This is a genomic window from Polaromonas sp. P1_H6 (assembly GCF_056405195.1).
Genome location: NZ_JBFUCN010000017.1, coordinates 1 through 56,628, shown reverse-complemented (window position 1 = coordinate 56,628; position 56,628 = coordinate 1). Strand labels below are relative to the sequence as shown.

At 64.1% G+C, this 56,628-nt stretch carries 52 protein-coding genes (1 of these 52 only partly in view); 34 read left to right on the top strand and 18 right to left on the bottom strand.

Annotated elements, in window-relative coordinates; translation table 11 throughout:
• A protein-coding gene (gene metE / locus AC1D1F_RS16215) for a 5-methyltetrahydropteroyltriglutamate--homocysteine S-methyltransferase (protein WP_477696473.1) crosses the window boundary here: on the bottom strand, positions 1–2,088 show its 5' portion. 264 nt of this gene lie to the left of the window's left edge; only the first 2,088 of its 2,352 coding nucleotides appear in the window; it begins with the start codon at positions 2,086–2,088; its stop codon lies off the left edge, out of view.
• Between the two features lie 121 nt (positions 2,089–2,209).
• Between metE and AC1D1F_RS16210 the strand changes: the two genes are divergently transcribed.
• Positions 2,210–3,133, top strand: a complete 924-nt coding sequence (locus AC1D1F_RS16210; RefSeq protein ID WP_477696472.1) for a LysR family transcriptional regulator — start codon at positions 2,210–2,212, stop codon at positions 3,131–3,133.
• A 15-nt stretch (positions 3,134–3,148) separates the two neighbouring features.
• Here AC1D1F_RS16210 and AC1D1F_RS16205 read toward each other — a convergent pair whose 3' ends face one another.
• Positions 3,149–4,003: a SirB1 family protein gene (locus AC1D1F_RS16205; RefSeq protein WP_477696471.1), complete on the bottom strand. Its 855-nt coding sequence runs from the start codon at positions 4,001–4,003 to the stop codon at positions 3,149–3,151.
• A gap of 76 nt (positions 4,004–4,079) precedes the next feature.
• Positions 4,080–5,639: a murein biosynthesis integral membrane protein MurJ gene (murJ, locus tag AC1D1F_RS16200; protein ID WP_477678731.1), complete on the bottom strand. Its 1,560-nt coding sequence runs from the start codon at positions 5,637–5,639 to the stop codon at positions 4,080–4,082.
• A 223-nt stretch (positions 5,640–5,862) separates the two neighbouring features.
• Here murJ and rpsT point away from each other — a divergent pair, with 223 nt between their 5' ends.
• Complete coding sequence (gene rpsT, locus AC1D1F_RS16195; protein WP_007864125.1) at positions 5,863–6,174, top strand: 30S ribosomal protein S20; 312 nt, start codon at positions 5,863–5,865, stop codon at positions 6,172–6,174.
• A gap of 201 nt (positions 6,175–6,375) precedes the next feature.
• On the top strand, positions 6,376–7,353 hold the full coding sequence (locus AC1D1F_RS16190; RefSeq protein WP_477696470.1) for a hypothetical protein: 978 nt from the start codon (positions 6,376–6,378) through the stop codon (positions 7,351–7,353).
• A 21-nt stretch (positions 7,354–7,374) separates the two neighbouring features.
• Here the strand turns inward: AC1D1F_RS16190 and AC1D1F_RS16185 are convergent, their stop codons facing one another.
• Positions 7,375–7,692, bottom strand: coding sequence for a DUF3579 domain-containing protein (locus tag AC1D1F_RS16185; protein ID WP_477655167.1), 318 nt, complete (start codon positions 7,690–7,692; stop codon positions 7,375–7,377).
• A gap of 283 nt (positions 7,693–7,975) precedes the next feature.
• Here AC1D1F_RS16185 and AC1D1F_RS16180 point away from each other — a divergent pair, with 283 nt between their 5' ends.
• Entirely contained in the window at positions 7,976–9,193 is a 1,218-nt protein-coding gene (locus AC1D1F_RS16180; protein WP_477683112.1) for an acetylornithine/succinylornithine family transaminase, read from the top strand.
• Entirely contained in the window at positions 9,190–10,134 is a 945-nt protein-coding gene (argF, locus tag AC1D1F_RS16175) for an ornithine carbamoyltransferase (RefSeq protein WP_477675613.1), read from the top strand. The genes AC1D1F_RS16180 and argF overlap by 4 nt, the downstream gene beginning before the upstream one ends.
• A gap of 45 nt (positions 10,135–10,179) precedes the next feature.
• On the opposite strand, the gene AC1D1F_RS16170 is transcribed toward argF, so the two are convergent.
• Positions 10,180–10,944: an SDR family oxidoreductase gene (locus AC1D1F_RS16170; protein ID WP_477675612.1), complete on the bottom strand. Its 765-nt coding sequence runs from the start codon at positions 10,942–10,944 to the stop codon at positions 10,180–10,182.
• Positions 10,945–11,169: 225 nt separating this feature from the next.
• Here AC1D1F_RS16170 and kynB point away from each other — a divergent pair, with 225 nt between their 5' ends.
• From kynB to AC1D1F_RS16150, 4 genes are all read left to right on the top strand, one after another.
• Positions 11,170–11,829 (top strand): arylformamidase, encoded by a 660-nt coding sequence (gene kynB, locus AC1D1F_RS16165; RefSeq protein ID WP_477675611.1) that lies wholly within the window; start codon positions 11,170–11,172, stop codon positions 11,827–11,829.
• A 10-nt stretch (positions 11,830–11,839) separates the two neighbouring features.
• The gene (gene kynU, locus AC1D1F_RS16160) at positions 11,840–13,120 is read left to right on the top strand and encodes a kynureninase (protein WP_477675610.1); all 1,281 of its coding nucleotides are present in this window, start codon (positions 11,840–11,842) and stop codon (positions 13,118–13,120) included.
• Complete coding sequence (gene kynA, locus AC1D1F_RS16155) at positions 13,120–13,980, top strand: tryptophan 2,3-dioxygenase (RefSeq protein WP_477675609.1); 861 nt, start codon at positions 13,120–13,122, stop codon at positions 13,978–13,980. The genes kynU and kynA overlap by 1 nt, the downstream gene beginning before the upstream one ends.
• A gap of 217 nt (positions 13,981–14,197) precedes the next feature.
• Positions 14,198–15,280 (top strand): hypothetical protein, encoded by a 1,083-nt coding sequence (locus AC1D1F_RS16150; RefSeq protein ID WP_477696469.1) that lies wholly within the window; start codon positions 14,198–14,200, stop codon positions 15,278–15,280.
• Positions 15,281–15,366: 86 nt separating this feature from the next.
• Here AC1D1F_RS16150 and AC1D1F_RS16145 read toward each other — a convergent pair whose 3' ends face one another.
• The 3 genes from AC1D1F_RS16145 to AC1D1F_RS16135 form a co-directional block, all read right to left on the bottom strand.
• Positions 15,367–16,557, bottom strand: coding sequence for an FAD-dependent monooxygenase (locus tag AC1D1F_RS16145; RefSeq protein WP_477675606.1), 1,191 nt, complete (start codon positions 16,555–16,557; stop codon positions 15,367–15,369).
• The gene (locus tag AC1D1F_RS16140; protein ID WP_477675605.1) at positions 16,557–19,445 is read right to left on the bottom strand and encodes an aconitate hydratase; all 2,889 of its coding nucleotides are present in this window, start codon (positions 19,443–19,445) and stop codon (positions 16,557–16,559) included. Before AC1D1F_RS16140 ends, AC1D1F_RS16145 begins: the two co-directional genes overlap by 1 nt.
• A 129-nt stretch (positions 19,446–19,574) precedes the next feature.
• Positions 19,575–19,988, bottom strand: coding sequence for a hypothetical protein (locus AC1D1F_RS16135; protein WP_477675604.1), 414 nt, complete (start codon positions 19,986–19,988; stop codon positions 19,575–19,577).
• Positions 19,989–20,145: 157 nt separating this feature from the next.
• Here AC1D1F_RS16135 and AC1D1F_RS16130 point away from each other — a divergent pair, with 157 nt between their 5' ends.
• Positions 20,146–20,982, top strand: a complete 837-nt coding sequence (locus AC1D1F_RS16130) for a helix-turn-helix domain-containing protein (protein WP_477675603.1) — start codon at positions 20,146–20,148, stop codon at positions 20,980–20,982.
• A 13-nt stretch (positions 20,983–20,995) separates the two neighbouring features.
• Here AC1D1F_RS16130 and AC1D1F_RS16125 read toward each other — a convergent pair whose 3' ends face one another.
• From AC1D1F_RS16125 to AC1D1F_RS16110, 4 genes are all read right to left on the bottom strand, one after another.
• The gene (locus AC1D1F_RS16125) at positions 20,996–21,358 is read right to left on the bottom strand and encodes a DUF1428 domain-containing protein (RefSeq protein ID WP_477675602.1); all 363 of its coding nucleotides are present in this window, start codon (positions 21,356–21,358) and stop codon (positions 20,996–20,998) included.
• A gap of 155 nt (positions 21,359–21,513) precedes the next feature.
• Entirely contained in the window at positions 21,514–22,614 is a 1,101-nt protein-coding gene (locus tag AC1D1F_RS16120; RefSeq protein WP_477675601.1) for an ABC transporter ATP-binding protein, read from the bottom strand.
• A gap of 4 nt (positions 22,615–22,618) precedes the next feature.
• Positions 22,619–24,208: an ABC transporter permease gene (locus AC1D1F_RS16115; protein ID WP_477675600.1), complete on the bottom strand. Its 1,590-nt coding sequence runs from the start codon at positions 24,206–24,208 to the stop codon at positions 22,619–22,621.
• Positions 24,209–24,241: 33 nt separating this feature from the next.
• Positions 24,242–25,267: an iron ABC transporter substrate-binding protein gene (locus AC1D1F_RS16110; RefSeq protein WP_477675599.1), complete on the bottom strand. Its 1,026-nt coding sequence runs from the start codon at positions 25,265–25,267 to the stop codon at positions 24,242–24,244.
• Between the two features lie 327 nt (positions 25,268–25,594).
• Here AC1D1F_RS16110 and AC1D1F_RS16105 point away from each other — a divergent pair, with 327 nt between their 5' ends.
• Together AC1D1F_RS16105 and AC1D1F_RS16100 are read left to right on the top strand one after the other, a co-directional pair.
• Positions 25,595–26,098 carry a pyridoxamine 5'-phosphate oxidase family protein gene (locus tag AC1D1F_RS16105; RefSeq protein WP_477696468.1) on the top strand — a complete coding sequence of 168 codons (504 nt, stop codon included), beginning with the start codon at positions 25,595–25,597 and terminating at the stop codon, positions 26,096–26,098.
• A 16-nt stretch (positions 26,099–26,114) separates the two neighbouring features.
• Positions 26,115–26,489, top strand: a complete 375-nt coding sequence (locus AC1D1F_RS16100; RefSeq protein WP_477675597.1) for a hypothetical protein — start codon at positions 26,115–26,117, stop codon at positions 26,487–26,489.
• A 39-nt stretch (positions 26,490–26,528) separates the two neighbouring features.
• Here AC1D1F_RS16100 and AC1D1F_RS16095 read toward each other — a convergent pair whose 3' ends face one another.
• From AC1D1F_RS16095 to AC1D1F_RS16070, 6 genes are all read right to left on the bottom strand, one after another.
• Complete coding sequence (locus AC1D1F_RS16095) at positions 26,529–27,020, bottom strand: BON domain-containing protein (protein WP_477675596.1); 492 nt, start codon at positions 27,018–27,020, stop codon at positions 26,529–26,531.
• A 55-nt stretch (positions 27,021–27,075) separates the two neighbouring features.
• Positions 27,076–29,691, bottom strand: a complete 2,616-nt coding sequence (locus AC1D1F_RS16090) for a bifunctional aconitate hydratase 2/2-methylisocitrate dehydratase (protein WP_477675595.1) — start codon at positions 29,689–29,691, stop codon at positions 27,076–27,078.
• A 65-nt stretch (positions 29,692–29,756) separates the two neighbouring features.
• Entirely contained in the window at positions 29,757–30,383 is a 627-nt protein-coding gene (locus AC1D1F_RS16085; protein ID WP_477655148.1) for a hypothetical protein, read from the bottom strand.
• A gap of 38 nt (positions 30,384–30,421) precedes the next feature.
• Positions 30,422–31,423 (bottom strand): HpcH/HpaI aldolase/citrate lyase family protein, encoded by a 1,002-nt coding sequence (locus AC1D1F_RS16080; protein ID WP_477675594.1) that lies wholly within the window; start codon positions 31,421–31,423, stop codon positions 30,422–30,424.
• Positions 31,420–32,205: a trans-aconitate 2-methyltransferase gene (tam, locus tag AC1D1F_RS16075; protein ID WP_477675593.1), complete on the bottom strand. Its 786-nt coding sequence runs from the start codon at positions 32,203–32,205 to the stop codon at positions 31,420–31,422. The genes AC1D1F_RS16080 and tam overlap by 4 nt, the downstream gene beginning before the upstream one ends.
• A gap of 207 nt (positions 32,206–32,412) precedes the next feature.
• Complete coding sequence (locus tag AC1D1F_RS16070) at positions 32,413–33,399, bottom strand: malate dehydrogenase (protein WP_477655145.1); 987 nt, start codon at positions 33,397–33,399, stop codon at positions 32,413–32,415.
• 325 nt (positions 33,400–33,724) lie between these two features.
• Between AC1D1F_RS16070 and AC1D1F_RS16065 the strand changes: the two genes are divergently transcribed.
• From AC1D1F_RS16065 to AC1D1F_RS15960, 22 genes are all read left to right on the top strand, one after another.
• Positions 33,725–34,522: a GntR family transcriptional regulator gene (locus tag AC1D1F_RS16065; protein WP_477655144.1), complete on the top strand. Its 798-nt coding sequence runs from the start codon at positions 33,725–33,727 to the stop codon at positions 34,520–34,522.
• A 121-nt stretch (positions 34,523–34,643) separates the two neighbouring features.
• Complete coding sequence (sdhC, locus tag AC1D1F_RS16060) at positions 34,644–35,090, top strand: succinate dehydrogenase, cytochrome b556 subunit (protein WP_477655143.1); 447 nt, start codon at positions 34,644–34,646, stop codon at positions 35,088–35,090.
• A gap of 18 nt (positions 35,091–35,108) precedes the next feature.
• Positions 35,109–35,474: a succinate dehydrogenase, hydrophobic membrane anchor protein gene (sdhD, locus tag AC1D1F_RS16055; RefSeq protein WP_436153630.1), complete on the top strand. Its 366-nt coding sequence runs from the start codon at positions 35,109–35,111 to the stop codon at positions 35,472–35,474.
• A gap of 53 nt (positions 35,475–35,527) precedes the next feature.
• Positions 35,528–37,321 carry a succinate dehydrogenase flavoprotein subunit gene (gene sdhA / locus AC1D1F_RS16050; RefSeq protein ID WP_477675592.1) on the top strand — a complete coding sequence of 598 codons (1,794 nt, stop codon included), beginning with the start codon at positions 35,528–35,530 and terminating at the stop codon, positions 37,319–37,321.
• A 52-nt stretch (positions 37,322–37,373) separates the two neighbouring features.
• A complete protein-coding gene (locus AC1D1F_RS16045; RefSeq protein WP_436153628.1) occupies positions 37,374–38,078 on the top strand; it encodes a succinate dehydrogenase iron-sulfur subunit in 705 nt (234 codons plus the stop codon).
• A gap of 19 nt (positions 38,079–38,097) precedes the next feature.
• Entirely contained in the window at positions 38,098–38,406 is a 309-nt protein-coding gene (locus AC1D1F_RS16040; protein WP_436153627.1) for an FAD assembly factor SdhE, read from the top strand.
• Positions 38,407–38,455: 49 nt separating this feature from the next.
• Positions 38,456–39,766 carry a citrate synthase gene (gltA, locus tag AC1D1F_RS16035; RefSeq protein ID WP_477678390.1) on the top strand — a complete coding sequence of 437 codons (1,311 nt, stop codon included), beginning with the start codon at positions 38,456–38,458 and terminating at the stop codon, positions 39,764–39,766.
• 185 nt (positions 39,767–39,951) lie between these two features.
• Positions 39,952–40,926, top strand: a complete 975-nt coding sequence (locus tag AC1D1F_RS16030; protein ID WP_477678391.1) for a LysR family transcriptional regulator — start codon at positions 39,952–39,954, stop codon at positions 40,924–40,926.
• Positions 40,927–40,969: 43 nt separating this feature from the next.
• Positions 40,970–42,391 carry a 3-isopropylmalate dehydratase large subunit gene (gene leuC, locus AC1D1F_RS16025; RefSeq protein ID WP_477678392.1) on the top strand — a complete coding sequence of 474 codons (1,422 nt, stop codon included), beginning with the start codon at positions 40,970–40,972 and terminating at the stop codon, positions 42,389–42,391.
• 24 nt (positions 42,392–42,415) lie between these two features.
• Positions 42,416–42,553: an entericidin A/B family lipoprotein gene (locus tag AC1D1F_RS16020; RefSeq protein ID WP_477678393.1), complete on the top strand. Its 138-nt coding sequence runs from the start codon at positions 42,416–42,418 to the stop codon at positions 42,551–42,553.
• Positions 42,554–43,204 (top strand): 3-isopropylmalate dehydratase small subunit, encoded by a 651-nt coding sequence (gene leuD, locus AC1D1F_RS16015; protein ID WP_477678394.1) that lies wholly within the window; start codon positions 42,554–42,556, stop codon positions 43,202–43,204. It begins immediately after the preceding gene.
• Positions 43,205–43,273: 69 nt separating this feature from the next.
• Positions 43,274–44,344 (top strand): 3-isopropylmalate dehydrogenase, encoded by a 1,071-nt coding sequence (gene leuB, locus AC1D1F_RS16010; protein ID WP_477678395.1) that lies wholly within the window; start codon positions 43,274–43,276, stop codon positions 44,342–44,344.
• 276 nt (positions 44,345–44,620) lie between these two features.
• Positions 44,621–45,760, top strand: a complete 1,140-nt coding sequence (asd, locus tag AC1D1F_RS16005) for an aspartate-semialdehyde dehydrogenase (RefSeq protein WP_477677849.1) — start codon at positions 44,621–44,623, stop codon at positions 45,758–45,760.
• Between the two features lie 253 nt (positions 45,761–46,013).
• Positions 46,014–48,728, top strand: coding sequence for a FimV/HubP family polar landmark protein (locus AC1D1F_RS16000; RefSeq protein ID WP_477677850.1), 2,715 nt, complete (start codon positions 46,014–46,016; stop codon positions 48,726–48,728).
• A gap of 39 nt (positions 48,729–48,767) precedes the next feature.
• Positions 48,768–49,562: a tRNA pseudouridine(38-40) synthase TruA gene (gene truA / locus AC1D1F_RS15995; protein WP_477696467.1), complete on the top strand. Its 795-nt coding sequence runs from the start codon at positions 48,768–48,770 to the stop codon at positions 49,560–49,562.
• A complete protein-coding gene (locus AC1D1F_RS15990) occupies positions 49,559–50,290 on the top strand; it encodes a phosphoribosylanthranilate isomerase (RefSeq protein ID WP_477677851.1) in 732 nt (243 codons plus the stop codon). The genes truA and AC1D1F_RS15990 overlap by 4 nt, the downstream gene beginning before the upstream one ends.
• Positions 50,268–51,569, top strand: coding sequence for a tryptophan synthase subunit beta (gene trpB, locus AC1D1F_RS15985; RefSeq protein WP_477655131.1), 1,302 nt, complete (start codon positions 50,268–50,270; stop codon positions 51,567–51,569). The genes AC1D1F_RS15990 and trpB overlap by 23 nt, the downstream gene beginning before the upstream one ends.
• Positions 51,566–52,384, top strand: a complete 819-nt coding sequence (trpA, locus tag AC1D1F_RS15980) for a tryptophan synthase subunit alpha (protein ID WP_477696466.1) — start codon at positions 51,566–51,568, stop codon at positions 52,382–52,384. The genes trpB and trpA overlap by 4 nt, the downstream gene beginning before the upstream one ends.
• A gap of 108 nt (positions 52,385–52,492) precedes the next feature.
• Positions 52,493–53,365 carry an acetyl-CoA carboxylase, carboxyltransferase subunit beta gene (gene accD / locus AC1D1F_RS15975; protein ID WP_477655129.1) on the top strand — a complete coding sequence of 291 codons (873 nt, stop codon included), beginning with the start codon at positions 52,493–52,495 and terminating at the stop codon, positions 53,363–53,365.
• A gap of 116 nt (positions 53,366–53,481) precedes the next feature.
• Positions 53,482–54,141: an LON peptidase substrate-binding domain-containing protein gene (locus AC1D1F_RS15970; RefSeq protein WP_477696465.1), complete on the top strand. Its 660-nt coding sequence runs from the start codon at positions 53,482–53,484 to the stop codon at positions 54,139–54,141.
• Between the two features lie 152 nt (positions 54,142–54,293).
• Positions 54,294–55,853 carry a lysine--tRNA ligase gene (lysS, locus tag AC1D1F_RS15965; protein WP_477678987.1) on the top strand — a complete coding sequence of 520 codons (1,560 nt, stop codon included), beginning with the start codon at positions 54,294–54,296 and terminating at the stop codon, positions 55,851–55,853.
• Positions 55,854–55,887: 34 nt separating this feature from the next.
• Positions 55,888–56,412 (top strand): YgjP-like metallopeptidase domain-containing protein, encoded by a 525-nt coding sequence (locus AC1D1F_RS15960; protein WP_477678988.1) that lies wholly within the window; start codon positions 55,888–55,890, stop codon positions 56,410–56,412.
• The last annotated feature ends 216 nt before the right edge of the window (positions 56,413–56,628 follow it).

The window sequence follows — 56,628 nt, the reverse complement described above, 5'->3', positions numbered from 1 at the left end:
GGAGCGGCTGGTTTCAATCGTGATCACGTCGGCATCCATGGCAGCGATTTCCGGCAGGATGTCGTTGAACTCCGAATAGCACATGTGGGTGTGGATCTGCGTCTCGTCGGCCACGCCGCTGGCGCTGATGCGGAAGGCGCGCGTGGCCCATTCCAGGTAAGCCTTCCAGCCGGCGCGGCGCAGCGGCAGTCCTTCGCGTATCGCCGGCTCGTCGATCTGGATGATGCCTATGCCGGCGCCCTCCAGGTCCACCACCTCATCGCGTATCGCCCAGGCGATCTGCCCGGCGGTCAGGCTGCGCGGCTGGTCGTCGCGCACAAAAGACCATTGCAGGATGGTGATGGGGCCGGTCAGCATGCCTTTCATGGGCCGTTTCGTGAGACTTTGCGCATACACCGTCCAGGCCACCGTCATGGCCGCGGGGCGCGCCACGTCGCCGTAAATCACCGGCGGCTTGACGCAGCGCGAGCCGTAGGACTGCACCCAACCGTTGGCGCTGAAGGCAAAACCGTCGAGCTGCTCGCCGAAATATTCGACCATGTCGTTGCGCTCAGCCTCGCCGTGCACCAGCACGTCCAGGCCCAGCGCTTCCTGCTTGCGCACCGCCAGCCGGATTTCAGCCTGCATTTTTTCGGCGTACTGCGATTTGCCGATCTCACCGCGCTTGAAGGCCGCGCGCGCGGCGCGTATCTCGGCGGTCTGCGGAAACGAGCCTATCGAGGTGGTCGGGAACAGCGGCAAGGCAAAGCGCGCGCGCTGCACCTGCTGGCGCCGGCTGAAAGGCGACGGCCGCTGATCAGCGCCCGCGGCGGCCTGGGCCAGCCGCGCCGCCACGGTGGCGCGGTGCACACGCGGGCTGTTGCGGCGCGCCTGGGCCGCCAGGCGGGCGGCGGCCAGTTCGGGTTCCACGGCGTTTTCGCGGCCCTCGAGCACGGCCTTCAGCATGCGCAGCTCAAACAGTTTCTCGACCGCAAAGGCCAGCCAGGACTTGAGTTCGGTGTCCAGCCTGTCCTCGGCTTCCAGGCTGTAAGGCACGTGCAGCAGCGAGCAGGATGGCGCCAGCCAGAGTTCGCCCTGGTGCTTCTCGGCCACAGGCCTCAGCCTGGCCAGGGCGGCATCGGGGTCGGTGCGCCAGATGTTGCGGCCGTCGACGATGCCGACCGACAGCACCTTGTGGCTGGGCAGCCAGTCGGCCACGCCGATGAGTTCTTCAGGCGCGCGCACCGCATCCACATGCAGGCCCGCCACCGGCAGCTGGCAGGCCATGCGCAGGTTCTCCTGCAACGGCGAAAAGTAGGTGGCCAGCAGCAGCTTGACGCCGCCGCGCGAGAGCTGCCAATAGCTGGATTCAAAAGCCTGGCTCCAGGCCACCGGCAGGTCCAGGCCCAGGATGGGTTCGTCCATCTGCACCCATTCCACGCCCTGGGCCTTGAGGCGAGCGAGGATTTTTTCGTAGACCGGCAGCAGCTTGCCCAGCAGGCTGAAGCGGTCAAAGCCCGGCGTTTTTGCCTTGCCCAGCCAGAGGAAACTCAGCGGCCCCAACAGCACGGCCTTGACGGCGTGGCCGGCCAGCCTGGCCTGCGCGACTTCATCAAACAGGCGTTCGGATGCCAGGCTGAATTCGGTGCCAGGACCAAACTCCGGCACCAGGTAGTGATAGTTGGTGTCGAACCATTTGGTCATCTCGAGGGCGAATGTTCCGCCCTCAGCCTGGTCCTTTTCTTTGCTATTGCCGCAGCCGCAGCCGCAGTCCAGCCAGTGGGTATCGCCGCCCTCGGCAATCACGCCGCGCGCCATCGCGAAGTAGCGACTAAGGGCGGGCTCCTGTCCGGTAAAACCAAAGCGCGCCGGCTCGCAGCCCAGCATCTGGATGTGGTTGGCTACGTGGTCGTAAAAAGCAAAGTCACCCACCGTCACGAAATCCAGCCCGGCTTCTTTCTGCACGGCCCAATGGCGCTCGCGCAATTCGGCGCCGGCCGCTTCCAGCGCGGCCGGGCCGATCTCGCCGCGCCAGTGTTTTTCAAGCGCGAATTTCAGTTCCCGGTGCGCGCCCATGCGCGGAAAACCCAGGGTGTGTGTATGGACCATGCCGCTTATCTCCCGATTGCAAATCAAACAAAGAACGCATGGTCGTGCAGATTCAACTATTATTCAAACGAAAGATATTGCCTTTCAACGTGAAAATAATTGATTCACCTCTAACCCAGTCATGACGCTTTCCATCCTTGAACTGCGCCACCTGCGCACCCTGACCGCCCTGCGCGACAGCGGCAGCCTGGTGCGCGCGGCGCAGCTGCTCAACCTCACGCAGTCGGCGCTGTCGCACCAGGTCAAGTTGCTGGAGGAGCGCTACGCCACGCCGCTGTTCGAGCGCAAATCCGTGCCGCCGCAGTTCAGCACCACCGGCCTGCGCTTGCTGGCGCTGGCCGATGCGGTGCTGCCGCAGGTCGAGGAAGCCGAGCGAGACGTGGCGCGCCTGGCCACCGGCCGCTCCGGCCAGTTGCGCATCGCGGTCGAGTGCCACACCTGTTTTGACTGGCTGATGCCGGCCATGGACGCCTTCCGCACGCGCTGGCCCGAGGTGGAACTCGACATCGTCTCGGGCTTTCACCCCGACCCGATCGCGCTGGTGCTGCAGGACCGCGCCGACATCGCCATCGTGTCGGAGGCTGACGCCGATGAAACGGTGGACTTCCATCCGCTGTTCCGCTTTGAAATCATGGCGCTGCTGGCCAACCACCATGCGCTGGCCGCCAAGACACACCTGACGGCCAAAGACTTCGCCGATGAAACCCTGATCACCTACCCGGTGCCCGACGAGATGCTGGACGTGGTGCGCCAGGTGCTGGAGCCGGCAGGCGTGAAGCCCGCGCGCCGCACCACCGAGTTGACAATTGCGATGCTGCAGCTGGTGGCCAGCGGCCGCGGCGTGGCCGCGCTGCCCAAGTGGGCGGTGCAGAGCTACCTGGACCGGGGTTATGTGAGCGCCAGGCCCATAGGCAAAAAGGGGCTGACCGGTCGCCTGTATGTGGCGTGTACCGAAGCCACCTCGGCTCGCCCGTGGCTGGCCGACTTTGTGGCGATCACGCGCGAGAGCTGTTTTCTCACGCTCAGTGAGATCGAGCTTCTTTGAAATGAGCCCTGAAGCTCAGTGGCGGCCCTGGCGCAGCTGGGCCAGGCGCTCGGCCATGGCGTCGATGTCGAGTGCGTCCTCGGCGTTGGCCAGGTAGGTTTCCAGGTCGGCCATCGCGCGTTCGGGCTCGCCATGGGCGGCCCAGGCCAGGCCGCGGTCGCGGTATTCCGTCCAGGCTTCGGGTTGCAGCACGATGAGGCGGTCTTGTACCGGAATCAGGCGCTGCCAGTCTTCCTGGGTCTTGTGGATTTCCTTGAGGTTGCGCAGCATGCGGCTGATGATCTCGCGCGGCGGCGCCGACTGCAGGTACAGGCCCATGGGCACCTCGAACTCGTCGCCCGGGCTGCCGCCGTGTTGCCGGAAAGGCTCGAGCCGCTCGGACAGCTCCTCGCGGCTCAGCGATTGGCCGCTGAACGGGTCTATCACCACCTGGCCCTTGGGCAGGTTGACCTTGACCATGAAGTGCCCCGGAAAGGCCACGCCGCGCGCATTGAGCCCCAGTCCCAGCGCCAGTTCCAGCCACAGCACCGCCAGCGTGATGGGGATACCGCGGCGCGTGCGCAGCACGGCGTTCAGGTAGCTGTTGTCGGGATCGTAGTAGTCGTTGACGTTGCCGCCGAAGTTCAGGTCGTGGAAAAAGAACTGGTTCAGCGCGCGCAGCCGCTGCAGCGCCGGTGCGTCGGCCGGCAGGCGGCGCTTGAGGCGGGCCAGGAGCTGGTCGACGTCGCCCAGCACCTGCTGCACGTCCAGGTCGGGATATTCGTCCTGCGCCAGGCTGATGGCGGCTTCCAGGAGGGGGAAATGCTCGTCGCTTTCCACCAGGCTGGAGAAATATTGCAATGGTGACGGTACAGCCAGATTTAATTGCATGACCCCTACTTTCTCATAATCCGGCGCAAAAAGGCATCCGGGGAAATGCCGCTCGGTACCTGGAGCGCGCCGCCCGTCAATGTCTCAGCAGCTTTGTTACCTTGAGGCCGGACAGCCACAGCGCCGCGAAATACAGCACCGCCGACGCCAGCAATACCAGCGCCAGCCAGCCGATGCGTTCCATGGAATGGCTTTTCAGGGCGACCCATCTCACCGCCCCGGCGGCCCACAACAAAAAGGCCGCCAGCAAGGCGCTGGCGCCGCCCACCTGCAGTGCAAACTTGCCCCAACCCGCCACCGGTTTGTAACTTCCGCGTTTCAAAAGCCCCAGCAAAAGCCACAAGGCGTTGACCAACGCGCCAATGGCGATCGACAGCGTCAGGGCCGCATGCTGCAGCACCGGCACCAGAAAATAATTCAGCACCTGCGTGAACACCAGCACGCAGACGGCGATACGCATCGGCGTGCGCATGTCGTGCCGGGCGTAAAAGCCCGGGGCGAGCACCTTGACGGCCACGATGCCTATGAGCCCCACGCCGTAGTTGCTCAACGCCGCCGTCGTGCGCTGCACGTCGAGGTCGCTGAACGCGCCGTAGTGGTACAGCACGGCGACCAGCGGCTGCGAGAACACCAGCAGGGCCACCGCACAGGGCACCGACAGCAGGACCACCAGGCGCAGGCCCCAGTCGAGCATGGCCGAGTAACGCTCCTCATCCTGGCTGCCGCGCGCCGCGGCCAGTTGCGGCATCAGCACAACCCCCAGGGCGACACCCAGCATGGCGGTGGGAAATTCCATGAGACGGTCGGCATAGGTGATCCAGCTCACGCTGCCGGTGGCCAGGTGCGAGGCGATCTGGGTGTTGATGAGCAACGAAATCTGCGCAACGCTCACGCCCAGCAGGGCCGGCAACATCAAGCTCAGCACCTTGCGTGTGCCCGGGTCGTTCCAGGACTGGCTTAGGGCCGCGAAGCTGGCGCCTATCCGCGGCAGCAAGCCCAAACTCCGCAGCGCGGGCAGTTGCAAGCCCAGTTGCAGCAGGCCGCCGACCATCACCCCCACGCATTGGGCGTAGATCGGCTCGATGCCATGCCTGGCAAACCAGGGAGCACCCAGGGTGATGGAGCCGATCAGCGCCACATTCAGCAATACGGGCGAGGCGGCGGGCACGGCAAACCGGCGCCAGGTGTTGAGGACACCGCCGGCCAGCGCGACCAGCGACATGAAACCGATGTAAGGGAACATCCACCGGGTCATTACCACGGCGGCGTTGTAACCCTGCGGCTTCAGGCCGCTCGCCATGGCCCACACCATCAGCGGCGCGGCCAGCACGCCGGCCACGCACAGCAGCACCAGCGTCCAGGTCAGCAAGGTCGCGACGTGGTCGATCAGCTGCTTTGCGCCTTCTTCCCCTTTTTCCGCCTTGCAGGCCGCCAGCACCGGCACAAAAGCCTGGCTGAAAGCCCCCTCGCCGAGTACCCGCCGGAACAGGTTGGGTATCCGGAAGGCGACGTTGAAGGCGTCGGTCATGGCGCTGACGCCAAACACCGAGGCCATCAGCAGGTCCCGGACAAGACCCGTGACGCGCGAAGCCAGGGTCAGCAGGGATACGGTGGAAGCAGCTTTAAAAAGTGACACCCCGGGAGTTTATAGCCCCCACGGTCGTTCACTTCGCGTAACTCCCTGCCCCCCGAGGGGGCCGCTGCGCCTGCGGCCCGGCAAAGCCGGTTCCGCGGCCCCTGCTGATGTAAGTCCTTCCTGGCTAAAACCACCATGTTGGGCCTGAGACCCGGCCGTCGTATAATCCAAGGCTTTGCTGCAACATCCACAGACTCCTCCCCAGGATTAAAGGAATTTATATATGGCTACCGCCAAACCCAAGAAAAAGAACCCGCGCCTTGCATCAGGCCGCAAACGCGTCCGCCAGGACGTCAAACTCAACGCCGCGAACACCTCGCTGCGCTCCAAATACCGCACCGCTGTGAAAAACGTCGAAAAAGCCGTTGCAGCCGGTGACAAAGACAAAGCCAAGGACCTGTTCGCCAAGGCCCAGAGCATTGTGGACACGGTTGCCGACAAAGGCATCTTCCACAAGAACAAGGCAGCGCGCGACAAGAGCCGCCTGTCCGCCAAGGTGAAAGCCCTGGCACTGGCCCCCGCAAAGGCCGCCTAAGCAATTAGGCAAATCGCCCGGTCGGCATCTTCTTCACGAAAATACCGTCCGCCGTTTTGTAGGGTGCGCTGCAGCAAAGCAAAAAAGCCGTCGAAAGACGGCTTTTTTGTTGGGCGCTTCACTTAGACTCGGGCGCAGATGGGGCGCATAGGGACAAACCGCCCTCTTCCACTGTTGTTACTCAACAAGAAAAGGCGGCTCATGCGCGCACTCGTTCTGCCGGCCCTCATCGCGGCCAGTCTGGGCACCGGCCATGCCGCCGACGACGAAATCTTCGACTTCAACGAATTGCTCAATCCCGGCACCATCAGCCAGGCGGAATGCAACGCCAAGCAGGATGCCGTCTGGGTGGAAACGCAGTGGCGTGAACAGGGTGCCGCCGAACGCACAGCCAAAGGCTGCATTCGCTACTTTCCCAGCGCCAATGCGCTCGGCGCGGAAACCGCCGTGCTCTTCATGCATGGCGACGTCCTGAGCGGCGGCATGGCGCAGGCCAGGGATGCCTATGTCAAGTCCGCAAGCCGGAGCCTGCAGATCGCGCGGTCCGAACGCTCGGCCAAAGAAATCGGCCTGCCGGTGATCCGCATAGGCCGTCCGGGCGCTTACGGCAGCACTGGCGCGAGCCATTTGCGCGAGCGCCGCATGCCGGTCGAAGCCCATCTGACAAACGCGGCGATCGACGCCATCAAGAAAAAATACGGTTATCAGCGCATCCAGCTGACAGGCCTGAGCGGCGGTGGCGGGCTGGTGGGCGCGGCACTGACGCTGGGCCGCACGGACATCGATTGCGCAGTGGTCGCCAGCGGCGCGGTGAGCATGAAGACGCGGGCCCGCCTGCTCGGCAGCAAGGAAGCCCAGCGCGGGTTGGACCAGACGGGACAGCCGCTGTCGGCGGTGTACGACCCGATAGACCACATCGGCGGCGTCAAGCCGGACGGCCGGCGCCGTGTGTTTGTATTAGGCGACCCGCAGGACTCGGCAGTGGCCTTTGAGTCACAGCAGGAGTTCCAGCAAAAGCTGATGGCGGCCGGAACGCCCGCCACCTTGCTGACCGCTCCGGCCTCCGATGCCAAGCATCACCAACTGGGGTCTGAAGCGCTGCTCGTGGCCGCCTGGTGCAAATCCGGCGTGGCGGATGCCCAGATACAGGCTTGGCTGGCCGAAGGAAAAAAGAAATAGGCCGGTGAAGCCGGCCTGCCCTCAGCGAACGGGTGGCTCGGGAATCAGGCAGGCTTCAGCCACCTGTAAATCGTTGTCTTTGGCGAAGTTGATGGCGAAATCCCAGGCCATGGGCTCGGCCTCGCGCAGTTCAGAGTTGACGACCACACATTTCACGCCGTTGATGACGGTAGGCACGCACCAGGGGGAATAGGTCAGGTGGCTGCCGGGCTGCGGGCCGCCCGGGCGGAAATGGCTCATCACGCCGCACAGCCTGTCGGCCCAGTCGCTGGGCCGGAAGGTTTTGCCGTCGCGGGTAATACCCTGGATGAAGACTTCTTTGGCGGTATTGGAGACCATCGGGTGGAGGGTTTTTTGCGCCGCCCGGCATGGGAAAAGGATGGGATTCACCCCATGCTGCAGCGCACAACAATTCTAGCTTAACTCGGACTCTTATATAAGACTTGGCAGATAAATTTTCAATGGGGACCATAGCGGGGAGGTGCCGGGCGCCGGCATCGCAGCAATGCACAAACGTCACAAAAGCCCGCAAAGTCTGCGCCTAAAATCAGCCCAGGCCCGCATCATTCGCTGCGGGCCTCGGATTTTCCGCACTGTTACAGCCTTTGTTCCGGAGTTTTCCATGACCGCAGCCCTGCCCAAGCACATCGAAGCCGCCTCTCCCCACGTGATGAACACCTACGGCCGCCTGCCCATTGCGCTGGACCACGGCCAGGGCTGCCGCGTCTGGGACGTCAACGGCAAGGCTTACCTTGACGCTCTGGGCGGCATCGCCGTCAACACCCTGGGCCACAACCACCCCAAGCTGGTGCCGGCCCTGCAGGAGCAGATCACCAAGCTCATCCACACCTCCAACTACTACCATGTGCCGCTGCAGGAAGCCCTGGCAGCCAAACTGGTGGAGCTGTCGGGCCTGGAAAACGTGTTTTTCTGCTCCACCGGCCTGGAAGCCAATGAGGCCGCGCTCAAGCTGGCGCGCAAGTTCGGCCACGACAAGGGCATTGAGCGCCCGGAAATCGTGGTCTATGAAAAAGCCTTCCACGGCCGCAGCATCGCCACGCTGAGCGCCACCGGCAACCCCAAGGTGCAGGCCGGCTTCGGCCCGCTGGTCGAGGGTTTTATCCGCGTGCCGCTGAACAACATCGACGCGCTGAAGGCCGCCACCGCCAACAACCCTAATGTCGTCGCCGTGTTCTTTGAGGCCATCCAGGGCGAAGGCGGCATCAACAGCATGAAGGACGAGTACCTGCGCGAGGTGCGGGCGCTCTGCGACGAACGCGACTGGCTGCTGATGATCGACGAGGTGCAGTGCGGCATGGGCCGCACCGGCAAGTGGTTTGCCCACCAGTGGGCGGGCATCAAGCCCGACGTGATGCCGCTGGCCAAGGGCCTGGGCTCGGGCGTGCCGGTCGGCGCCGTCGTGGCCGGCCCCAAGGCCGCCCGCATTTTCAGCCCCGGCAACCACGGCAGCACCTTCGGCGGCAATCCGCTGGCCATGCGGGCCGGCGTGGAAACCCTGCGCATCATGGAAGAAGAAGGCCTGCTGGCCAATGCCGTGAAGGTCGGCGACCACCTGCGCGCGGCGCTGGCGAGCGGCCTGGCCGGCGAGAAAGGCCTGAAAGAAATCCGCGGCCGCGGCCTGATGCTGGGCATTGAACTGACCGTGCCCTGCGGCGAGCTGCTGGGCCGCGCCGCCGAAAACGGCCTGCTGCTGAGCGTCACCGCCGACACCGTGATCCGCTTGGTGCCCTCGCTCACCATGACCACGGCCGAGGCCGACGAGGCGGTGGCCATCCTGGTGCCGCTGATCAAGCAATTGCTGAAAGAGAAAAACGCGTGAGCACTGCGATCCCCTCTACCCCCGCCCCCGTGCGGCACTACCTGCAGTTCAGCGACCTGAACGCGGCGGAATACGCTTACCTGTTCGAGCGCGCCGCCATCATCAAGAAGAAATTCAAGACCTACGAAAAACACCAACCGCTGGTCGACCGCACGCTGGCCATGATTTTCGAAAAAGCCTCGACGCGCACCCGCGTGAGCTTCGAGGCCGGCATGTACCAGCTGGGCGGCAGCGTGGTGCACCTGACCACCGGCGACAGCCAGCTGGGCCGCGCCGAGCCGATTGAAGACAGCGCCAAGGTCATCAGCCGGATGGTCGACCTGGTGATGATCCGCACCTTCGAGCAGACCAAGATTGACCGCTTCGCCGAGCATTCGCGCGTGCCCGTCATCAACGGCCTGACCAACGAGTTCCACCCCTGCCAGATCCTGGCCGACATCTTCACCTACATAGAGCACCGCGGCTCCATCAAGGGCAAGACGGTCGCCTGGGTGGGCGACGGCAACAACATGGCCAACACCTGGCTGCAGGCCAGCGAGATACTGGGCTTCAAGGTGCACCTGAGCACGCCGGGCGGCTACGAGGTCGACCAGTCCATCGCCGGCATACGTTCGGCCGACAGCTATAAGGTCTTCAAGGACCCGATGCAGGCCTGCGCCGGCGCCGACCTGGTCACCACCGACGTCTGGACCAGCATGGGTTATGAGGCCGAGAACGAAGCGCGCAAGAAGGCCTTCGCCGATTGGTGCGTGGACACCGAAATGATGCGCGCGGCCAAGCCCGACGCACTGTTCATGCACTGCCTGCCCGCCCACCGCGGCGAAGAGGTCGAGGCCGAGGTCATCGACGGCCCTCAGTCGGTGGTCTGGGACGAGGCAGAGAATCGCATGCACGCGCAAAAGGCACTCATGGAATTCCTTCTGCTGGGTCAGCTCGCGTAAGGCGCGAGCTGACGGCGCGCGGCGCCGTCGTTAAGAACCGGGCCCTTAGCCCCGGCCCACAAACGGCATCTTCGTGGCCATGATGGTCATGAACTGCACATTGGTCGACAGCGGCAGCGACGCCATGTGCACCACCGCGTCGGCCACTTCTTTCGCATCCATCATGGGTTCGATGGCGATCTCGCCGTTGGCCTGGGGCACGCCCTTGGCCATGCGGGCGGCAAGCTCCGTCATGGCGTTGCCGATGTCGATCTGGCCGCAGGCGATGTTGTACTTGCGCCCGTCCAGCGAGATGGACTTGGTCAGGCCTGTGATCGCGTGCTTGGTGGAGGTGTAAGGCGCCGAATTGGGCCGCGGCGCGTGGGCCGAAATCGAGCCGTTGTTGATGATGCGGCCGCCCTGGGGCAACTGGTCTTTCATCAGCCTGATGGCAGCCTGCGCGCAGAGGAAAGAGCCGGTCAGGTTGATATTGACCACATTGGTCCACTGCTCAAAGGTGATGTCCTCGAGGTTGACGGGCGGCGCGCCCACGCCGGCATTGTTGAACAGCAGGTCGAGGCGTCCGAACTTCTCTTTGACTTTGGCAAACGCTGCCGCCACCGACTCAGGCTTGCTCACGTCGGTCGGCAAGGCCAGCGCGCGGTCCGTACCGCCCTCCTTGGCGACTTCATTGAGCGGCTCCACGCGGCGCCCGACCAATGCCACGCTATAGCCTTCCCGCAGCAGGGCCAGGGCCACGGCCTTGCCGATGCCAGTGCCCGCGCCGGTGACGAGTGCGACTTTGCCGTTGGACTTGTTGTCGGGATTCATGGTGTGCCTTTGTCTCTCTTGAAGGGTTGCAGGAGGGGGTTGGTAAATCGATGCAGCACAAGCGCCGCAGGTCTGGATTGTGCCCCAGCCCGCGCAATTGCACAGGCCGCGCCTGGGGCCTCGCCGCAGGTCGTCGCCTGTCAAATACTTTAGGTTTCAACTATTTTTGGAATTGTTGGAAATAACCGACACCACGGCTTTTTTGCCGGTGCTACCTTTGCACCCATGACAGCCCGCACACGCGCTACAGGCGCATCACCACCGCTCAAAATCTGGGACATCTCGCCGGCCGTAGACGAGAACGCCGCGGTGTTCCCCGGCGACACGGCCTATTCGCAGCAGCTGCATTTTTCGCTGGCGCCGGGTTGCCCGGTCAACGTCAACAGCATCACGCTGTCGCCGCACACCGGCGCGCATGCCGATGCGCCACTGCACTATGCCAACGGTCAGGCCAGCGTTGGCGAACTGGACCTCGCTCCCTACCTTGGGCCATGCCGCGTGATCCACTGCATGGACTGCGGCCCGCTGGTCCTGCCCGAACACATCGCTCACGCGCTGCAAGACCTGCCGGCGCGCGTGCTGCTACGCACCGCACGCAACGCCAGCCAGGCCTGGGACGCTTTCACCGCCATCGCGCCGGAAACACTCGAATTACTGGCGGGCAAAAACATCACCCTGATCGGCATAGACACACCCAGCGTAGACCCCTCCACCAGCCAGGACCTGCCCAGCCACCATCAGTTGTTGGCGCACGGCCTGCGCGTGCTGGAAAACCTGGTGCTCGATGAAGTGGCTGAAGGCGATTACGAACTGATTGCCCTGCCGCTCAAGCTCACCAAGGCCGATGCCTCCCCCGTACGCGCCATCCTGCGCGAACTCCCCTGAAGAAAAAATGATGACCACTCTGCAAGACTGCCGCGCCCTCGATGCGCAAGACCCGCTGCGCGAATTGCGCCGGCAATTCACGCTGCCCGAAGGCGTGATTTACCTCGACGGCAACTCGCTGGGCGTGTTGCCGAACACCGCGGCCGCCCGTGTCGCCGAAGCGGTGACGGCCGAATGGGGCCAGGGCCTGATCCGTTCCTGGAACAGCGCCGGCTGGTTCGAGCTGCCGCAGCGCCTGGGCAACAAGATTGCCCGGCTGATAGGCGCGGCCCCCGGTGAGGTGGTGGCCACCGACAGCACCTCCATCAACCTCTACAAGGTGCTGAGCGCCGCGCTGCACATCGCGGCCCAGGACGCACCCACGCGCAAAGTGATCGTCAGCGAGCGCAGCAACTTCCCGACCGACCTCTACATCGCCGAGGCCCTGTGCCGCGAGCGCGGCTTTCGCCTGCAGCTCGTCGAGCCTGAAGAGATCGGCGCAGCGCTCACCGCTGAAGTCGCCGTGCTGATGCTGACCCATGTGAACTACCGCACCGGCGCCATGCATGACATGGCCGGCCTCACCGCGGCAGCGCATGCCGCCGGCGTGCTCACCGTCTGGGACCTCGCGCACAGCGCGGGTGCGGTGCCGGTGGACCTGAACGCGGCGAAGGCCGACTTCTCGATCGGCTGCGGCTACAAATACCTCAACGGCGGCCCCGGCGCGCCGGCCTTTGTCTGGGTCAATCCCAAGCACGCCGACCGCTTCTGGCAGCCCCTGGCCGGCTGGTGGGGCCACGCAGCGCCCTTCGAGTTCACACCCGACTACCGCCCCGCCTCCGGCATTTCCCGCTACCTCTGCGGCACACAGCCCATCCTGAGCATGACCGCACTCGAATGCGGGCTGGACACCGTGCTGGCAGCCGAGCCGCTGGGCGGCATGCAGGCCCTGCGCAAAAAATCGCTGGCGCTCACCGACCTGTTCATCCAGCTCGTCGAAGAGCGCTGCGCGGGCCACGGCCTGGGCCTGGCCACGCCGCGCGGCCATGCGCAACGCGGCTCGCAGGTCTGCTTGACCCGAACCGAAGGCGCTTACGCCATCGTGCAGGCGCTGATCGCGCGCGGCGTCATCGGCGACTTCCGCGCAGGCGACGGCGAAGCCGGCAAGCACCTGGACATCCTGCGCTTCGGCTTCACACCGCTCTACATCGGCTTTGAAGACGTCTGGAACGCCGTCGAGCATCTGAAGCAGGTACTGGCAACCGGCGAATGGCAAAAAGCCGAATTCAACCAGAAGCACGCGGTCACGTGATGAATAACAACGAAAACAAACCACAAGCGCCAGAAGACATCGTGCGCGACGAAAAAGCGCAGCTCGATTTCAGCAAATCCATGAGCTACGGCGACTATTTGCAGCTCGATGCCATCCTGGGCGCGCAAAAGCCGCTCTCGCCCGACCATAACGAAATGCTGTTCATCATCCAGCACCAGACCAGCGAACTCTGGATGAAGCTGATGCTGCACGAGCTGCGCGCGGCGATCGCCAACGTTGCGAACGACGAGCTGGGCGGCGCCTTCAAGATGCTGGCCCGCGTGAGCCGCATCATGGAGCAGCTGGTGCACGCCTGGGATGTGCTGGCCACCATGACGCCGCCCGAATACAGCGCGATACGCCCCTACCTCGCCAATTCCAGCGGCTTCCAGAGTGCGCAATACCGTTGCATCGAATTCGCGCTCGGCAACAAAAACGCCGCCATGCTCAAGCCCCACGCGCACAGGCCCGACCTGCTGGCGCAGGTGCAGGCTGCCTATGAAGCCCCGTCACTGTATGACGAAGCCCTGCGCCTGTTGGCCCGCCGCGGCCTGGCCGTGCCTGCCAGCCACACGGCACGCGACTGGACCCAAGGTTATGTCGAGAGCGATGAAGTTGAGCAGGCCTGGCTGGTGGTCTACCGCGACCCGAAGAAATACTGGGACCTGTACCAGCTCGGCGAGGAACTGACCGACCTGGAAGACGCTTTCCGGCTCTGGCGATTCCGGCATGTCACCACGGTGGAGCGGGTCATCGGGTTCAAGCGCGGCACCGGCGGAACCGGCGGCGTGAGCTACCTGCGCAAGATGCTCGACGTGGTGCTATTCCCGGAAATCTGGAAATTACGAACGGATCTATAAGAATTCATCAAACCCAGCCACAGCCCTTACAAAAACCACAAATCGCTATCCCTCTCCAATTCATCAACTTGCTTGGCAGAACCCTGCGTTGTTGTATCAGTCAAGATCGTCAGCGATACTCCGATTATCCGATTCCGTTCTTGCCTGCGTTTCACGGGCCAACCCTTCAATCAGCACATATATTGTTCGCTTGCCGTTCATCAGCCACTCATCTGCCATGAATTTTCCGACCCTATCCAAGACCAAAAAAGCTTTAGTCGCGCTTGCACTGATTGTGTTTGCGCTTGCTTGTTTCTTTGCCAGGAATGGTTTTGAATATTTCAAATACTACGTCTACGACCTCACACACGAAAGTGACAGGGATAGGTCTGCCGCGTTAGCGGAAACGACAGGGGACGCGGTGGCACATGCTGTCGCCGCATCAAAAACGGTCGCTATCTTCACCGGTGATACAGGTCATATCACCAAGGGAAAACTCCTGGATGCAAACTACAAAAAAGAGTACGACCAGCTCCCTGAAAAACTCTACACCCTTGGTTTTGGTGAAACCATTTATTGCGTTACCTGCAAAGACGAGAAGGGCGACAAGCAGCGCGGGTACTCCGTGATCGAAACGAATTCGCCCCAGGACCTGGAAAAGTATCAACCGAGGGTCGGCCAGGAAAACTGGAAAGCTTATTTAAAGCTCGCGATGAAGGGCGCCGTTGAATACCCCACCCTGTTGCCCGCCCTGCTTAACGACAACTACCTGATCTCAGCAGAAGACTTTGGCAGGAAATACGGCCACGACTTCGATGCGTTTTATCTCAAGGAATTGCCATATGGCGTCAAAGAGAAGCTCATCGACTTTTACGCATCCGACGAAGGATCGAGCTATCGATTCATAAACTCCGGAAACCTCAAATACTCAAGCCTGTTAAGGGAAGGGGATTTCAGCGGCGAGGACAAGAAAGAAATCGCTATTCTGCTCAAGGACACGCGGGAAGGACTGAACGATGCCTACCTCCTCCTGGTACTCCTCAGAAAGAACGACCCCTCCCTTCATCCGGAGTACTACATCGCATTTAACGAAGTTTTCCCAGGCAAGGTCATCATCGAAACTGTTTATAAAGACCCGGAAGAGCGGTGGGATCACAAGATTTTCATGAACACTGAAGAGAAAGTGGAAACCAGGTACAACAGCTTGAGAATTCTCCGGCCCGAACAGAGGGACACCGTGCTGGTTTACGATGAAAAATTCGACAGGATGAGGAAGTACATACAAGTTCCAAAGTCCGAGAAAAACAAAATCCGTGACTAAATAGTGGGTGCGCCGCGCACCTGCAAACGTCGCAACAGGGCGTGCGCAAACAGCTATTGGTTTACGACGCCTCAATGCCCATCAAGCTATGTTTGGCTTGCACCATACAGCCAAGGCATATCCAGCAGTTTCTCGCCCAGCAGTTTGAGCGAGGCATCGCGGCCCCAACGCAGCAGACCATCAGCGTGAAATATCTGCCCATTGCGCAGCGCTCTCGCCTGCACACGCGCATTGCGCTGCCACCGGTTGAGCGCATAGCGCTGCAGCATGGTCGGCACATCAAGCGCTGGGTCCAGCGCCTGGGCCAGGGCGTGGCCCAGTTCGGCGGCGTCTTCAATCGCCATGCCGGCGCCCTGCGCCAGGTAGGGGCGCATGGGGTGGGCGGCGTCGCCCAGCAAAGCGACGCGGCCCACGGCGTGCTGGTGGGCGCCCTGCATGGGCGCGCGGTCGTGCAACACCCACAGGCGCCAACCCTCAATGGCGTCCATCACCTCGCGCAGCGCGGCGCAACAGCCGGCCGTCGCTGAGGCCAGGTCGGCGGCGTTGGCGCTGTGGTCCCAAAGGTCGGCTTCGGCCGCAACCTCGCCGTGCACGATGGCCACCACGTTGAGAAATTCCCCGCCGCGCACGGGGTACTGCACCACATGCATGCGCGGCCCCAGCCAGGCGGTGACCTGGTGGCTCCTGAGCAGTTCAGGCAGATCGGATTGCCGCATCAGGGCGCGGTAAGCCAGGTGGCCGCTGCGGCGCGGCAGCCCGTCCCCCAGCAGTTCCTGGCGCACCGTGCTCCAGATGCCGTCGGCGCCTATGAGGGCGTCACATTCAATACCGGGGCCGTCGTCGGCCCGCACGGTGACGGCCTGGGCGGTCTGGCTGAAGGATTGCAGCGGCCGGCTCAGGTGCAGCTTCACATCGGCATGGTGCTGTACGGCCTGCAGCAACACACCGTGGAGGTCAGCGCGATGAATGGTGAGGTAAGGCGCGCCATAGCGCTGGACCATGGCGGCGCCCAGAGGTAACTCGCCCAGCAGCTGGCCCGACACGGCACTTCGCACCTGCAAGCGTTCGGGAAAGGCCGCCACGGCCTGCAGCGCATCAGCCAGGCCCCAGCCATGCAGCACCTTGACCACATTGGGGCCAAGCTGGATGCCGGCGCCGACTTCGCTGAAGGCGTTGGCGCGTTCAAACAGGCGAACGTCCCAACCCGCGCGCGATGCCGCGAGCGCCGCCGCCAGTCCACCGACGCCGCCACCGGCAATCAGAGCCTGCCGGAGCATCAGGCCAACAACTGTCGCAGCACGAACGGCAAGATGCCGCCGTTGCGGTAGTAGTCGACCTCGATGGGCGTATCCACGCGCAGGATCACGGTGACTTCCTCGCGCGAACCGTCGGCGCGCGTGATGACCAGCTTGGCTTCGCTTTGCGGCTTGAGTTCGGGATGTGGAATCACGTCGATGACCTCGGTACCGGTGAGCTTGAGGGTCTGCCACGAGTCGCCCGGCTTGAACTGCAGGGGCAGCACACCCATGCCCACCAGGTTGCTGCGGTGTATGCGCTCGAAGCTGCGTGCCACCACGGCCTTGATGCCCAGCAGCTGCGTACCCTTGGCGGCCCAGTCGCGCGAGGAGCCGGTGCCGTACTCCTCGCCGGCAAAGATCACCGTGGGCGTGCCCTGTTCCATGTATTTCATGGCGGCGTCGTAGATGAACATCTTCTCGCCGCCAGGCTGGAACAGCGTCACGCCGCCCTCCTCGCGCGAGCCTTCGGCGTCTGCCGGGATCATCAGGTTCTTGATGCGCACGTTGGCAAACGTCCCGCGCATCATCACGTCGTGGTTGCCGCGGCGCGCGCCGTAGCTGTTGAAGTCGGCCTTCTGCACACCATTGGCCTGCAGCCACAGGCCCGCGGGCGAGCTGGCCTTGATGGAGCCGGCCGGCGAGATATGGTCGGTGGTGATGGAGTCGGCGAACAGCGCCATGATGCGCGCGCCCTTGACGTCCACGCTGCCGGCCTCGCCGGCGTCCATGCTGAAGTCCTTGAAGAAAGGCGGCTCGGCGATGTAGGTGCTGGCGGGCCAGGTGTACGACGTGCCCTTGACGCCCTTGATGTTTTCCCAGAGCTTGCCCGGTTCGGTTTTCACCTTCGCGTAATTGGCGCGGAAGGCCTTGCCGTTCATCGCGTACTTCATGAGTTTGTAGATCTCGTCGCTGGTCGGCCAGATGTCGCCTAGATACACATCTTTGCCGCCCTTGCCCTTGCCAACGGGCTCCGTCATCAGGTCGCGCATCACCGTGCCGGCGATCGCGTAAGCCACCACCAGCGGTGGGCTGGCCAGGAAGTTGGCCTTGAGGTTGGGATGGATGCGCGCCTCGAAGTTGCGGTTGCCCGAGAGCACGGCCGCGCAGACCAGGTCGCTTTTGCTGATGGCTTCGTTGAGCTCGGGCGTCAGGTCGCCGGCATTGCCGATGCAAGTGGTGCAGCCGTAGCCGGCCAGCGCGAAGCCCAGCTTTTCAAGGTAAGGCAGCAGGCCTGTCTCGGTCAGGTACTCGGTCACGATGCGCGAACCGGGCGCCAGCGAGGTCTTGATGTGCGGCTGCACCTTGAGGCCCGCTTCCACCGCCTTCTTGGCCAGCAGGCCCGCGGCCAGCAGCACGCTGGGGTTGGAGGTGTTGGTGCAACTGGTGATGGCGGCGATCAGCACGTCGCCGTTGCCTACCGTGATGCCGGGCGGCGAATGCACGACCTCGGTCTGCGCGGTGGCGGGTGAGTCGGTGGTGTTGCTGGCGCGGGCATGGGCCAAGGTGGGGCGGTTACCCTCCATCTCCATCACGGGGCGCGCGGCACCCGCAGGTGTAGGCGGGGCGGAGGGTAGCGTGTCCAGCCGCCCTTCGTCGGTGCGGCGCACCAGGTGGCGCGTGTTGAGCATGGCCGGCGGCTGGTTGAAACCGTTTTCGGCGATCGGCTTACTGAAGAGCGACTTGAACTGGCCAGCGACGTTGCCGAGCTCGATGCGGTCCTGCGGGCGCTTGGGGCCGGCCAGGCTGGGCGTGACGTCACCCAGGTCGAGCTTGACCACATGCGAATAATCGATCTGGCCGGCTTGCGCCACGCCGAAAAGGCCTTGCGCCTTGAAGTAAGCCTCGAAGGCTTCGATCTCTTCCTTGGTGCGGCCCGTGCCTTTGAAGTAGTCAATGGTTTTTTCGTCGACCGGGAAGAAACCCATGGTGGCGCCGTATTCGGGCGCCATATTGCCGATGGTGGCGCGGTCCGGCAAGGCCAGCGTGCGCGTGCCCTCGCCGAAAAATTCGACGAACTTGCCCACCACCTTTTCCTTGCGCAATTGCTCGGTCACGCGCAGCACCAGGTCGGTGGCGGTGACGCCTTCGCGCAGGCGGCCGGTCAGCTCGAAGCCCACCACGTCGGGCGTGAGGAAGTACACCGGCTGGCCCAGCATGGCGGCTTCGGCCTCGATGCCGCCGCAACCCCAGGCCACCACACCGATGCCGTTGATCATGGTGGTGTGGCTGTCGGTGCCCACCAGCGAGTCGGGGTAGTACACGTTGTCGTTGGTCTTGTGCACGCCGCGCGACAGGTATTCAAGGTTGACCTGGTGCACGATGCCGAAGCCCGGCGGCACGACGCCGAAGGTGTCAAAGGCCTGCATGCCCCACTTCATGAACTCGTAGCGCTCGCGGTTGCGCTGGAACTCCAGCTTCATGTTGAGGTCCAGCGAATTTTTCTTTCCGTAGTAGTCGACCATGATGGAGTGGTCGACCACCAGGTCCACCGGCACCAGCGGCTCGATGGCCTTGGGGTTCTTGCCCAGCTTGAGCGCCACGCTGCGCATGGCGGCCAGGTCGGCCAGCAGCGGCACGCCGGTGAAGTCCTGCAGCACCACGCGAGAGACGACAAAGGGGATTTCTTCGCTGCGCTCGGCCTGGGGCAGCCAGTTGGCCAGCTGGGCCACGTGTTCGGCCGTGACTTTTTTGCCGTCGCAGTTGCGCAACACCGACTCGAGCACGATGCGCATGGATACAGGCAGGCGGGCGACTTTGGGGAATTGTTTGGCGAGTTCCGGCAGGGAGTAGAACTTGCCGGTTTTGCCGGAGGCGGTCTTGAAGCTTTTGAGCGTGGACGAAAAAGCGTGGGGAGGCGGTTTGGCCATGGCGGACTCCTTTTTATTGACGGCAGCCCCCATTCTGGCAGGCAGTGCGGCCCCGTGGGGGCCCGCGCCTGCATACCCTGCCCTCCTACCCAGTCTTGTGCCTCAGTCTTGCGCCCTTCTGGTGCCGTCCTACCAGGCCGGCTGTGGCGCCGCGCGGCGCAAGCCGAAGTACTGCAGCTCCGCCAGCACCGCCACAGTCAGCGCTTGCATCACCACATAAGCCACACCCAGCATGGAGGGCGACACGCGGCCGCTGACCAGCAGCAGCACGCAGGCCAGCGCCCAACCGGCATTACCCGCCACCAATGCCCAGATGACGCCGCGCGGCAAAGGATTACGCGTTGAAACAAAAGCAACGACCGCCGCATAGACCAGCAGGAACTCGCCGGTGTAGGCAAGCAGGCCTTCGGGCAGGTTCAGCAGGCGGGCCATCGCGGCCGGGAAGGCTACTTGCAGCGCGCCGCAGGCAATGCACGACAGCGCGTCCACACGCAGCACATTGCGCAGAAAGTTTGGGGACGACACGATGGAACTCGAAAACATGGCAAAACTCCTGAAGGTGCGGTCGGCCGATGATGTTGATCAGCGCTCCGGGCCGCCGGGTCGGTGCGCATGGAGGTCATCATTCCTGCGTGGCAGCGGCCCGTCGATGACCTGGCAGGTAATGGAACCCTGCTCACATGGCTTTACGATGAGGGCCATGACCGCCAGCACCCACCACCCCAGCCGCCCGGCGCCGCGAAGTGCGCCCCAACCTTTTGGCGACCACCTGCGCCACTGGCGCCAGCACCGGCGCCTGAGCCAGCTGGACCTGGCCCATGAGGCGGACATCTCGACGCGCCACCTGAGTTTTGTGGAAACCGGGCGCTCGGTGCCCAGCCGCGAAATGGTGCTGCGGCTGTCGGAGAGGCTGGACATCCCGCTGCGCGAGCGCAATGCGCTGCTGGTGGCGGCCGGTTATGCGCCCATGTACCGCGAGCGCCCTCTGGACGACCCGGCGCTGGCCTCGGCCCGGCAGGCCGTGGAGCTGCTGCTCAAAAGCCATGAGCCCTACCCCGCCCTCGCGGTGGACCGGCACTGGAACCTGGTGGCCGCCAACCGCATGGTGCCGCACCTGATGGAAGGCGCCGATGCATCCCTGCTGGAGGGCCCGGTGAACGTGTTGCGCCTCAGCCTGCACCCCAAAGGCCTGGCGCCGCGCATCGGTAACCTGCTGCAGTGGCGCGCGCATATATTTGAGCGTCTGCGCCAGCAGGTCGCGGCCACAGCCGACCCGCTGCTGGCCGCCTTGCTCGAAGAACTCAAGGCCTATCCCGTGCCTGAGGAAGCGAAAAACGAACACCTCGACGGCGAGCACCCGGGCGTTCTCATGCCTTTCCTATTCAAGACACCCGCCGGCATGCTGAGTTTCATCAGCACCACCACCATCTTCGGCACACCGGTGGACGTGACGCTGCAGGAGCTCGCGATGGAAACCTTTTTCCCGGCCGATGATTTCACGCGCCAGGCGTTGCTGGCGCTGGCGGCGCAAGCTTAGACGTCAGCAGTCTTCACAACTCGACGATTGTCTTGAAGCCGCCAAAGATCATCCGCTTCCCGTCAAAGGGTAGATTCTTCGGGTCCATCATGGCTTCGAGGCGTGGGTCGGACATGACCTTTTTGTTGACGCTGTCGCGCTGCTTGCGCGACTTGTAGGTGATCCAGGAGAACACCACCACTTCATCCTTCTTGAGCTTGACGCTTTGCGGAAAGGAGGTGAGCTTGCCGGGTTTCACATCGTCGGCGATGCATTCGGTGTATTCGATCGCGCCGTACTCCTTCCAGATCTTGCCGGCCTTGCGGGACAGCTTGCGGTAGGCCTCCACTTTCTTGGTGGGGACGGCGACGATGAATCCATCTACGTAGCGGGCCATAAAGAAATCTCCTTGTTTGAGGTGCCGATGAAAAGCGGATGCGACACGGCGAAACAACAAGGTCAGGAGACCCTTCGCATCTTGTGTACACCGTACACAATATACCCGAAAACAGGGAATTCCTTGACGGAAAAAGTAACAAAGCTTGCTGGCCCTCAGGCGCTGAAGACGTGGGCCTGGCCGGCCACGGTGATGCGCACCATGGCGCCCAGCGCCGGCGCATGCATGCCCGCGCTGTGCACCAGCAGCGGCTCATCCCAGCCGCTTGCTGGCGCCGCCGAAGCCGCGCCGGTGCCGCGCACCAGGCGCACCGACAGCACGCAGACCGAGCCGCCGAAATCGGTGTCGGTGATCGCACCGTAGCAGGCCTCGCCTTGCGAGCCCTGCGCCGCCGCTTCGGCCGGCACCTCGGCCACCTGCAGCTGCTCGGGCCGCAGCATGATTTGCGCCGGACCCTGGCGCCCACTGTCGTTGACGGCGATGCGCCCCAGCGCGCAGTCGGCCCAGCCGCCGGCCAGTTGCGCGGGCAGCACGATGCTGTCGCCCAGGAAGCCGGCCACAGCCGCATCGCGCGGCCGCAAATACAGGTCCAGCGGGCGGCCGGCCTGCACCAGCAACCCGCCGCGCATCACGGCCACCTGGTCGGCGAATGACAAGGCCTCGGCCTGGTCGTGCGTGACGAGGATGGTGGTGATGCCCGCAGCGCCCAGCAGCTGCGCCACGGCCTTGCGGGTGCTGGCGCGCAAGCCAGTGTCGAGTGCCGAGAAAGGTTCGTCGAGCAGCATCAGCTTCGGCCGTTGCGCCAGAGCCCGCGCCAGCGCCACACGCTGCTGCTGGCCGCCCGAGAGCTCATGCGGGCGGCGCGCCAGCATGGCGCTGTCCAGCGCGACCATGTCCATCAGTTCGGCGATCCGTTCAGCGCGCCGCGGCGTGTTGCGCGGCAGGCCAAAGCCGACGTTGCCTTCAATCGTGAGGTGCGGAAACAGTGCGCCGTCCTGCGGCACATAACCTATGCCGCGTTCGTGCGCGGGCACGGCATCGGGGCCATCGGCCAGTTGGCGCCCGCCCAGGGTGACACGGCCGGCGTCGGGCGCCTCAAAGCCCGCGATGATGCGCAGCAGCGTGGTTTTGCCCGAGCCCGAAGGGCCGACGATGGCGGTGCGGCTGCCGGGCGTGACGCTGAGGTCCACGCCGCCCAGGGCCTGAACGGCGCCGTAATGTTTGCGGATGGCTTGCAGTTCCAGAGAAGTCGTCATCGCGTCATCGTCCCGCCGTGCGTTTGGATTGGTGGTAAAGCAGCCAGGTCATGGGCAGCGAGAGCAGCACCATGATGAGCGCATAGGGCGCGGCGGCGGCGTAGTCGATCTCGCTGCTGTAGGCCCAGAAGGAAGTCGCCAGCGTGCGCGTGCCGTTGGGCGCGAGCATCAGCGTGGCGGTGAGTTCGTTGGTGATGCCCAGGCCCACCAACGCCGCGCCGGCCGCCGCACTGGGCGCGGCCAGCCGCATCGTGATGGCCCACAGCGCCTGGGCGGGCGTGCGGCCCAGGCTGCGCGCGGCCTGCTCCAGCTCCACCGGCGCCTGCGCGATGCCGGCGCGCAGGCTGATCAGGGCGCGCGGCAAAAACATCAGCAGATAGGCCAGCAGCACCGTGAGCGCCGTCTGGTAGATCGGCAGGCGCACGGTGACCGTGACCAGGGCCAGCGCCACCACCACGCCGGGCAGCGAGCCGACCATGTAGTTGCAAGCTTCGAGCACACGCTGCAACCGGCCCGGCGAGCGTATCGACAGCCAGGCCATGGGCACAGCGGCCAGCGTGGTCAGCAACGCACCGGCCAGCGCGAGCGCCAGGGTCTGGAAAAGAGACGGGCCGAGTTCATCGAAGCGCCACACAGCCGCGCCGCCCGCCACCAGCCAGCGTCCCAGTGTGACCAGCGGCACGCCCAGCGCCAGCACGCTGAGCAGCGCGGGCAGCAACAGGCCAAGCGCGGTGAAGCGGCCCAGGCTGCGCTTCAAAGGCATGCGCGCCGCGCCGGAGCCGACGCGCGCATAACGTTCCTTGCCGCGCGCGGCCGATTCCAGCCCCAGCAGCGCGAAGCAGCAGACCACCAGCACGCCCGAGAGCATGTTGGCGGCGGGGCCGTTGTAGGTCGACTGGAACTGGTCGACGATGGCCGTGGTGAAGGTGTCGAAGCGGATCATCACGTAGAGGCCGTATTCGGCCAGCAAGTGCAGCCCCACCAGCAGCGAGCCGCCGCACACCGCCAGCCGCAACTGCGGCAGCACCACACGAAAGAACACGGCCCAGGGGCTAAGGCCGAGCGAGGCGGCGCTGTCTTCCATGCCCGGGTCCAGCCGCCGCAGGGCCGCGGCCACCGGCAAATACAGGAAAGGGAAATAGGCGATCACCGAGACCATCACGCCGGCCGCCAGGCCGTGCAGCCCGGGCGCCACCGTCATCCAGGCATAGCTGTGCACAAAAGCCGGCACCGCCAGCGGCGCCACCAGCAGCCAGGCCCAGGTGCGGGCGCCGGGCAGCTCGCTGCGTTCGGTGAGCCAAGCCAGCGCCACAGCCAGCACGGCGCATAGCGGCACCGTGAGCGCCACCAGCAGCCCGGTGTTGACCAACAGTTCGCCGACGCGCGGCCGGAAGATCAGGGCCGAGGCGGTATCCCAGCCGGTCTGGACGCCGACCCAGAGCACAAAGCCCAGCGGCAGCAAAGCCAGCAGCGAGACCACGAGGGCCGCGCCGCCCACCCAGGACAGGCGCCAGCCGCCATGCCCCGCCGCCGCAGCAGCCGGGAAAGGCCGCAGCACGGCGTCGGCGCCGGCATCAAGGGGCAAGGCACTCAAGGAAGGTATCCGATCCGCGGGCGTGAAAGCGGTTTACAGCAGGCCGGCCTGGGTCATCAGGTCGGTGACTTTTTTGCTGTTGAGTTTGGACGGCTCGACCTTGGGCGCCTGCAGTTCGGCCAGCGGCACCAGCTTGGGGTTGGACTGCGCGCCGGTACCGACGGCGTATTCATAGGCGTCGCCAGTCTTCAAAATTTCCTGGCCGCCCTTGCCGGCGATCCATTTCACGAAAGCCTGGGCTTCGGGCTGGTGCTTGCTCGAGGCCAGCACGCCGCCGCCGGAGATGCTGACGAAAGCGCCAGCATCCTGGTTGCGGAAGTAATGCAGCTGGGTGTTGCTGCTGTTCTCGCCGGTCTTGGCCTGGTCGCCGTAGTAGTAATAGTGGTAGATGACCCCGCCCTCGATCTGGCCGGCGTTGACGGCCTTGAGCACCGTGCCGTTGCCCTTGTAAGGTGTGGCGTTTTCCTTCATGGCCTTGAGCCAGGCGGCAGTGGCAGCCTCGCCCTTGAGCTCAAGCAGCGCGCTCACGATGGCCTGGAAGTCGGCGCCGGAAGGCGACGCGGCCCAGCGGCCCTTCCATGCCGGCGTGGCCAGATCCAGCATGGACTTGGGCAGCTGCGCCGGCGTGAGCTTGGCCTTGTTGTAGACAAACACCGTGCTGCGCGCGGCGATGCCGGTCCAGCGGCCATGCTCGGGACGGAAGTTGGCAGGCACTTCAGACAAGGTGGCCGCATCCAGCGGGGCAAACAGCCCTGCCATATCAACCAGCGCCATGGCGGGAGAGTTTTCGGTCAGGAACACGTCGGCGGGTGAGGCTTTGCCTTCCTGCACGATCTGGTTGCCCAGCTCGGTATCGCTGCCGTTGCGCAAGGTGACCTTGATGCCGGTTTCCTTGCTGAAGGCATCGGCCCAGGCCTTGGTCAGGCTGGCGTGCTGGGCGTTGTAGACCACGATGCCCTCGGGGCTGGGTTTGACGGCTTGCGCTGTGGCGGCCAGCGGAGCGGCCAGAAGGCCGGCGGCCAGCGCGGCGCCGGCAAGGGAGAAGGACAACAATTTCATGGAACACCTTTACAAAAGAAGCGGGCACGCAGGGGACCGGGTCGGCAGGCGAAAAGACGAAAAGGCGGAAAAACAGTCATGTCTTGCGCCGCGCCTGTAAGGAACCAGTCATGCAAATGCGAATTACTCTCATCTATATGGTAACCGCTCCGCCATTTGGTTCCGCGGTAGGGCAATGGTTTACATAAGCGGCGTGCGCAAGCCGGAGCTGTCGGCACTTGCTGACAGCTGCCCGGGCCGCTGGCCGATGAGCGGCATGCGGCCCGGCGCCTAGCCTTGAAGCTTCCACCCCATGCACATCGATACACATCCATTCAGGGAGTTTTCATGAGCACAGCCAAATCAGACCACGACACCCTCTGGGCCCTGATCAAGGACATCAAGTACGGCATGCTCACGCACCGCCACGCCAACGGCTTGCTGCACGCCCATCCGCTGACCACGCAGAACCGCGCCATCGACGAAGGCGCGCGGCTGTACTTTTTCATCTCGCGCAAAAGCGAGCTGGCCCAGCGCCTGCAGCAGGACGGCAATGTCAATGTGTCGTATGCGGACCCGGGTGACGACAGCTATGTGTCGCTGTCAGGCCAGGCTCTGGTTGCCGAAGACCAGGCCAAAAAGGAAGAACTCTGGTCGCCGGCGGCACGGGCCTGGTTTCCGGCCGGCGTGAACGACCCGGACCTGGCCTTGCTGGCGGTGCATATCCACCACGCTGAATATTGGGATGTGAAGGAAAGCAAGATGGTGCAGCTGGCCAAGATGGCCAAGGCCGCGCTCACCGGAGACACGCCGCCCAGGCTGGGCGAACACAAAGAACTGCACCTGTCCTGAACCAGCGCGAGGTCCCATGCCCTTCATCTCATTCAACAAATCCACCGAACCGGCCGCACCGGACGACCTGCGCATCAACAGCGCCGCGGTGCTGTACGTGGAGGCCTCGCCTCCCGACCTGGTCGGCCAGACCACCATCCACATGCTGGGCCAGGGGACGACCGTCAATGCCGTCACCGAATCGGTAGGCACCGTGGTCGCCAGCATAGGCAATCTGGTGGGCCTCAAGCGCCACTACCTGGCGCCGCCGCCCGACATCGGCGCGAGCACGGTCTATGTGCAGGCGTCCAACGTGAGTTATATGCGCCCCAACCTGCCGCTGTCGCCGGAGTTCTGGTACCTGACCTTTGTCGACGGTTCGGAATTGCGGGTGGTCGAGCCTCTGCCCTGAAGACTCCAATGCGCTTCGGACTGGCGCCGTGCCACGCCCTTATTTCTGTGCGGGCACATAGCGCACGGGCTCATCGCCCACGCGCAGGTAGTTCACCACCCCCATCACGTCGTCGACCAGCCAGACGGCTTTCTCCAATGCTTCGGACTGCTCGCGTGTCTTGACGCAGCCTTTGAGGAACACCAGCCGGCGCTCACCCTGCACCCAGACGCTGGTGTCGTCGAAGCGGCCGTCGAGCTTGATGTACTGCGAGACACGCGGAATGATCTCCTGGTCGTACCAATAAGAGTTGGCAAGCCGGCAGCGCCCCACGCGATAACAGCTGCCGCCGTGCTGCGCCCGGACATGGGCCACGTCGCGCACTTCCTGCTCGGTGTAAAGCGGCCCTTCGGGAACCGGGCACTGGGCGATGGCCGAGGTGACCTGGAGGAAGGGGTCGTTGAAGGCGTTGCTGCGCGCTTCTTGTGCTCCCGCACCGGTTACCGAAAAAAGGGCAAAAAAAAGGAAGGAAAGAAGTGACGGTTTCTTCATCACTTCATCCTTCCATTTCACCTTGCGGCTGTCAAGCCGCAGGCAGGGTGTCCACTTAGGCCGGCACGCCGTCCTTCACCGTATCGGCCATGTCGGTGTAATCCTTGACCTGGTCGAAGTTGAGGTACTGGTAAATCTGCGCGCTGGCAGCCGTCAGCACGCCCATGTCGGCCATGTATTCGGCCTTGGTGGGGATACGGCCCAGCTTGGAGCAGATCGCGGCCAGTTCGGCGGAACCGAGGTAGACGTTGGAGTTCTTGCCCAGGCGGTTCGGGAAGTTGCGGGTGGAGGTGGAGAACACCGTCGCGCCCTCTTTCACCTGTGCCTGGTTGCCCATGCACAGGCTGCAGCCCGGCATTTCCATGCGGGCGCCGGCGGAGCCGAGCACGCCGTAATGGCCCTCTTCCGTGAGCTGCTTGGCGTCCATCTTGGTCGGCGGCGCCATCCACAGCTTGACGGGGATGTCGCGCTTGTTCTCGAGCAGCTTGGAGGCCGCGCGGAAGTGGCCGATGTTGGTCATGCAGCTGCCGATGAAGACTTCATCGATCTTGCTGCCGGCCACTTCGCTGAGGGTCTTCACGTCGTCGGGGTCGTTCGGGCAGGCCACGATGGGTTCGTGGATGTCGGCGAGGTCGATTTCGATGACGGCGGCGTATTCGGCATCCGCATCGCCCTTGAGCAACTGCGGGTCGGCCAGCCAGGCTTCCATGGCGGCGATGCGTCGCTTGATGGTGCGCACGTCCGAGTAGCCCGTGGCGATCATCCACTTCAGCATCGTGATGTTGCTGTTGATGTACTCGATGATGGGTTCCTTGTTCAGGTGCACCGTGCAGCCGCCGGCGGAACGCTCGGCGGAGGCATCGGAGAGCTCGAACGCCTGTTCCACCTTGAGGTCGGGCAGACCTTCGATTTCCAGGATGCGGCCCGAGAAGATGTTCTTCTTGCCCTGCTTGGCGACCGTCAGCAGGCCGGCCTTGATGGCGTACAGCGGGATCGCGTTGACCAGGTCGCGCAGCGTGATGCCGGGCTGCATTTCACCCTTGAAGCGCACCAGCACCGATTCGGGCATGTCCAGCGGCATCACGCCGGTGGCGGCGCCGAAGGCCACCAGGCCGGAGCCCGCGGGGAAGCTGATGCCGATGGGGAAACGCGTGTGGCTGTCGCCGCCGGTGCCGACGGTGTCGGGCAGCAGCATGCGGTTAAGCCAGCTGTGGATGATGCCGTCGCCGGGACGCAGCGAAATGCCGCCGCGCGTGCTGATGAAATCAGGCAGCTCGTGGTGCATCTTCACGTCGACGGGCTTGGGATAGGCCGCCGTATGGCAGAAGGACTGCATGACCAGGTCGGAGCTGAAGCCCAGGCAGGCCAGGTCTTTCAGTTCGTCGCGCGTCATCGGGCCGGTGGTGTCCTGCGAGCCGACCGAGGTCATCTTGGGTTCGCAATACGTGCCGGGGCGCACGCCCTGGCCTTCCGGCAGGCCGACCGCGCGGCCGACCATTTTTTGCGCCAGCGTGAAGCCGCGGCCGTTGTCGGCCGGGTTCTGCGGCAGGCGGAACTGGGTGGACAAAGGCAGGCCCAGCGCGAAGCGCGCCTTGGCCGTGAGGCCGCGGCCGACGATCAGCGGAATGCGGCCGCCGGCACGCACTTCGTCGAACAGCACGTCGCTCTTGAGCTTGAACTCGGCGATCACCTTGCCGTCCTTGAGCGCCTTGCCGTCGTAGGGGCGCAGCTCGATCACGTCGCCCATGGCCATCTGGCTCACGTCGAGTTCGATCGGCAGCGCGCCGGAGTCTTCCATGGTGTTGTAGAAAATCGGTGCGATCTTGCTGCCGAGGCAGACGCCGCCGAAGCGTTTGTTGGGCACAAACGGAATGTCCTGGCCCGTCCACCACAGCACGGAGTTGGTGGCCGACTTGCGCGAGGAACCGGTGCCGACCACGTCGCCCACATAGGCCACGAGGTTTCCCTTGGCCTTGAGTTCTTCAATGAACTTGACCGGGCCGCGCTTGCCGTCTTCCTCGGGCGTGACGCCGGGGCGGGCGTTCTTGTGCATGGCGATGGCATGCAGCGGGATGTCGGGGCGGCTCCAGGCGTCGGGCGCGGGGGAAAGATCGTCGGTGTTGATTTCACCGGCCACCTTGAAGACCGTCAGCTTGATGGACTCGGGGACTTCAGGGCGGCTGGTGAACCACTCGGCATCGGCCCAGCTTTGCAGCACGGCCTTGGCGTACTTGTTGCCCTTCTCGGCTTTTTCCTGGACGTCGTGGAACTGGTCGAACATCAGCAGGGTATTTTTCAGGCCGCTGGCGGCTTGCGTGGCGACGCTGTCTTCCGCGTCGTCGAGCAGCGCGACCATGGGGCTGATGTTGTAGCCGCCCAGCATGGTGCCCAGCAGCTGCGTGGCTTTTTCACGCGAGATCAGCGCGCATTTTTCCGTGCCGTGGGCCACAGCCGCCAGGTAGCTGGCCTTGACCTTGGCGGCGTCGTCAACGCCGGCCGGAACGCGGTGGGTAATGAGTTCGACCAGGAAGGCTTCCTCGCCCTTGGGCGGATTCTTCAGCAGCTCGATGACTTCGCCGGTCTGCTTTGCGGACAACGGCAGCGGCGGGATGCCGGTGACGGCGCGCTCGGCGACGTGGGCGCGGTAGGTTTGCAAGAAGTCGGACGTCATGGTTTTTTTCTCCTGTACTCAAAAATTTGCACGGGCGATGCCCGTGCGGTCGTGGTCTGTGTCTGTTATTGGGTTTTGGCCGGGGCAGTTTCTGGCTGAGCAGAACCCGTGCCAGCCTGAGCTGGCGCAGCTTTGGCGGCAGGCAAGGCCTCCAGAATGCTGGTCGGGGGGTTCTTCTTCATGTCGTCGGCAAAAGTCACCTGCGCCGGGCTCATGCACTCGTCAGCCAGGCGCTGGCCCAATTTCTGGCTCATCAGCATCGACTTGTTGCCCAGCTGGAGCCACATGGCGCCTGCACGGCCGTCTTCCAGGCGGATGGCGCCGGTGCGGCTTCCGACCGGGTGCATGCGAAAACGCATCTTGCCCGTCTGCACCAGGAAGAAGCCCGGGCGTTTTTCGTTCGGCGTGATGGTGACGGAGGCACCCAGTTCGCAGGGGATCGTGCCGATGTAAACCCGCTTGGCGAGCTCCAGGTCTTCAGCGGTCAAGGTGACTGACAGGTCATCGTCAATGGGCGTCCTTTCTTCCACCACCTTGGCGGCGGAACGCCTGATCGGTGCGCGCTTGGCGGCCTGGACAGGCTGGTCAGCTGCGGCTGCAGCCTTGGGCGCGGCGGCTTTAGGGGCCGCCGTCTGGGCCAGCAACAGGGCCGGCGCGGCCAGCATCAAGGCAGAGAGAGCGAAATGTTTCATGAGGGTCCTTTGGAACGGTCAACAGTCAATCGGAAAAATCAGTGAAGCGGGACAGGAAAATACGCCTGCGCCTCGTGCGGTAAGACACGGCCGGTCTGGTGCGCACGCTCCAGAACCTGCCAAAAGTAGCGGTAGCTCGCGCGGTCGTGCAGCTTTCCTTCAAAGTTGATGGGCGCCCAGTCGGCAAGCGCGGCGGCGGTGATTATTTTGGTGGCGTCCTCAATCTCGCCTTCGCCGGGTGCGAAGGCCTCCAGAATGGGGCGAATCTGGTTCGGGTGGATGCTCCACATCCGGGTGTAGCCCAGTTCGCGGGCGGCATGGCGTGCGGCGGCGGTCATGGCCTCAATGTCGCTGAATTCCGTGACAACACAATGTGAGGGCACCTTGCCGTGGGCGTGGCAGGCCGAAGCGATTTCGAGCTTGGCGCGCAGCACCAGCGGGTGCGTGAACTGGCCCCGGCTGCTCATGCCGTCGGCGGGAATCGCGCCCGCATGGGCCGACACAAAATCCATGAGCCCGAAGCTCAGCGACTGCACGCGCGGGTGCGCCGCGATCTCAAAGGCATTGCGCACCGCGAGCGGCGATTCGATCAGCACGTGCAGCGGCAAATCCCCGGCGCAAGCGGCCAGCAGCGCCTGCTCGGCGCGCAGTACGTCGGCCAGCGATTCGACCTTGGGAACCATGATGTGCGAAAGGTGGCGCGCCAGCTTGCCGGCGATCATCGCCATGTCGGACTCAAAGGCCGGATGGTCCACCGCGTGCACACGCACGGCGACGCGGGCCTTGTCGCCGGCCAATGCCGCCAGCGCCACCACCATGGCCGCGTGCTCGGCCTCGCCGCCCACGGGCGCGCCGTCTTCGCAGTCCAGCGTCACGTCAAACACGCAGGCGCCGAACTCCTCGATCATCTCGGCCTGCAACTGCAGGCTTTTGCGCATGCGCGCTTCGACGCCGCTGTAGTGGTCGCAGACCGGCAGCGTCATGGCGCCGGCCTGGGCGCCGAGCAGCACTTGCGCGGGATGAAGGGCGGTGGCGCTCATGGCTTGCGTTGGGCGACGATGAACATGCGCGGGAAGGCCAGCAGCCGTTTTCCGTCACTGCGCGGGGTATAGGCCTTGGCGACCCGCCGTTCGTATTCGGCGAGGTAACTCGCCTGCAGGTCCGGCGGCAGGCGGTCCACAAAGGGCTTGAGGCCCGTTGCACGCACCCATTCCACGATAGCGGCGGCCGAATCCATAGGGTGCTGGTAAGCCGTGCGCCAGACATCGACGTGCGCGGCCTCAGCGGCCAGCAGGTCGTAATAACGGTCTATCGAGAAAAGCTCGGTGCGCAGCTTTGAGTAATCACCGATTGCGTCAGTCCACGGCGCTTCGGACGCCAACTCGCGCATCAGGCGATGCGTGGGCTCGTCGCGGTTGTCGGGCATCTGGATGGCCAGCACGCCGCCGGGCGCCAGCGCGGCGAACAGCCGCGGGATCAGCCTGGCGTGGTCGGGCACCCATTGCAAGGCCGCGTTCGCGTAGATGAGCTGGGGTGCGGCATCGCCGGATGCGGCTTGCCAATCGGCGATGTCGCTCAACTCGAAATGCGCGGCCGGCAGGCGCTTGCGCGCGCTGGCCAGCATGGCTTCGGAATTGTCGGTGCCCGTGACCACGGCGCCCGGAAAGCGGCGGACCAGCAACTCGGTGGAATTGCCGGGCCCGCAGCCCAGGTCGAACACCCGGGCCGCCTGCCCCAGCGGCACCCGCGCCAGCAGCTCCTGGGCCGGGCGCGTGCGCTCGTCCTCATAGCGGCTGTAGAGTGCGGGATTCCAGTCGCTCATGGATGAGGACGGCGGTGTGCGGACAAGTGCTGGCGGCCTCTAGTACTGCAAGCTGGAAGTAGCGAAACAAAATGAAAGTGATGGATTCGCGCCCAGGGCAAGGCGCGAGCCGCAGCGAAGGCTGGACGCCTTCGCAAGGCTTGCAACGCCGCCATGGGTGCGAAGACGCGCTTTCATGTTTCGATATTTTCGGGTTGCAGTACTGGTTTACAGGAGATGCTTGACGCCGTCTTGCTCACCCTTGAGCTCGTCCAGCGTCTTGTTGATGCGTTCCTGGCTGAAGGCGTCGATTTCCAGGCCTTCGACGAGTTTGTACTCGCCGTTTTCGCAGGTCACGGGGAAACCGAACATGACGTCCTTGGGGATGCCGTACTGGCCGTCCGACGGGATGCCCATGGTGACCCACTTGCCGTTGGTGCCCAGGGCCCAGTCGCGCATGTGGTCGATGGCGGCATTGGCGGCCGATGCCGCCGAGGACAGGCCGCGCGCTTCAATGATGGCGGCGCCGCGCTTGCCGACGGTGGGCAGGAACACGTTGGCGTTCCATTCCTGGTCGTTGATCATCTTGGCGACGCTTTCGCCCTTGATGGTGGCGAAACGGTAGTCGGCGTACATCGTGGGCGAGTGGTTGCCCCAGACGGTGAGCTTTTCGATGTCGGCCACGGCCTTGCCGGTCTTGGCGGCGATCTGGCTGGCAGCGCGGTTGTGGTCCAGGCGCAGCATGGCGGTGAAGTTCTTGCGCGGCAGGTCGGGGGCGCTCTTCATGGCGATGTAGGCGTTGGTGTTGGCGGGGTTGCCGACCACCAGCACCTTGACGTTGCGGCTGGCAACGGCGTTGAGCGCCTTGCCCTGCGCCGTGAAGATGGCGCCGTTGACGGCCAGCAGTTCGGCGCGTTCCATGCCGGGGCCGCGCGGGCGCGAACCGACCAGCAGCGCGTAGTCGGCATCCTTGAAGGCCTTCATCGGATCGTCATACGCTTGCATGCCGACCAGCAGCGGGAAGGCGCAGTCGTCGAGTTCCATCATCACGCCCTTGAGCGCCTTCTGCGGGCCCTCAACAGGCACTTCGAGCAGTTGCAGGATGACGGGCTGGTCCTTGCCGAGCATCTCGCCGGAGGCAATGCGAAACAGCAATGCGTAACCGATTTGGCCAGCTGCACCGGTGACTGCAACACGGACGGGTTTTTTGCTCATGATCGAGGGCTCCAGGAAAGTTAAGAATCGGTTGAATGAGGGTGTGATGTGAGATGTCTGGCGCGAGCCTGGGATATCCGAGATGCTTATTCAGGGTTTTCGCCCTCAAAATCACCGCAAAATGGCAGGCCATGCACTGGCTCAGCCCAAGATTTTACGCTCGAAAAGTGACGGGCGTCAATTTGTCTTATGTCTTATATAAGATATGATTCAGGCTTGATTCGGACTTTATTTCCGGGATTGCCGCGTGCCTGTTGCGGCACCCCATGCAACCCGCTTTAACCCGCCGCCAAACGCCACTTACTGCTGCTAACCTGCTGCTCCCATGGCCATCAACCCGTCCTCATTGACCGATTCCGCCACGCTTTCCGGCGATGCCGGCGCGGTTACCGGCGTGGCACCGGCCTTCAGCCCGCTCTACCAGCAGATCAAGGTGCTGATCCTGCAAAGCCTGCAGGCCGGTGAATGGAAGCCCGGCGAGGCCATTCCCAGCGAGATGGACCTCGCCGCGCGTTTCCGCGTGAGCCAGGGCACGGTGCGCAAGGCGATCGACGAACTGGCGGCCGAGAACCTGGTGGTGCGCCGCCAGGGCAAGGGCACCTTCGTGGCCACGCATGCTGAGCAACACGTGCAATACCGCTTCCTGCGGCTCATGCCCGACAGCGGCGACACCACCAGCGAAGGCCCGGCCGAGCGGCAGATCATCGATTGCAAGCGCCTGCGCGCGCCGGCCGACATCGCGCGCCCGCTCTCGCTGCGCACCGGCGACGCCGTGCTGCAGCTGCGCCGCGTGCTGGCCTTCCAGGGCACGCCGACGATTCTCGAAGACGTCTGGCTGCCGGGCGGCCCGTTCAAGGGCCTGACCGCCGAGCGGCTGGCCACGCACCGCGGCCCCATGTACGCGCTGTTTGAAACCGAGTTCGGCGTGCGCATGGTGCGCGCCGAGGAAAAAATCCGCGCCGTCGCGGCCGATGAGGCCTCCGCCGCGCTGCTCAGCGTGCCGGTGGGCGCGCCGCTGCTCAGCGTGGAGCGCACCGCCTATACCTACAACGACCTGCCCATGGAATTGCGCCGGGGCCTGTACCGCACCGATACCCATCACTACAAAAACGACCTTAGTTGACGGGAACCCTCAGGAAGCTGCAAACGTTTGTAAGCCGATTGTTGCGTTGCAATAGAATTCGGCTGTTTAGCTGTAATTGCAGACCCGGTTACCACCCAGTTACACCCACGAAAGCCTAAAAATGACAGAGCTGGCCTCCAAACAGCGTCCCAAGCGGCCCGAGTTCCGCAACATCAACGCGCTCACCGACCTCCCCACCTACCGCTTCCCCGTCGCAAGCATCATCTCCATCCTGCATCGCATCAGCGGGGGCATCATGTTCCTGCTGCTGCCCTTCATCATCTGGATGTTCGACACCTCGATTTCTTCCGAGATTTCGTTCGAGAAATTCAAAGCGGCTTTCAACATCGGCATGCTGGGCCTGCCCGGCATCATCTGGAAGCTCGTGGCGCTGGCCCTGATCTGGGCCTACCTGCACCACTTCATCGCCGGCCTGCGCCATCTCTGGATGGACGTCAGCCACGCCGCCGTCAGCAAGGAGTTCGGCAAGTCATCCGCCATCTTCACGCTGGTCGTGAGCATCGCCCTGACGCTGGTCCTCGGCGCCAAGCTGTTCGGCCTTTACTGATCACAAGGAGCACAAAAAATGGCAGTTAACTACGGCTCCAAGCGCATCGTTGTCGGTGCCCACTACGGCTTGCGCGACTGGCTCGCGCAACGCGTCACGGCTGTCCTGATGGCCCTCTTCACCGTGCTGCTGCTGGCCCAGGTCATCTTCAGCAAAGGCCCCATCGGCTACGACAAATGGGCCGGCATTTTCTCGGCGCAGTGGATGAAAGTGCTGACCTTCACGGTCATCATCGCCCTGCTCTACCACGTGTGGGTCGGCATGCGCGAGATCGGGATGGACTACCTCAAGGCGGCGTCCCTCAAGCTCGTGCTGAATGTGTTCACCATCGTCTGGCTGGTGGCCTGCGCCGGCTGGGGCATCCAGGTCCTGTGGCGCCTCTGACGCGCCGCTGACACTGAAGACCCGACAAGAAGACCGACACCCCACAAAAAATCATGACCGCAACATCCAAACTCCCCAAGCGCAAATTTGACGTCGTCATCGTCGGTGCCGGCGGCTCCGGCATGCGCGCCTCGCTGCAGCTGGCGCGCGCCGGCCTCAATGTCGCCGTGCTCTCCAAAGTGTTCCCCACGCGCTCGCACACCGTCGCGGCCCAGGGCGGCATCGGCGCCTCGCTCGGCAACATGAGCGAAGACAACTGGCACTACCACTTCTACGACACCGTCAAGGGCTCCGACTGGCTCGGCGACCAGGACGCGATCGAGTACATGTGCCGTGAAGCGCCCAAGGTCGTGTACGACCTCGAGCACATGGGCATGCCCTTCGACCGCAACCCCGACGGCACGATTTACCAGCGCCCCTTCGGCGGCCACACCGCCAACTACGGCGAAAAGCCCGTGCAGCGCGCCTGCGCCGCGGCCGACCGCACCGGCCACGCCATGCTGCACACGCTGTACCAGCAAAACGTCAAGGAAAAAACCAGCTTCTTCGTCGAATGGATGGCGCTGGACCTGATCCGCGATGCCGCGGGCGACGTCGTGGGCGTGACCGCCCTCGAAATGGAAACCGGCGACGTCCACATTTTTGAAGCCAAGACCACACTGCTGGCCACCGGCGGCGCCGGCCGCATTTTTGCCGCGTCGACCAACGCCTTCATCAACACCGGCGACGGCCTGGGCATGGCGGCGCGCGCCGGCATCCCGCTGGAAGACATGGAGTTCTGGCAGTTCCATCCGACCGGCGTGGCCGGCGCCGGCGTGCTGCTGACCGAAGGCTGCCGCGGCGAAGGCGCGATTTTGCGCAACAGCAACGGCGAGCGTTTCATGGAGCGCTATGCGCCCACGCTGAAAGACCTGGCGCCGCGCGACTTCGTCTCGCGCTCCATGGACCAGGAAATCAAGGAAGGCCGCGGCTGCGGCCCCAACAAGGACTACATCCTGCTGGACATGACCCACCTGGGCGTGGACGCCATCATGAAGCGCCTGCCCTCGGTGTTCGAGATCGGCCACAACTTCGCCAACGTCGACATCACCAAGGAACCGATCCCCGTGGTGCCGACCATCCACTACCAGATGGGCGGCATCCCGACCAACATCCACGGCCAGGTCGTCACGCAGGACGCCAGCAACCAGAGCCAGGTCGTCAACGGCCTCTACGCGGTGGGCGAATGCTCCTGCGTCAGCGTGCACGGCGCCAACCGCCTGGGCACCAACTCGCTGCTGGACCTGCTGGTGTTCGGCAAGGCCGCCGGCAACCACATCGTCGAGTTCGCCAAGACCACCGTCCACAAGCCGCTGCCGGCTGACGCCGCCGACAAAACCCTGGCCCGCATCGCGCGCCTGGACAACGCGACCGACGGCGAATACGCCCAGGACGTGGCCAACGACCTGCGCGCCGCCATGCAGCAGCACGCCGGTGTGTTCCGCACGCAAGCCATCATGGACGAAGGCGTAAGCAAGATCGCCGCCCTGCGCGCGCGCGTCAACAGCATCGGCCTGAAAGACAAGTCCAAGATCTTCAACACCGCGCGCATCGAGGCGCTGGAAGTCGAGAACCTGATCGAGGCCGCACAGGCCACCATCGTGTCGGCCGCCGCCCGCCGGGAAAGCCGCGGCGCGCACTCTGTCGACGACTACGGCGACACGCCCGAACACCCGAACGGACGCAACGACACCGAATGGCACAAGCACACGCTGTGGTACAGCGAAGGCAGCCGCCTGGCCTACAAGCCGGTGCAGATGAAGCCCCTGACCGTCGAGTCCGTGCCGCTCAAGACACGCACGTTCTAAAAAAAACAGACACGACAGACGGCCTGCGACCCCACAAGAAGCGAGAAACCCCATGACCAAACGCACCTTCAAGATCTACCGCTACGACCCGGACACCGATGCCAAGCCCTACATGCAGACCATCGAGGTGGAGCTCGACGGCCATGAGCGCATGCTGCTGGACGCGTTGATGAAACTCAAGGCGCAGGATCCGTCCATCAGCTTTCGCCGCTCCTGCCGCGAAGGCGTCTGCGGCTCGGACGCGATGAACATCAACGGCAAGAACGGCCTGGCCTGCCTGACCAATATGCGCACGCTGCCCGAGGTCATCATCCTCAAGCCGCTGCCGGGCCTGCCCGTGGTGCGCGACCTGATCGTCGACATGACGCAGTTCTTCAAGCAGTACAACTCGATCAAGCCCTACCTGATCAACGACAACGTGCCGCCCGAGAAAGAGCGCCTGCAGAGCCCCGAAGAGCGCGAAGAGCTCAACGGCCTCTACGAGTGCATCCTGTGCGCCAGCTGCTCGACTTCCTGCCCCAGTTTCTGGTGGAACCCCGACAAGTTCGTCGGCCCGGCCGGCCTGCTGCAGGCCTACCGTTTCATCGCCGACAGCCGCGACGAAGCCACCGCCGAGCGCCTGGACAACCTTGAAGATCCCTACCGCCTGTTCCGCTGCCACACCATCATGAACTGCGTCGACGTCTGCCCCAAGGGCCTGAACCCGACGAAAGCCATCGGCAAGATCAAGGAAATGATGGTGATGAGGACAGTTTGACCGTCCACTGGCCGAAAATATGGAAACCGCCGACGCCCTGCTAGACGAGCGCGCCCTGAGCAAACTCAAGTGGCGCTGCCGACGCGGCCTGCTCGAAAACGACCTGCTGATAGAGCGCTTCTTCCAGGGCCACGAGGCCACCCTCACCGTCAGGCAGGCTAAAGGGTTGAATGATTTAATGGAGTTGTCCGACAACGATTTGCTGGACCTGCTGTTAAAACGAAAAGAAGCTGGCCAGCTGCCCGATGAAGCCGCCAAGGCAAGCGCCTCTACTTCTGAAGCCCATGAGGTTTTAAAGTTGCTGCAGCCCGCGGCGCCGGCCCCCTGATTACCCGCCCGTCCCTCATTGACACTGATACGAAAGAAAGAAGCAAGAAATGAAGCTAGCTGACAACAAAGCCACCCTGTCCTTCAGCAACGGCAGCCCCAGCATCGACCTGCCGGTGTACCAGGGCAATGTCGGCCCGGACGTCGTCGACATCCGCAAGCTGTACGCGCAAACCGGCATGTTCACCTATGACCCCGGTTTCCTGTCGACCGCCGCCTGCCAGTCGGCCATCACCTACATCGACGGCGACAAGGGCGAGCTGCTGTACCGCGGCTACCCCATCGAGCAGCTGGCCACCAACTGCGACTACATGGAAACCTGCCACCTGCTGCTGTACGGAGAGCTGCCCAACGTGGCGCAGAAGACCGACTTCGTGCACCGCGTGACCAACCACACCATGGTCAACGAGCAGATGCAGTTCTTCCTGCGCGGTTTCCGCCGCGACGCGCATCCGATGGCCATCATGACCGGCCTGGTCGGCGCCCTGTCGGCCTTCTACCATGACAGCACCGACATCAACAACCCGGAACACCGCGAAATCGCCGCGATCCGCCTGATCGCCAAGATGCCGACCCTGGTCGCCATGGCTTACAAGTACACCGTGGGCCAGCCCTACATGTACCCCAAGAACAACCTGAGCTACGCCGGCAACTTCCTGCACATGATGTTCGCCACGCCGTGCGAAGAGTACAAGGTCAACCCGGTGCTTGAACGCGCCCTGGACCGCATCTTTATCCTGCACGCCGACCACGAACAGAACGCCTCGACCTCCACCGTGCGCCTGTGCGGTTCCTCCGGCACCAACCCCTTCGCCGCCATCGCGGCCGGTGTGGCCTGCCTCTGGGGCCCGGCCCACGGCGGTGCCAATGAAGCAGCCCTCAACATGCTGGGCGACATCCAGAAGCAGGGCGGCGTCGAGAAGATCGGCGAATTCATCAAGCAGGTCAAGGACAAGAGTTCCGGCGTCAAGCTGATGGGCTTCGGCCACCGCGTCTACAAAAACTACGACCCGCGCGCCAAGCTCATGCAGGAAACCTGCAAGGAAGTGCTGCAGGAAATGGGCCTGGAAAACGACCCGCTGTTCAAGCTGGCCATGGCCCTGGAAAAGATCGCCCTCGAAGACGACTACTTCGTCTCGCGCAAGCTCTACCCCAACGTCGACTTCTACTCCGGCATCGTGCAGCGCGCCATCGGCATCCCCGTGCCGCTGTTCACTGCCGTCTTCGCCCTGGCCCGCACGGTCGGCTGGATCGCCCAGCTCAATGAAATGATCGGCGACCCCGAGTACAAGATCGGCCGCCCACGCCAGCTGTTCACCGGCTCCACGACCCGCCAGGTCAAGCCGCTGGCCAAGCGCTAAGCCACCCGCGCCTTGGCGCAAAGCCCGCCTGATGGCAGCATCGGCGGGCTTTTTTACGCCCGGGCCAGGGGGAAAACGCCCATCGGCAAGCGGGCCATCGCGTATTGCGATGACAAAACCCGGTTCTTAGCGGCAAAATAGCGATCTACCGTCGTCGAACGCGATGACGCCACGCCACAAGCCCCATGAAAAGCTCAGAACGCAACTTTGCCCGCCGCATTGACCTGACCTCGCTTCAACTCTTTGTGGCCGTGTGCGAGCTGGGCAGCATCGGCAAGGCGGCCGAGCGCGAATTCATCGCCGCCTCCGCCGTGAGCAAGCGCCTCTCCGACCTCGAAGCCACGCTGGACACCCCCCTGCTGTACCGCCACACCCGCGGCGTCGACCTGACGCCGGCCGGCGAAAGCCTGCTGCACCATGCGCGCTCGGTGCTGTTCAGCCTCGAAAAAATGCAGAGCGAACTCAGCGAATACGCCGACGGCGTGCGCGGCCATGTGCGCGTGCATGCCAGCATCTCGGCCATCGTGCAGTTCTTGCCCGAGGACCTGGGCGCGTTCACGCGAGAACACTCCGGCATCAAGATAGACCTCGAGGAGCACCTGAGCACCGAAGTCGTCCGCGCCGTGCAGGAAGGCGCGGCCGACCTGGGCATCTGTAATACCGCCGACGGCGCAGGCGACCTGCAGACCCTGCCCTACCGCAGCGACAAACTCGTGCTCATCGTCCCGCGCGGCCACGCGCTGTGCGCGCAGGGCGCCATACGCTTCGAAGCGGCACTGGACTACGACCAGGTCGGCCTGCATTCCAACAGCTCGATCTACCTGGCCATGCGCGAGGCCGCAGCGCGGCTGGGGCGCACCATCAAGCTGCGCATCCACGTGACCGGCCTGGACGCCATGTGCCGCATGATCCACAACGGCCTGGGCGTGGGCGTGATGCCGCAGCGCGCCTTCGAACTGACGCACGGCGTCGGCGAACTTGAATCCATCCCGTTGCTGGACAGCTGGGCGGAGCGCCAGATCCAACTGGTGGCGCGCGACTTTTCCACCCTGCCGCTGACGGCGCGGCTGCTGGTCGACCACCTGACGCTGCCCGCGCCCCAACACGGCAGCCTGAAGGCCGCGAAAAGCGCGGCGGCCCCGGCCCACGCAGCCGCCTAAAATCACCCCACGACAGACGACACAAGAGACCACGAAGGAAACCATGGGACGCACCCTTTACGACAAAATCTGGGACGAACACGTCGTCCATACCGAAGAAGACGGCACGGCCATCCTCTACATTGACCGCCACCTGGTGCATGAAGTCACCAGCCCGCAGGCCTTTGAAGGCCTGCGCGAGGCCGGCCGCAAGGTCTGGCGCATCAGCTCCATCGTCGCCACCGCCGACCACAACACGCCCACCACCGGCTGGGAGCTCGGCTACGACGGCATCACCGACCTGGTCAGCAAGGAACAGATCACCACGCTGGACAGCAACATCAAGGAATTCGGCGCGGCCGCCTTCTTCCCCTTCCTCTCCAAGCGCCAGGGCATCGTGCATGTGATCGGCCCCGAAAGCGGCGCCACCCTGCCCGGCATGACGGTGGTCTGCGGCGACTCGCACACCTCCACCCACGGCGCCTTCGGCGCGCTGGCGCACGGCATAGGCACCAGCGAGGTCGAGCACGTGATGGCCACGCAGACCCTGCTGGCCAAGAAGGCCAAAAACATGCTCGTGAAGGTCGAGGGCAAGCTCGCACCCGGCTTGACCGGCAAGGACATCGTGCTGGCGATCATTGGAAAGATCGGAACAGCAGGAGGCACCGGCTACACGATTGAATTCGCCGGCGCGGCGATACGCGCGCTCAGCATGGAAGGCCGCATGACGGTCTGCAACATGGCGATTGAAGCGGGCGCGCGCGCCGGCCTGGTGGCGGTGGACCAAAAAACCATCGATTACGTCAAGGGCCGCCTGCTCTCGCCCACCGGCGTCGAATGGGACATGGCCGCCAAATACTGGAACACCCTGCACTCCGATCCCGACGCGAAATTCGACGCCGTGGTCGAACTCGACGCCAGCCAGATCCTGCCGCAGGTCACCTGGGGCACCTCGCCCGAAATGGTGCTGTCCATCGACGACCGCGTGCCCGACCCCGACAAGGAAAAAGACGCCAACAAGCGCGACGCCATCGAGCGCGCGCTGAAGTACATGGGCCTGGAGCCCGGCAAGGCGCTGAACGACCTCTACGTCGACAAGGTGTTCATCGGCTCCTGCACCAACAGCCGCATCGAGGACATGCGCGAAGCCGCGGCCGTGATCAAAAAGATAGGCCAGAAGGTCGCCAAAAATGTGAAGCTCGCGCTGGTGGTGCCGGGCTCCGGCCTGGTCAAGGAACAGGCCGAGCGCGAAGGCCTGGACAAGATTTTTGTGGCCGCCGGCTTTGAATGGCGCGAGCCGGGCTGCTCCATGTGCCTGGCCATGAACGCCGACCGGCTGGAGCCGGGCGAGCGCTGCGCCTCCACCAGCAACCGCAACTTCGAAGGCCGCCAGGGCGCCGGCGGGCGCACCCACCTGGTCAGCCCCGCGATGGCGGCGGCGGCGGCCGTGCACGGCCACTTTGTCGATATCCGCAAGTTTGTCTAACCACCAGCCCCAGGAGGAACTTCCATGAAAAAAATCAAAACCCTGCTTGCGCTGTCACTGGCCTCCGTGGCCGTTCTGCTGGCTGGCTGCAACACCTTCCGGGGTGTCGGGCAGGACGTCCAGAAGGTCGGCGAAAAAATCGAAAACGCCGCAAAGAAGTAAATGCAAAAATTCACCGTACACAAGGGTCTCGTGGCCCCCATGGACCGCGAGAACGTCGACACCGACGCCATCATCCCCAAGCAGTTCCTCAAGTCCATCCGCAAGACGGGCTTCGGGCCCAACCTGTTTGACGAATGGCGCTACCTGGACGCGGGCTTTCCCGGCCAGGACCCGGCCACGCGCAAGCCCAACCCCGACTTCGTGCTGAACCAGCCGCGCTACGCCGGCGCCTCCGTCCTGCTGGCGCGCAAGAATTTCGGCTGCGGCTCCTCACGCGAACACGCGCCCTGGGCACTGGACCAGTACGGCTTTCGCGCCATCATCGCGCCCAGCTACGCCGACATCTTCTTCAACAACAGCTTCAAGAACGGCCTGCTGCCCATCGTGCTGCCCGAGGCGCAGGTGGCCCAGCTGTTCGACGAAGCGCTGGCCTTTCCCGGCTACCAGCTCACGGTGGACCTGGAACGCCAGGTCGTCGTCAAGCCGCAGGGCGAGGAGCTCCCCTTCGAGGTGCAGGCCTTCCGCAAGTACTGCCTGCTCAACGGCCTGGACGACATCGGCCTGACCTTGCGCCAGAGTGACAAGATCAAGGCCTTTGAAGCCGAGCGCCTGGCGACCAAGCCCTGGCTGAGCCACACCGCCGCGGGCTGAACACCTTTCCCCAGAATCCACCGCGGGCCGTCCCCATGGGCGCGCGCGGCCATCACAAAGACAGCAATCATGAAAATCGCAATCCTGCCGGGTGACGGCATTGGCACTGAAATCGTCGCGGAAGCCGTCAAGGTCCTGAAGGCACTTGACCTGAAATTCGAAACCGAAAGCGCACTGGTCGGCGGCGCCGCCTACGAGGCCCACGGCCATCCGCTGCCCGAAGCCACGCTCAAGCTCGCCAAGGACGCTGACGCTGTGTTGTTCGGCGCGGTCGGTGACTGGAAATACGACAAGCTCGACCGGCCGCTGCGCCCCGAGCAAGCCATCCTGGGCCTGCGCAAGAACCTGGGCCTGTTCGCCAACTTCCGCCCCGCGATCTGCTACGCCCAGCTGGTCGACGCCTCCAGTCTCAAGCGCGAGCTGGTGTCCGGCCTGGACATCCTCATCATCCGCGAACTGACCGGCGACATCTACTTCGGCCAGCCGCGCGGCCGCCGCGTTTCGCCCGACGGGCACTTCCCCGGCTCGGAAGAGGCTTTCGACACCATGCGCTATTCGCGCCCCGAGATCGAGCGCATCGCCCACGTCGCCTTCCAGGCCGCCCGCAAACGCGACAAGCGCGTGACCAGCGTCGACAAAGCCAATGTGCTGGAAACCTTCCAGCTCTGGAAAGACGTGGTCACCGAGGTCGGTACGCAATACCCCGACGTTGCGCTGGACCACATGTACGTGGACAACGCGGCCATGCAGCTGGTCAAGGCGCCCAAGAAGTTTGACGTGGTCGTCACCGGCAATATGTTCGGCGACATCCTGAGCGACGCCGCCGCCATGTTGACCGGCTCCATCGGCATGCTGCCTTCGGCCAGCCTGAACGACAAGAACCAGGGCCTCTATGAGCCCAGCCATGGCAGCGCGCCCGACATCGCCGGCAAGGGCGTGGCGAATCCGCTGGCGACGATTTTGAGCGCGGCCATGATGCTGCGCTTCAGCCTGAACCAGCCCGAAGCCGCCGCCCGCATCGAAAAAGCCGTGGACGCCGTGCTGAGCCAGGGCCTGCGCACACCCGACATCTACAGCGAAGGCACGACCAAGGTCGGCACGGTGCAGATGGGCGACGCGGTCGTCAAGGCTTTGGCCTGACGTTTTTTCGCCGCAAACCGGCGCTTTGCCGAGAGTTTGGGGCGGTTGTCAGCCTCGGCAAAGCCAAGGCTGGCTACAATCGACACCTATGCGCAAAAACCCCGCTTTCACCCACTGCCCCGCCGCCCTGCGCGCGGGACGTGCGGCGCCGGTTTTTGCCCAGATCACCAAAACGACCACCATTAAAGGCTAGCAAGCCTGGTTCGTCGTGCCCTGCCGGCTCGATGAGCCGGGCCAAAAAGCCATTTTTATGTACTTTTTGAAGGGGCAGTTCAAATGAAACTCAAAGGCAATCTCACCGGGCTCGTCGGCTGGCGCGGCATGGTCGGCTCGGTCCTGATCGACCGCATGCAGGCCGAAGGCGACTTCGACCTGATCGAGCCGGTGTTCTTCTCGACCTCCAACGCGGGCGGCAAAGCCCCGGCCCAGGCGAAGAACGAGACCACGCTGAAAGACGCCTTTGACATTGAAGCCCTGAAGAAGTGCGACGTCATCATCACGGCCCAGGGCGGCGACTACACCTCCGAGGTCTTCCCCAAGCTGCGCGCGGCCGGCTGGAAGGGCCACTGGATCGACGCGGCCTCCACGCTGCGCATGAACGACGACGCCGTCATCATCCTGGACCCGGTCAACCTGCCCGTGATCCAGAACGCCTTGGCCAAGGGCGGCAGCAACTGGATCGGCGGCAACTGCACGGTCAGCTGCATGCTGATGGGCGTGGGCGCGCTGTACAAGGCCGGCCTGGTCGAATGGATGACCAGCATGACCTACCAGGCGGCCTCGGGCGGCGGCGCGCAACACATGCGCGAGCTGCTCACGCAGTTCGGCACGCTGAATAGCGAAGTCCGCACGCTGCTGAACGACCCCAAGTCGGCGATCCTCGAGATCGACCGCCGCATCCTGGCCAAACAGCAAGGCCTGGGCGCCGCTGAGACCGCCAACTTCGGCGTGCCGCTGGGCGGTTCGCTGATCCCCTGGATCGACAAGGACCTGGGCAACGGCATGAGCAAGGAAGAGTGGAAGGGCGGCGCCGAGACCAACAAGATCCTAGGCCAGGGCGCGAGCTTCGGCACCGCCGAAACCCCGGTTGACGGCTTCTGCGTGCGCATAGGCGCCATGCGCTGCCACAGCCAGGCGCTGACTTTCAAGCTCAAGAAGGATGTGCCGCTGGCCGACATCGAGGCCATGATCGCGGCCGACAACGAATGGGTCAAAGTCGTGCCCAACACGCGCGAAGCCTCCACCAAGGACCTCACGCCTGTGGCCGTCACCGGCACCATGCAGATCCCGGTGGGCCGCCTGCGCAAGCTGGCGATGGGCCCCGACTACCTGGGCGCCTTCACCGTGGGCGACCAGTTGCTGTGGGGCGCCGCCGAACCGCTGCGCCGCATGTTGCGCATCCTGTTGCAGGCCTGAATTAATTGAGGTGAGCGGCTGCCAACATACAGCCGCCGATCCGTAACTACATGTCACAAGACGTTGTCGTCAGACAACATCCGAAACTTGTAAGTTGCTGCTAACTCGCTGTGTCAAAACTTAAGTGGTGTCTTAGCTTGTCAGCCTAATGCCTTGATGTTAAGGTTGTTTTTCGAAAATTCGCATCGAGGTTTTTGTGCGCTTAAGCAGAATAAAGTTACATGCAGACCGAGCACTGGAGGCTCACAACCCCATGAATAATCGCGGTCGTTGGCGTATCGGCGCCCTGGCAAGTGCCATTGCACTGCTGGGCAGCCTGGCAAGTCTGGAAGCCCACGCGCTCGCGCTGGGCCGTATCACGGTTCAATCGGCATTGGGCGAACCCCTACGCGCCGAAATCGAGATCCCCGACATCAAACCGGAGGAAGCCTCCAGCCTCAAGGCCGGCGTGGCGCCGGTCGACGCCTTCAAGGCGGCCGGGCTTGAATACGGCAGCGTCGTTTCCGGCGTCGAGGTCACCCTGCAACGCCGCCCTGACGGACGCTCCTTTCTGCGCCTGAGCAGCAACCGTCCCGTTACCGAGCCTTTTGTCGACCTGATCCTGGAAGCCAGCTGGGCCAATGGCCGCATCACACGCGACTACACCATGCTGTTCGACCCGCCGGCCCTGCGCTCGGGTACAGCGGTCGCGCCCACGGCACCCGTGCTGTCTTCCCGTCCCTCGGCCCCTCCCGCCAAGGGCATTGCCTCCATCCCCTATTCGCCGCCGGCCGGCCCCAGCACCCGGCCCGCGCCGGTCGCCAAGGCCCCTGCCGCGCCCCTCGAAAAAGTGCCGGCCGGCGGTGACAAACAGGTCACCGTTAAAGCCGGTGACACCGCCGGCAAGATCGCCGCCCAGAACAAGCCCGCCAGCGTGTCGCTGGACCAGATGCTGGTCGCCCTGTTGCGCAGCAACCCCGACGCCTTCATCGGCGGCAACGTGAACCGCATCAAGTCGGGCGCAGTGCTCGACATCCCGAGCGCCGAAACGGCCGGAGCGCTTTCCGCCGGCGAAGCCACCCAGACCATCGTCGCGCAAAGCAAGGACTTCAACAGTTTCCGCCGCAAGCTCGCCGAAGGCGTGCCGGCCACCCAGATGGCCAGCGCGGACCGCCAGGCCGGCGGCAAGGTGCAGGCCAAGGTCGAAGACCGCGCGCCCGCCAGCACCACCCCCGACAAGCTGACCCTCTCCAAGGGCGCCGTCCAGGGCAAGGCAGCCCCCACAGCGGCCGAAGACAAGATCGCCAAGGAACGCCAGGCCAAGGAGGCCTCCACGCGCGTGGCCGAGCTGTCCAAGAACATCAGCGAACTGAACAAGCTGGGCGGCGCCCCCACGGCGGCGCCCGCAGCCAGTGCGGCAAAAGCCCCCGGTGTGGCGGTTCCCGCGCCTGCCAGCGTGCCAACCCTGGCGGCCCCCACCCCCGCCCCGGCCGCAACGCCTGCACCCGCGGCGCCATCCGCCGCCGCCCCGGGCGTGACACCCGCACCAGCCTCGACTGCTGCCGTCACGCCGGCGACCGCCAGCAGCGCGCCAGCTGCGGCCGCTTCCGCATCCGAAGCTTCCACCAGCGTGGCCCCGATAGCTGCAGCCTCCCAGCCCGCACCGGCCGCCAGTGCCGCGGTCGCGCCGGCTGTGGCCGCCGCCAAAAAGCCCGTGGCAGTCCCGCCGCCGCCGCCCGAACCCAGCCTGGTCGACGAATTGCTCGACAACCCGCTGGTACTCCCCATCGCCGGCGGCCTGCTGCTGCTGCTGGCCGGTTTCGGCTTTTACCGCTATCGCCAGCGTGGCGGTGCGGCCCAGGTCGACAGCTCCTTCCTCGAAAGCAGGCTGCAGCCGGATTCTTTTTTCGGCGCCAGCGGCGGCCAAAGAATTGACACGAATGAAGGCAACGCCACGGGCTCGTCCCTGGTGTACTCGCCGAGTCAATTGGATGCCGCTGGCGACGTCGACCCGGTAGCCGAAGCTGATGTGTATCTGGCCTATGGACGAGACCTGCAGGCCGAGGAAATCCTGAAGGAGGCCATGCGCACCAGCCCGATGCGCGTCGCCATCCATGCCAAGCTGATGGAAATCTACGCCAAGCGCCGCGACAGCAAGGCCTTTGAAACCGTGGCCATCGAGGCGTTCAACCTCACCCACGGCAGCGGCCCCGAATGGGCTTACATCACCGAGATGGGCCGTGAACTGGACCCCGCCAACCCGATGTACCAGCCAGGCGGACAGCCAGCCGGCAGCGCCCATGCGGGCGGCACCTCGGCGTTCAGCCCGGGCGGCACCGTGGCCATGGTCGCCCAGCCGGCGCATGTTCCCGCGCCCACGCCTTCGATGGATGTCGACCTTGACCTGGACTTCTCACTCGATGACGAACCCGGTGCGGCCACCACCCCGGCCGTGATCTCGGCCCCGCCACCTCCGCCGCCCGCTCCCGCGCGCGTCGAGCCCACGGTGGCCATGAAAGCGCAGGAACCGGCCCCGCTGAACATGGATTTCAGCAGCGCCACGGTGGCCTTGCCCACGGCCAAGCCACCTGCGCCGGCCGCCAAACCCGCCGAGGCCGCGCCCGATGCCTCTTTCCTCGACGAAGGCTTGAACTTCACGCCCGAACCGTTCACACCGGCCCCCAAACCGGCGCCCGCCCCCGTGAAAGCGGCGGCAGCCCCGGCGCCAGAGCCGGTAACTGACAACGGCATGCTGGAGTTCGACCTCGGTTCGCTGTCGCTGGACCTGAACGGCCCCACGACGGAAAGCCCGGACCACCCGATGGAAGTCATGTCCGACGACCCGCTGGAAACCAAATTCCTGCTGGCCGAAGAATTCCGTTCGCTGGGCGATTCGGATGGCGCCAGGTCCCTGGCCGAAGAGGTGATGGCCGAAGCCAAGGGCCCGCTGAAGGTCAAGGCGCAGGCCTTCCTGAACGCCTTGTCGTGAGCGCAGCCTGAACGCGCCGCGTTCACTGCGTCCCCTCCCGTGAGGATTGCACTCGGCGTCAGCTACAGCGGTAGCGGCTACGAAGGCTGGCAAAGCCAGCTTTCGGGCAACACGGTGCAGGACAAACTGGAACTGGCGCTGGGCAAATTCGCCGCCCAGTCCATCCGCACCCTGTGCGCGGGCCGCACCGACGCAGGCGTGCACGGCCTGATGCAGGTCGTGCACTTCGATACGCCCCTGCAGCGCGACATCGCCTCCTGGGTGCGCGGCACCAACGCCTTTTTGCCCTCAGACATCGCCGTGCAGTGGGCGCGTGAGGTCCCCGATGAATTCCATTGCCGCGGCAGCGCCATCGCCCGCCGTTATGCCTATGTGGTGCTGGAGTCCCCGGTGCGGCCCAGCGTGGAAGCCGGGCGCGTCGGCTGGGTCTACCGGCCGCTGGACGAGGCGGCCATGCGGCAGGCCGTCACCTACCTGGTCGGCGAACATGATTTCAGCTCCTTCCGCGCCGCGCAGTGCCAGGCCAAGTCCCCCGTCAAAACCATCAGCCGCATTGAGATTTCGCACCGCGGCGATCCAGGTGCCCGATACTGGCGCTTCGAGTTCGAGGCCAACGCCTTTTTGCACCACATGATCCGCAACATCATGGGCTGCTTGGTCGCCATAGGCCAGGGCAACTACCCGCCGGACTGGCTGGCCGGGGTGATGGCCGCGCGCAGCCGCGATGCCGCCGCGCCCACGTTTTCGCCGGACGGCCTGTATTTTCTGGGGCCGGTCTATGAAGACCACTACGGCCTCCCGGCTCGCACACCCGCCTATGATTGGTTGCCATGACGCCCGCACCCACCACCCGTACCCGCATCAAGATCTGCGGCCTGACCCGTGAAGAAGACGTGGATGCCGCCGTGGAGGCCGGCGCGGATGCGGTCGGTTTTGTGATGTACGAGACCAGCCCGCGTTACGTGACGGCCGGACGCGCCGCCGAACTGGCCCGCCGCCTGCCGCCCTTCATCACGCCGGTGCTGCTCTTCGTCAACGCGCCCGCAACCCAAATCAGCGCCGCCTGCGCCCTCATCCCCACGGCCTTTCTGCAGTTTCACGGGGACGAGACGCCTGAAGACTGCCTTTCAGCCGGCCGGCCCTTCATGCGCGCGGCACGCATCCCATTAGGTGAAAAATCAGCCGAAAACACCCCGGGCTCCCCAGGCGGCTTTGATCTCGTAAAATACGCCCAGGACTTCAAGGCCGCACAAGCCATCCTTCTCGACGCTCATGTCGAAGGTTATGGCGGCGGCGGGAAAACATTCAATTGGTCACTTCTTCCTCCAAACGTCAGCGCTCACCTCGTTTTGTCTGGTGGATTGACGCCTGCAAACGTGATCGATGGCATTTCGCAAGTCAGGCCGCGTTGCACAACGCTGGCCGTTGATGTCAGTTCCGGCGTCGAGATTTCCAAGGGAATCAAAAGCGCCGACAAAATCAACCAGTTCGTCGCGGCCGTTCGCGCCGCCGACGAGTTACTTGCAAAGAGTCCCCATCATGTACGAGTACCACCAGCCTGACGTTTCAGGCCATTTCGGAATTTACGGCGGCAGTTTCGTTTCGGAAACACTGACCCATGCGATCAACGAGCTGAAAGACGCTTACGCCAAATACCAGCACGACCCGGAGTTCATCGCCGAATTCCAGTCCGAACTGGCGCATTTCGTGGGCCGCCCCTCCCCGATCTACCATGCCGCGCGCATGAGCCGCGAACAGGGTGGCGCGCAGATCTACCTCAAGCGCGAAGACCTCAACCACACCGGCGCCCACAAGATCAACAACACCATAGGCCAGGCCATGCTGGCACGCCGCATGGGCAAGCCGCGTGTCATCGCCGAGACCGGCGCCGGCCAGCACGGCGTGGCCACCGCCACGATCTGCGCGCGCTACGGCCTGGAATGCGTGGTCTACATGGGCAGCGAGGACGTCAAGCGCCAGAGCCCCAACGTCTACCGCATGAACCTGCTGGGCGCCACGGTGGTGCCGGTTGAAAGCGGCAGCAAGACGCTGAAAGACGCGCTCAACGAGGCCATGCGCGACTGGGTCGCCAACGTGGACAACACCTTTTACATCATCGGCACGGTGGCGGGCCCGCACCCCTACCCCATGATGGTCCGCGACTTCCAGAGCGTGATCGGCGCTGAATGCCTGCAGCAGATGCCGGAATTCATCGGCAACAAACAGCCCGACGCGGTGATCGCCTGCGTGGGCGGCGGCAGCAATGCCATGGGCATCTTCCACCCCTACATCCAGCACGCCAAAACCCGCCTGATCGGCGTGGAAGCGGCCGGCGAAGGCCTGGAAAGCGGCAAGCACTCGGCCTCGCTGCAGCGCGGCCTGCCCGGCGTGCTGCATGGCAACCGCACCTATGTGCTGCAAAACGAGGACGGCCAGGTCACCGAAACCCACAGCATCAGCGCCGGGCTCGACTACCCCGGCGTGGGCCCTGAACACGCTTTCCTCAAGGACATAGGCCGCGCCGAATACGTCGGCATCACCGACAAGGAAGCCCTGGAGGCCTTCCACTACCTGTGCCGCACCGAGGGCATCATTCCGGCGCTCGAATCCAGCCATGCCGTGGCCTGCGCCATGAAAATGGCCCGCAGCATGCGCAGCGACCAGAGCCTGCTCGTCTGCCTTTCGGGCCGCGGCGACAAGGACATCGGCACGGTGGCCGACCTCTCGGGGGCCGACTTCTACGACCGGCCGTCCATGCGCGGCCTGTCCGTCAAGGGCGGGTCGGCTTCGCCGGCGTCCTTCGATGCCAGCGGCGCCAAGGGAAGCGGGGTGCAGTCATGAGCCGCATTGCCTCTACCTTCTCCACGCTGAAAAGCCAGGGCCGCAAGGCCTTGATCCCCTACGTCACCGCGGGCTTCCCGTTTGCCGACGTCACGCCCGAGCTGATGCACGCCATGGTGGCCGGCGGCGCCGACGTGATCGAGCTGGGCGTGCCGTTTTCCGACCCCAGCGCCGATGGCCCGGTGATCCAGAAAGCCGGCGACAAGGCCCTGTCCTTCGGCGTCGGCCTGGCCCAGGTGCTGGAGATGGTGCGTCAGTTCCGCGCCAAGGACAGTGCAACGCCCGTGGTCCTGATGGGCTACGCCAACCCGGTGGAGCGCTACGACATCAAGCACGGCGGCAGCAAGACCGAAAGCGCCTTCATCCGCGACGCCGCCCAGGCCGGCGTGGATGGCGTGCTCATCGTCGACTACCCGCCCGAGGAATGCGTGGAATTCGCCGCCCGGCTGCGTGCGCACGGCATGGACCTGATTTTTCTGCTGGCCCCCACCAGCACTGACGCTCGCATGGCCCAGGTGGCCGGCGTCGCCAGCGGTTATGTCTACTACGTCTCGCTCAAGGGCGTGACCGGCGCGGGCACGCTGGACGTGGACGCCGTCGAGGCCATGCTGCCGCGCATACGCAAACATGTGAACGTGCCGGTGGGCGTGGGCTTCGGCATCCGCGACGCAGCCACGGCCAAGGCCATCGGCAAGGTGGCCGATGCCGTGGTCATCGGCAGCAAGATCATCCAGCTGATCGAAAACCAGCCGCGCGACAAGGTAGCGGCCGTCGCACAGGCGTTTTTGACGGAAATCCGTACTGCTTTGGACTGACTTTTGCGCCGGCCGGTACCGGGTTGAAGCCTGGGGAAACCGGCGCATAATTGCGCTTTTCGCCCGGCGGGGCCCCAGGCCCCGCCCGACACTACAAGGACTGACTTCATGTCTTGGCTAGAAAAACTGCTTCCCCCAAAAATCAGCCCCACCGACCCGACGGAACGCCGCCAGGTGCCCGAGGGCCTGTGGATCAAATGCCCCAGCTGTGAAGCGGTGCTCTACAAGACCGACCTGGAAAAAAACCAGAACGTCTGCCCGCAATGCAGCCATCACCACCGCATAGGCGCCCGCGCCCGGCTGGACGCCTTCCTGGATCCGGAAGGCCGCTACGAGCTGGGCCAGGAAGTGCTGCCGGTCGACGCCCTCAAGTTCAAGGACAGCCGCAAATACCCCGAACGCCTGAAAGAAGCCCTGGAAAACACCCAGGAAACCGATGCGCTCATCGTCATGGGCGGCGCGGTGCACAGCATAGGCGTGGTCGTGGCCTGCTTTGAGTTCGACTTCATGGGCGGCAGCATGGGCAGTGTGGTGGGCGAGCGCTTCGTTCGCGGCGTGCACGCCGCCATCGAGCAAAAAGTGCCCTTCATCTGCTTTACCGCCACCGGCGGCGCGCGCATGCAGGAAGGGCTTTTGAGCCTCATGCAGATGGCCAAAACCAATGCCGCCCTGACGCGCCTGGCCAAAAAAGGCCTGCCCTACATCAGCGTATTGACCGACCCGACCATGGGCGGGGTGAGTGCCGGCTTCGCTTTTGTCGGCGATGTGGTCATTGCCGAGCCCAAGGCCCTGATCGGTTTTGCCGGCCCGCGCGTGATTGAATCCACCGTGCGCGTGACGCTGCCGGAAGGCTTCCAGCGCGCCGAGTTCCTGCAGACCAAAGGCGCGATCGACTTCATCTGCGACCGCCGCGAACTGCGCAAGACCGTGGCCAGTTCACTGGCCATGCTGCTCAGGCAACCGGCCGACGCCGTCAGTTGAGAACCTGGCAAGCCTGAATAGCCCCTGAAGCAAGGCGTATTAGCCGCACGAAAAGTGCACCGCGCGGGTCACATGGGATGATGTGGTTCACGGCCCCCCAAAGCACGATGAGAACCATGCCAGAAGCTTTGACCTTGAGCTCCCTTCCCCTGTTCCCGCTGGGCGCAGTGCTGTTTCCGGGCGGCATTTTGCCCCTGCGCATCTTTGAAGTGCGCTACCTCGACATGATAGGCAAGTGCCACAAGGCAGGCGCGCCCTTCGGCGTGGTATCGCTGACCGAAGGCTCGGAAGTGCGGCGTCCCGCAGACACCGGCCCCGCCGGCGACGGCTTTGCGCACGAAGCCTTCAGCACGGTCGGCACCTTGGCCACCATCACCGAGTTTTCCTTGCCGCAGCCGGGCCTGATGGTGATCCGCTGCGTCGGCGCGCAGCGCTTTGAAATCTCGCGCCGCGAAAAACTCAAGCACGGCCTGTGGATCGCCGACGTCACCCGGCTCGAAGACGACCAGGCCGTGAAAGTCCCGCCCGACCTGCAAGGCACAGCGGACGCGCTGGGCAAGCTGATCAGAAGCCTGCAGGAGCGCGAAGTGCCGCAAACGCAGATGCCGCTGCAGTCGCCCTACCGGCTCGACGACTGCGGATGGGTCTCCAACCGCTGGTGCGAACTGCTGCCGATTCCACTGGAGCTCAAGCAGCGCCTGATGCAGCTGGACAACCCCCTGATGCGGCTGGAACTGGTAAGCGACATCCTGGAGCGCACCGGCATCGCGCTTTAAGGGCCTGCTGGCGATCTCAACGCCTTTTCAGGCGGCCCTGCCAAAACGCCCCTGTTAAAACTTAAAATCAGCGATTCGGCGCTTTTCGGGCCTTCTTCTTCTGAAGGCAGGGCGCCCGACACTTTTCGACCTCTTTCCGGAACCTTGACCCTATGTCCAACCAGCCGAACACGCCCACCGCCACAGGCAATGCCGCCCCCGCCCCGCAAGACGACAACAAGTTGATCGTCGAGCGCCGCGAAAAGCTCAAGGCCCTGCGCAAAGACCAGGCGGACGGCAAAGGCGTCGCTTTCCCGAACGACTTCAAACCCTCCGACCATGCGGGCAAGCTGCACGCCGCGCATGGGGACAAGGATGGCGAGGCGCTGGCCGCCGAGACTATTCCCGCGAAGATCGCCGGCCGCATGATGCTCAAGCGCGTGATGGGCAAGGCGAGTTTCGCAACCTTGCAGGACAGCACCGGTCGCATCCAGATTTTCCTCACGCGCGACGAGATCGGCGAAGAGCTCTATGCCGCCTTCAAGCACTGGGACCTCGGCGATATCGTGGCGGCGGAAGGCAAGGTCTTCAAGACCAAAACCGGCGAGCTGTCCATCCATGCCACCAGCGTGCGCCTGCTGACCAAGAGCCTGCGGCCCTTGCCCGGCGACTTTTACGGCATGGCCGACCAGGAGCAGAAATACCGCCAGCGCTATGTGGACCTGATCACCGACGAGCAGGCGCGCAAGCGTTTCACCGCGCGCAGCAAGGCCGTCAGCTCGATCCGCGAATTCATGGTCGGCCACGACTTCCTCGAGGTCGAGACGCCGATGCTGCACCCCATCCCGGGCGGCGCCAATGCCAGGCCTTTCAAGACACACCACAACGCGCTGGACCAGGAAATGTTCCTGCGCATCGCCCCCGAGCTTTACCTCAAGCGCCTGATCGTCGGCGGCTTTGACCGCGTCTTCGAAATCAACCGCAGCTACCGCAACGAGGGCATTTCGGTACGGCACAACCCCGAATTCACCATGATGGAGTTCTATGCGGCCTACTGGGACTACAACGACCTGATGGACTTCACCGAGGCACTGATTCGCGACGCGGCGCAAAAGGCTGCGGGCACGCTGCAGCTGAGCTACGGCGGCAAGGAAGAAAAAGTCGACCTCGCCAAACCCTTTGAACGCCTGACCATCCGCGAAGCCATCCTCAAGCACACCGAAGCCGGCGAGCATGTGGATGACAGCGTGTGGCTGATCAATGCCCTCAAAAAGCTGGGCATGAATGAGGAAAAAGACCGCCTTTCGACCCGCTCGCTGGCCAGCCTGCAGGTGCTGTACTTCGAGGAGCTGGTCGAAGAAAAACTCTGGCAGCCGACCTTCATCATGGAGCACCCAACGGAAATCTCCCCGCTGGCGCGCGCCAACGACAGCCGGCCCGAGGTCACCGAGCGCTTTGAGCTCTATATCACCGGCCGCGAATTCGGCAACGGCTTCAGCGAACTCAACGACGCCGAAGAGCAGGCCGCCCGCTTCAACGCGCAAGTCGCGGCCAAGGACAGCGGCGACGACGAAGCCATGTTCTACGACCACGATTTCGTGCGCGCCCTCGAATACGGCATGCCTCCCACCGGCGGCTGTGGTGTGGGGATTGACCGCTTGATGATGCTGCTGACCGACAGCCCCAGCATTCGCGACGTGATTTTGTTCCCTGCGCTACGCCGCGAGGCCTGAAGCGCAACCGTGAGGCACCCGGCCTGAATCCCTGATGGCCAATGCCTCTCCCTTGAAATACCTTTCCGGCTATCCGGAAAACCTGCGAACCCAGGTTCAGCAATTGCTGGATCAGGATCGGCTGGGTGAGGTGCTGCTCGCCAAGTACCCCCAAGGTCACGGCGTGCGGACCGACAAGGCGCTCTACGACTACGTGATGGATCTCAAGAACGATTTCCTGCGCAGCTCCGAGCCGCTGTCCAAGGTGACCTTCGACAGCAAGCTCCACGTGATCGCGCATGCGCTGGGCACCCACACCACCGTGTCACGCGTGCAGGGCAACAAGCTCAAGGCCAAACGCGAGATTCGCGTCGCCACGCTCTTCAAGGACGTGCCCGTGGAGTTTCTGCGCATGATCACTGTGCATGAGCTGGCCCACATCAAGGAGAAAGCCCATGACAAGGCTTTCTACCAGTTGTGTACGCATATGGAGCCGCAGTATCACCAGTATGAGTTTGATTTGCGGGTGTACCTTACGCATGTGGATGTGGTGGGGAAGCTGGCCTGGCCGGGGAGTTAGGGCCGGTTCTTGCTCCGGCCTTCGCGCTCTTTGCTGAGGGTTGCTGGCCTGGGGTTGCCCGGCGGCAAGTAACTTTCTTTTGCTTCGCCAAAAGAAAGTCACGGCGGATTCAAACCCCAAGTGCAACAGTCGGAATAAGGCCAGCGTCTCGCATGGCCTTGTTGTTAAAGAAGACCTCGGCAGGGCTTTTCCAGCCAAGGGTCTTGCGTGGCCTGA

Excerpts from the sequence above, each read along its gene's own strand:
- AC1D1F_RS16210 (WP_477696472.1), top strand. The coding sequence starts at position 2,210 with ATGACGCTTTCCATCCTTGAACTGCGCCACCTGCGCACCCTGACCGCC.
- AC1D1F_RS16205 (WP_477696471.1), bottom strand. The coding sequence starts at position 4,003 with ATGCAATTAAATCTGGCTGTACCGTCACCATTGCAATATTTCTCCAGC.
- rpsT (WP_007864125.1), top strand. The coding sequence starts at position 5,863 with ATGGCTACCGCCAAACCCAAGAAAAAGAACCCGCGCCTTGCATCAGGC.
- AC1D1F_RS16190 (WP_477696470.1), top strand. The coding sequence starts at position 6,376 with ATGCGCGCACTCGTTCTGCCGGCCCTCATCGCGGCCAGTCTGGGCACC.
- AC1D1F_RS16185 (WP_477655167.1), bottom strand. The coding sequence starts at position 7,692 with ATGGTCTCCAATACCGCCAAAGAAGTCTTCATCCAGGGTATTACCCGC.
- AC1D1F_RS16180 (WP_477683112.1), top strand. The coding sequence starts at position 7,976 with ATGACCGCAGCCCTGCCCAAGCACATCGAAGCCGCCTCTCCCCACGTG.
- AC1D1F_RS16170 (WP_477675612.1), bottom strand. The coding sequence starts at position 10,944 with ATGAATCCCGACAACAAGTCCAACGGCAAAGTCGCACTCGTCACCGGC.
- kynB (WP_477675611.1), top strand. The coding sequence starts at position 11,170 with ATGACAGCCCGCACACGCGCTACAGGCGCATCACCACCGCTCAAAATC.
- kynU (WP_477675610.1), top strand. The coding sequence starts at position 11,840 with ATGACCACTCTGCAAGACTGCCGCGCCCTCGATGCGCAAGACCCGCTG.
- kynA (WP_477675609.1), top strand. The coding sequence starts at position 13,120 with ATGAATAACAACGAAAACAAACCACAAGCGCCAGAAGACATCGTGCGC.
- AC1D1F_RS16150 (WP_477696469.1), top strand. The coding sequence starts at position 14,198 with ATGAATTTTCCGACCCTATCCAAGACCAAAAAAGCTTTAGTCGCGCTT.
- AC1D1F_RS16145 (WP_477675606.1), bottom strand. The coding sequence starts at position 16,557 with ATGCTCCGGCAGGCTCTGATTGCCGGTGGCGGCGTCGGTGGACTGGCG.
- AC1D1F_RS16140 (WP_477675605.1), bottom strand. The coding sequence starts at position 19,445 with ATGGCCAAACCGCCTCCCCACGCTTTTTCGTCCACGCTCAAAAGCTTC.
- AC1D1F_RS16135 (WP_477675604.1), bottom strand. The coding sequence starts at position 19,988 with ATGTTTTCGAGTTCCATCGTGTCGTCCCCAAACTTTCTGCGCAATGTG.
- AC1D1F_RS16130 (WP_477675603.1), top strand. The coding sequence starts at position 20,146 with ATGACCGCCAGCACCCACCACCCCAGCCGCCCGGCGCCGCGAAGTGCG.
- AC1D1F_RS16125 (WP_477675602.1), bottom strand. The coding sequence starts at position 21,358 with ATGGCCCGCTACGTAGATGGATTCATCGTCGCCGTCCCCACCAAGAAA.
- AC1D1F_RS16120 (WP_477675601.1), bottom strand. The coding sequence starts at position 22,614 with ATGACGACTTCTCTGGAACTGCAAGCCATCCGCAAACATTACGGCGCC.
- AC1D1F_RS16110 (WP_477675599.1), bottom strand. The coding sequence starts at position 25,267 with ATGAAATTGTTGTCCTTCTCCCTTGCCGGCGCCGCGCTGGCCGCCGGC.
- AC1D1F_RS16105 (WP_477696468.1), top strand. The coding sequence starts at position 25,595 with ATGAGCACAGCCAAATCAGACCACGACACCCTCTGGGCCCTGATCAAG.
- AC1D1F_RS16100 (WP_477675597.1), top strand. The coding sequence starts at position 26,115 with ATGCCCTTCATCTCATTCAACAAATCCACCGAACCGGCCGCACCGGAC.
- AC1D1F_RS16095 (WP_477675596.1), bottom strand. The coding sequence starts at position 27,020 with ATGAAGAAACCGTCACTTCTTTCCTTCCTTTTTTTTGCCCTTTTTTCG.
- AC1D1F_RS16090 (WP_477675595.1), bottom strand. The coding sequence starts at position 29,691 with ATGACGTCCGACTTCTTGCAAACCTACCGCGCCCACGTCGCCGAGCGC.
- AC1D1F_RS16085 (WP_477655148.1), bottom strand. The coding sequence starts at position 30,383 with ATGAAACATTTCGCTCTCTCTGCCTTGATGCTGGCCGCGCCGGCCCTG.
- AC1D1F_RS16080 (WP_477675594.1), bottom strand. The coding sequence starts at position 31,423 with ATGAGCGCCACCGCCCTTCATCCCGCGCAAGTGCTGCTCGGCGCCCAG.
- tam (WP_477675593.1), bottom strand. The coding sequence starts at position 32,205 with ATGAGCGACTGGAATCCCGCACTCTACAGCCGCTATGAGGACGAGCGC.
- AC1D1F_RS16070 (WP_477655145.1), bottom strand. The coding sequence starts at position 33,399 with ATGAGCAAAAAACCCGTCCGTGTTGCAGTCACCGGTGCAGCTGGCCAA.
- AC1D1F_RS16065 (WP_477655144.1), top strand. The coding sequence starts at position 33,725 with ATGGCCATCAACCCGTCCTCATTGACCGATTCCGCCACGCTTTCCGGC.
- sdhC (WP_477655143.1), top strand. The coding sequence starts at position 34,644 with ATGACAGAGCTGGCCTCCAAACAGCGTCCCAAGCGGCCCGAGTTCCGC.
- sdhD (WP_436153630.1), top strand. The coding sequence starts at position 35,109 with ATGGCAGTTAACTACGGCTCCAAGCGCATCGTTGTCGGTGCCCACTAC.
- sdhA (WP_477675592.1), top strand. The coding sequence starts at position 35,528 with ATGACCGCAACATCCAAACTCCCCAAGCGCAAATTTGACGTCGTCATC.
- AC1D1F_RS16045 (WP_436153628.1), top strand. The coding sequence starts at position 37,374 with ATGACCAAACGCACCTTCAAGATCTACCGCTACGACCCGGACACCGAT.
- AC1D1F_RS16040 (WP_436153627.1), top strand. The coding sequence starts at position 38,098 with ATGGAAACCGCCGACGCCCTGCTAGACGAGCGCGCCCTGAGCAAACTC.
- gltA (WP_477678390.1), top strand. The coding sequence starts at position 38,456 with ATGAAGCTAGCTGACAACAAAGCCACCCTGTCCTTCAGCAACGGCAGC.
- AC1D1F_RS16030 (WP_477678391.1), top strand. The coding sequence starts at position 39,952 with ATGAAAAGCTCAGAACGCAACTTTGCCCGCCGCATTGACCTGACCTCG.
- leuC (WP_477678392.1), top strand. The coding sequence starts at position 40,970 with ATGGGACGCACCCTTTACGACAAAATCTGGGACGAACACGTCGTCCAT.
- AC1D1F_RS16020 (WP_477678393.1), top strand. The coding sequence starts at position 42,416 with ATGAAAAAAATCAAAACCCTGCTTGCGCTGTCACTGGCCTCCGTGGCC.
- leuD (WP_477678394.1), top strand. The coding sequence starts at position 42,554 with ATGCAAAAATTCACCGTACACAAGGGTCTCGTGGCCCCCATGGACCGC.
- leuB (WP_477678395.1), top strand. The coding sequence starts at position 43,274 with ATGAAAATCGCAATCCTGCCGGGTGACGGCATTGGCACTGAAATCGTC.
- asd (WP_477677849.1), top strand. The coding sequence starts at position 44,621 with ATGAAACTCAAAGGCAATCTCACCGGGCTCGTCGGCTGGCGCGGCATG.
- AC1D1F_RS16000 (WP_477677850.1), top strand. The coding sequence starts at position 46,014 with ATGAATAATCGCGGTCGTTGGCGTATCGGCGCCCTGGCAAGTGCCATT.
- AC1D1F_RS15990 (WP_477677851.1), top strand. The coding sequence starts at position 49,559 with ATGACGCCCGCACCCACCACCCGTACCCGCATCAAGATCTGCGGCCTG.
- trpB (WP_477655131.1), top strand. The coding sequence starts at position 50,268 with ATGTACGAGTACCACCAGCCTGACGTTTCAGGCCATTTCGGAATTTAC.
- trpA (WP_477696466.1), top strand. The coding sequence starts at position 51,566 with ATGAGCCGCATTGCCTCTACCTTCTCCACGCTGAAAAGCCAGGGCCGC.
- accD (WP_477655129.1), top strand. The coding sequence starts at position 52,493 with ATGTCTTGGCTAGAAAAACTGCTTCCCCCAAAAATCAGCCCCACCGAC.
- AC1D1F_RS15970 (WP_477696465.1), top strand. The coding sequence starts at position 53,482 with ATGCCAGAAGCTTTGACCTTGAGCTCCCTTCCCCTGTTCCCGCTGGGC.
- lysS (WP_477678987.1), top strand. The coding sequence starts at position 54,294 with ATGTCCAACCAGCCGAACACGCCCACCGCCACAGGCAATGCCGCCCCC.
- AC1D1F_RS15960 (WP_477678988.1), top strand. The coding sequence starts at position 55,888 with ATGGCCAATGCCTCTCCCTTGAAATACCTTTCCGGCTATCCGGAAAAC.